At 45.0% G+C, this 50,762-nt stretch carries 51 protein-coding genes, 1 rRNA gene, 3 pseudogenes and 1 other annotated feature (1 of these 56 only partly in view); of the genes and pseudogenes, 6 read left to right on the top strand and 49 right to left on the bottom strand.

Annotation, left to right across the window (positions count from 1 at the left end; translation table 11 throughout):
- The 37 genes and pseudogenes from ACTNBF_RS06835 to ACTNBF_RS06655 form a co-directional block, all read right to left on the bottom strand.
- Positions 1 to 215 (bottom strand): 16S ribosomal RNA (locus ACTNBF_RS06835); the annotation flags it as partial.
- 494 nt (positions 216 to 709) lie between these two features.
- Positions 710 to 1,477 carry a tryptophan synthase subunit alpha gene (trpA, locus tag ACTNBF_RS06830; protein ID WP_427807028.1) on the bottom strand — a complete coding sequence of 256 codons (768 nt, stop codon included), beginning with the start codon at positions 1,475 to 1,477 and terminating at the stop codon, positions 710 to 712.
- On the bottom strand, positions 1,470 to 2,654 hold the full coding sequence (trpB, locus tag ACTNBF_RS06825) for a tryptophan synthase subunit beta (protein WP_441026274.1): 1,185 nt from the start codon (positions 2,652 to 2,654) through the stop codon (positions 1,470 to 1,472). The genes trpA and trpB overlap by 8 nt, the downstream gene beginning before the upstream one ends.
- On the bottom strand, positions 2,647 to 3,264 hold the full coding sequence (locus ACTNBF_RS06820; RefSeq protein ID WP_427819676.1) for a phosphoribosylanthranilate isomerase: 618 nt from the start codon (positions 3,262 to 3,264) through the stop codon (positions 2,647 to 2,649). The genes trpB and ACTNBF_RS06820 overlap by 8 nt, the downstream gene beginning before the upstream one ends.
- A complete protein-coding gene (trpC, locus tag ACTNBF_RS06815) occupies positions 3,258 to 4,064 on the bottom strand; it encodes an indole-3-glycerol phosphate synthase TrpC (protein WP_427819675.1) in 807 nt (268 codons plus the stop codon). The genes ACTNBF_RS06820 and trpC overlap by 7 nt, the downstream gene beginning before the upstream one ends.
- Before the next feature lie 52 nt (positions 4,065 to 4,116).
- Positions 4,117 to 4,460: pseudogene (locus tag ACTNBF_RS06810) on the bottom strand (anthranilate synthase component I); the annotation flags it as partial.
- 85 nt (positions 4,461 to 4,545) lie between these two features.
- Positions 4,546 to 4,812, bottom strand: a binding site (T-box leader).
- Between the two features lie 76 nt (positions 4,813 to 4,888).
- Positions 4,889 to 6,244 (bottom strand): DNA repair protein RadA, encoded by a 1,356-nt coding sequence (radA, locus tag ACTNBF_RS06805; protein ID WP_427807024.1) that lies wholly within the window; start codon positions 6,242 to 6,244, stop codon positions 4,889 to 4,891.
- Between the two features lie 112 nt (positions 6,245 to 6,356).
- Positions 6,357 to 6,767, bottom strand: a complete 411-nt coding sequence (locus ACTNBF_RS06800) for an endosialidase (RefSeq protein ID WP_427807022.1) — start codon at positions 6,765 to 6,767, stop codon at positions 6,357 to 6,359.
- Between the two features lie 67 nt (positions 6,768 to 6,834).
- Positions 6,835 to 9,282, bottom strand: coding sequence for an ATP-dependent Clp protease ATP-binding subunit (locus ACTNBF_RS06795; protein ID WP_441026279.1), 2,448 nt, complete (start codon positions 9,280 to 9,282; stop codon positions 6,835 to 6,837).
- Positions 9,283 to 9,364: 82 nt separating this feature from the next.
- Positions 9,365 to 9,733: a GntR family transcriptional regulator gene (locus ACTNBF_RS06790; RefSeq protein ID WP_427807020.1), complete on the bottom strand. Its 369-nt coding sequence runs from the start codon at positions 9,731 to 9,733 to the stop codon at positions 9,365 to 9,367.
- A gap of 186 nt (positions 9,734 to 9,919) precedes the next feature.
- The gene (gene glmM, locus ACTNBF_RS06785; RefSeq protein ID WP_427819672.1) at positions 9,920 to 11,266 is read right to left on the bottom strand and encodes a phosphoglucosamine mutase; all 1,347 of its coding nucleotides are present in this window, start codon (positions 11,264 to 11,266) and stop codon (positions 9,920 to 9,922) included.
- A gap of 149 nt (positions 11,267 to 11,415) precedes the next feature.
- Positions 11,416 to 12,507 (bottom strand): tryptophan--tRNA ligase, encoded by a 1,092-nt coding sequence (gene trpS, locus ACTNBF_RS06780; protein ID WP_441049441.1) that lies wholly within the window; start codon positions 12,505 to 12,507, stop codon positions 11,416 to 11,418.
- A 47-nt stretch (positions 12,508 to 12,554) separates the two neighbouring features.
- Complete coding sequence (gene mscL / locus ACTNBF_RS06775) at positions 12,555 to 13,010, bottom strand: large conductance mechanosensitive channel protein MscL (protein WP_427807017.1); 456 nt, start codon at positions 13,008 to 13,010, stop codon at positions 12,555 to 12,557.
- A 118-nt stretch (positions 13,011 to 13,128) separates the two neighbouring features.
- On the bottom strand, positions 13,129 to 13,986 hold the full coding sequence (locus ACTNBF_RS06770) for a putative manganese transporter (RefSeq protein ID WP_441088925.1): 858 nt from the start codon (positions 13,984 to 13,986) through the stop codon (positions 13,129 to 13,131).
- A 96-nt stretch (positions 13,987 to 14,082) separates the two neighbouring features.
- Positions 14,083 to 15,951: a heavy metal translocating P-type ATPase gene (locus tag ACTNBF_RS06765; protein ID WP_441088924.1), complete on the bottom strand. Its 1,869-nt coding sequence runs from the start codon at positions 15,949 to 15,951 to the stop codon at positions 14,083 to 14,085.
- A 39-nt stretch (positions 15,952 to 15,990) separates the two neighbouring features.
- On the bottom strand, positions 15,991 to 16,209 hold the full coding sequence (locus ACTNBF_RS06760) for a cation transporter (protein WP_427807014.1): 219 nt from the start codon (positions 16,207 to 16,209) through the stop codon (positions 15,991 to 15,993).
- A 266-nt stretch (positions 16,210 to 16,475) separates the two neighbouring features.
- Entirely contained in the window at positions 16,476 to 18,521 is a 2,046-nt protein-coding gene (locus tag ACTNBF_RS06755; RefSeq protein ID WP_441088923.1) for a complex I subunit 5 family protein, read from the bottom strand.
- Between the two features lie 12 nt (positions 18,522 to 18,533).
- Positions 18,534 to 20,006 carry a complex I subunit 5 family protein gene (locus ACTNBF_RS06750; protein ID WP_441026285.1) on the bottom strand — a complete coding sequence of 491 codons (1,473 nt, stop codon included), beginning with the start codon at positions 20,004 to 20,006 and terminating at the stop codon, positions 18,534 to 18,536.
- Positions 20,007 to 20,021: 15 nt separating this feature from the next.
- Entirely contained in the window at positions 20,022 to 21,554 is a 1,533-nt protein-coding gene (locus tag ACTNBF_RS06745) for a complex I subunit 5 family protein (RefSeq protein ID WP_427819668.1), read from the bottom strand.
- Positions 21,555 to 21,566: 12 nt separating this feature from the next.
- Positions 21,567 to 23,072, bottom strand: a complete 1,506-nt coding sequence (locus tag ACTNBF_RS06740) for a complex I subunit 5 family protein (protein ID WP_427807010.1) — start codon at positions 23,070 to 23,072, stop codon at positions 21,567 to 21,569.
- Entirely contained in the window at positions 23,073 to 23,450 is a 378-nt protein-coding gene (locus tag ACTNBF_RS06735) for a sodium:proton antiporter (protein WP_441088922.1), read from the bottom strand.
- A gap of 1 nt (position 23,451) precedes the next feature.
- On the bottom strand, positions 23,452 to 24,414 hold the full coding sequence (mbhE, locus tag ACTNBF_RS06730) for a hydrogen gas-evolving membrane-bound hydrogenase subunit E (protein WP_427819667.1): 963 nt from the start codon (positions 24,412 to 24,414) through the stop codon (positions 23,452 to 23,454).
- A complete protein-coding gene (locus ACTNBF_RS06725) occupies positions 24,407 to 24,673 on the bottom strand; it encodes a hydrogenase subunit MbhD domain-containing protein (RefSeq protein ID WP_427807007.1) in 267 nt (88 codons plus the stop codon). The genes mbhE and ACTNBF_RS06725 overlap by 8 nt, the downstream gene beginning before the upstream one ends.
- Positions 24,674 to 24,676: 3 nt before the next feature.
- The gene (locus ACTNBF_RS06720) at positions 24,677 to 25,033 is read right to left on the bottom strand and encodes a cation:proton antiporter (RefSeq protein WP_427807006.1); all 357 of its coding nucleotides are present in this window, start codon (positions 25,031 to 25,033) and stop codon (positions 24,677 to 24,679) included.
- The gene (locus ACTNBF_RS06715) at positions 25,020 to 25,352 is read right to left on the bottom strand and encodes a monovalent cation/H+ antiporter complex subunit F (protein WP_427807005.1); all 333 of its coding nucleotides are present in this window, start codon (positions 25,350 to 25,352) and stop codon (positions 25,020 to 25,022) included. The genes ACTNBF_RS06720 and ACTNBF_RS06715 overlap by 14 nt, the downstream gene beginning before the upstream one ends.
- Complete coding sequence (locus ACTNBF_RS06710) at positions 25,337 to 25,819, bottom strand: Na+/H+ antiporter subunit E (protein WP_427807004.1); 483 nt, start codon at positions 25,817 to 25,819, stop codon at positions 25,337 to 25,339. The genes ACTNBF_RS06715 and ACTNBF_RS06710 overlap by 16 nt, the downstream gene beginning before the upstream one ends.
- 237 nt (positions 25,820 to 26,056) lie before the next feature.
- Positions 26,057 to 26,617, bottom strand: a complete 561-nt coding sequence (locus ACTNBF_RS06705; RefSeq protein WP_427807003.1) for a TetR family transcriptional regulator — start codon at positions 26,615 to 26,617, stop codon at positions 26,057 to 26,059.
- Positions 26,618 to 26,740: 123 nt separating this feature from the next.
- Positions 26,741 to 28,153 (bottom strand): radical SAM protein, encoded by a 1,413-nt coding sequence (locus ACTNBF_RS06700; RefSeq protein ID WP_427807002.1) that lies wholly within the window; start codon positions 28,151 to 28,153, stop codon positions 26,741 to 26,743.
- A gap of 53 nt (positions 28,154 to 28,206) precedes the next feature.
- Positions 28,207 to 28,797, bottom strand: coding sequence for a manganese efflux pump MntP (locus ACTNBF_RS06695; RefSeq protein WP_441088921.1), 591 nt, complete (start codon positions 28,795 to 28,797; stop codon positions 28,207 to 28,209).
- A gap of 240 nt (positions 28,798 to 29,037) precedes the next feature.
- On the bottom strand, positions 29,038 to 30,216 hold the full coding sequence (locus ACTNBF_RS06690; RefSeq protein WP_427806999.1) for a phosphoribosylaminoimidazolecarboxamide formyltransferase: 1,179 nt from the start codon (positions 30,214 to 30,216) through the stop codon (positions 29,038 to 29,040).
- An 18-nt stretch (positions 30,217 to 30,234) separates the two neighbouring features.
- The gene (locus ACTNBF_RS06685) at positions 30,235 to 30,948 is read right to left on the bottom strand and encodes an IMP cyclohydrolase (protein WP_427806998.1); all 714 of its coding nucleotides are present in this window, start codon (positions 30,946 to 30,948) and stop codon (positions 30,235 to 30,237) included.
- A 119-nt stretch (positions 30,949 to 31,067) separates the two neighbouring features.
- Positions 31,068 to 31,406 carry a hypothetical protein gene (locus tag ACTNBF_RS06680; RefSeq protein ID WP_441088920.1) on the bottom strand — a complete coding sequence of 113 codons (339 nt, stop codon included), beginning with the start codon at positions 31,404 to 31,406 and terminating at the stop codon, positions 31,068 to 31,070.
- 1 nt (position 31,407) lies between these two features.
- Entirely contained in the window at positions 31,408 to 31,809 is a 402-nt protein-coding gene (locus ACTNBF_RS06675; RefSeq protein ID WP_427806996.1) for an SdpI family protein, read from the bottom strand.
- 69 nt (positions 31,810 to 31,878) lie between these two features.
- Positions 31,879 to 32,538: a DUF3887 domain-containing protein gene (locus ACTNBF_RS06670; RefSeq protein WP_427819665.1), complete on the bottom strand. Its 660-nt coding sequence runs from the start codon at positions 32,536 to 32,538 to the stop codon at positions 31,879 to 31,881.
- 1 nt (position 32,539) lies between these two features.
- Positions 32,540 to 32,884: a PadR family transcriptional regulator gene (locus tag ACTNBF_RS06665; RefSeq protein ID WP_427819664.1), complete on the bottom strand. Its 345-nt coding sequence runs from the start codon at positions 32,882 to 32,884 to the stop codon at positions 32,540 to 32,542.
- A 92-nt stretch (positions 32,885 to 32,976) separates the two neighbouring features.
- Positions 32,977 to 33,423 carry a threonine/serine exporter family protein gene (locus ACTNBF_RS06660; protein WP_427806993.1) on the bottom strand — a complete coding sequence of 149 codons (447 nt, stop codon included), beginning with the start codon at positions 33,421 to 33,423 and terminating at the stop codon, positions 32,977 to 32,979.
- A 3-nt stretch (positions 33,424 to 33,426) separates the two neighbouring features.
- Positions 33,427 to 34,221 (bottom strand): threonine/serine exporter family protein, encoded by a 795-nt coding sequence (locus ACTNBF_RS06655; RefSeq protein WP_427819663.1) that lies wholly within the window; start codon positions 34,219 to 34,221, stop codon positions 33,427 to 33,429.
- Between the two features lie 300 nt (positions 34,222 to 34,521).
- Between ACTNBF_RS06655 and ACTNBF_RS06650 the strand changes: the two genes are divergently transcribed.
- From ACTNBF_RS06650 to ACTNBF_RS06625, 6 genes are all read left to right on the top strand, one after another.
- Positions 34,522 to 35,868, top strand: coding sequence for an MATE family efflux transporter (locus ACTNBF_RS06650; protein ID WP_427819662.1), 1,347 nt, complete (start codon positions 34,522 to 34,524; stop codon positions 35,866 to 35,868).
- Between the two features lie 93 nt (positions 35,869 to 35,961).
- Positions 35,962 to 36,723, top strand: a complete 762-nt coding sequence (locus ACTNBF_RS06645) for an AzlC family ABC transporter permease (protein WP_427806990.1) — start codon at positions 35,962 to 35,964, stop codon at positions 36,721 to 36,723.
- Entirely contained in the window at positions 36,713 to 37,024 is a 312-nt protein-coding gene (locus ACTNBF_RS06640; RefSeq protein WP_427819661.1) for an AzlD domain-containing protein, read from the top strand. Before ACTNBF_RS06645 ends, ACTNBF_RS06640 begins: the two co-directional genes overlap by 11 nt.
- A 27-nt stretch (positions 37,025 to 37,051) precedes the next feature.
- Positions 37,052 to 38,302 carry an ATP-binding protein gene (locus ACTNBF_RS06635; RefSeq protein WP_427806988.1) on the top strand — a complete coding sequence of 417 codons (1,251 nt, stop codon included), beginning with the start codon at positions 37,052 to 37,054 and terminating at the stop codon, positions 38,300 to 38,302.
- Between the two features lie 6 nt (positions 38,303 to 38,308).
- The gene (locus tag ACTNBF_RS06630) at positions 38,309 to 39,160 is read left to right on the top strand and encodes a response regulator (RefSeq protein ID WP_427806987.1); all 852 of its coding nucleotides are present in this window, start codon (positions 38,309 to 38,311) and stop codon (positions 39,158 to 39,160) included.
- Between the two features lie 194 nt (positions 39,161 to 39,354).
- A complete protein-coding gene (locus ACTNBF_RS06625; protein ID WP_427806986.1) occupies positions 39,355 to 40,389 on the top strand; it encodes a PTS sugar transporter subunit IIC in 1,035 nt (344 codons plus the stop codon).
- A gap of 81 nt (positions 40,390 to 40,470) precedes the next feature.
- Here ACTNBF_RS06625 and ACTNBF_RS06620 read toward each other — a convergent pair whose 3' ends face one another.
- The 12 genes and pseudogenes from ACTNBF_RS06620 to ACTNBF_RS06565 form a co-directional block, all read right to left on the bottom strand.
- Entirely contained in the window at positions 40,471 to 42,171 is a 1,701-nt protein-coding gene (locus ACTNBF_RS06620) for a carbon starvation CstA family protein (RefSeq protein ID WP_441018326.1), read from the bottom strand.
- A 156-nt stretch (positions 42,172 to 42,327) separates the two neighbouring features.
- A complete protein-coding gene (locus ACTNBF_RS06615) occupies positions 42,328 to 42,459 on the bottom strand; it encodes a hypothetical protein (protein ID WP_427806984.1) in 132 nt (43 codons plus the stop codon).
- A 45-nt stretch (positions 42,460 to 42,504) separates the two neighbouring features.
- Positions 42,505 to 42,933 carry a methyltransferase domain-containing protein gene (locus ACTNBF_RS06610; protein ID WP_427807030.1) on the bottom strand — a complete coding sequence of 143 codons (429 nt, stop codon included), beginning with the start codon at positions 42,931 to 42,933 and terminating at the stop codon, positions 42,505 to 42,507.
- 168 nt (positions 42,934 to 43,101) lie between these two features.
- Positions 43,102 to 43,872 (bottom strand): annotated as a pseudogene (locus tag ACTNBF_RS06605) (class I SAM-dependent methyltransferase); the annotation flags it as partial.
- A gap of 15 nt (positions 43,873 to 43,887) precedes the next feature.
- Positions 43,888 to 45,132 (bottom strand): saccharopine dehydrogenase family protein, encoded by a 1,245-nt coding sequence (locus ACTNBF_RS06600; protein ID WP_441018328.1) that lies wholly within the window; start codon positions 45,130 to 45,132, stop codon positions 43,888 to 43,890.
- 503 nt (positions 45,133 to 45,635) lie between these two features.
- The gene (locus tag ACTNBF_RS06595) at positions 45,636 to 45,923 is read right to left on the bottom strand and encodes a group II intron maturase-specific domain-containing protein (RefSeq protein WP_427819656.1); all 288 of its coding nucleotides are present in this window, start codon (positions 45,921 to 45,923) and stop codon (positions 45,636 to 45,638) included.
- Between the two features lie 24 nt (positions 45,924 to 45,947).
- Positions 45,948 to 46,391: a reverse transcriptase domain-containing protein gene (locus ACTNBF_RS06590; protein WP_427819655.1), complete on the bottom strand. Its 444-nt coding sequence runs from the start codon at positions 46,389 to 46,391 to the stop codon at positions 45,948 to 45,950.
- Between the two features lie 91 nt (positions 46,392 to 46,482).
- The gene (locus tag ACTNBF_RS06585) at positions 46,483 to 46,761 is read right to left on the bottom strand and encodes a hypothetical protein (RefSeq protein ID WP_427806209.1); all 279 of its coding nucleotides are present in this window, start codon (positions 46,759 to 46,761) and stop codon (positions 46,483 to 46,485) included.
- Positions 46,762 to 46,960: 199 nt separating this feature from the next.
- On the bottom strand, positions 46,961 to 47,764 hold the full coding sequence (locus ACTNBF_RS06580; protein WP_427806981.1) for an SDR family NAD(P)-dependent oxidoreductase: 804 nt from the start codon (positions 47,762 to 47,764) through the stop codon (positions 46,961 to 46,963).
- Positions 47,765 to 47,900: 136 nt separating this feature from the next.
- Complete coding sequence (locus ACTNBF_RS06575; protein WP_441088919.1) at positions 47,901 to 50,030, bottom strand: LTA synthase family protein; 2,130 nt, start codon at positions 50,028 to 50,030, stop codon at positions 47,901 to 47,903.
- A 26-nt stretch (positions 50,031 to 50,056) separates the two neighbouring features.
- A pseudogene (locus tag ACTNBF_RS06570) lies at positions 50,057 to 50,359 on the bottom strand (guanosine polyphosphate pyrophosphohydrolase); the annotation flags it as partial.
- A gap of 169 nt (positions 50,360 to 50,528) precedes the next feature.
- Positions 50,529 to 50,762: the end of a M20/M25/M40 family metallo-hydrolase gene (locus ACTNBF_RS06565; protein WP_441088918.1), read on the bottom strand. It continues 849 nt past the right edge of the window; only the last 234 of its 1,083 coding nucleotides appear in the window; its start codon lies beyond the right edge, outside the window; its stop codon occupies positions 50,529 to 50,531.

Below are 50,762 nucleotides of genomic sequence, written 5' to 3'. Positions count from 1 at the left end.
GAGTCATGCGACTCCGTGGTCTTATGCGGTATTAGCAGTCATTTCTAACTGTTATCCCCCTGTATGAGGCAGGTTACCCACGCGTTACTCACCCGTCCGCCACTCAGTCACATTCTCTTTCTTCCGAAGAATCAATCCAATGTGCTTCGTTCGACTTGCATGTGTTAGGCACGCCGCCAGCGTTCATCCTGAGCCAGGATCAAACTCTCGCATAAAAAAGTTAGGTCTGGTCTTTTCAGACCTTACGGTTTATGCGCTCCGTGCGTTCTTGGTGAGGTCCTTTCGAACCTAGAACCATCGGAGCTTCATTGTTTGTATCCAGTCCAGAATCGCTTGGCAATTCTGTTCCTTCTTACTGTTTTTAGGTTTGTTAAATCTGTCGATTCAACCGTTCTTGAAAAATCTCTTAAAGAATTTTCAGGGTTGTTGTCTATTGTTTAGTTATCAATGTTCTTTCTTCTCTGTCTCGCGACAGCTATATTAGACTATCACATCTTTCGACGTTTGTCAACAACTTTTTTTCACCAGACTTCTGCATACCGCCCCTGGCCTCTGTCTCAGCCCTTCTAAAATAAGTTATGACCCGTTGCCCGCCGTCTCATTTCTGAGTACTGACCAATCAACGAGTCATATCTTACCACTTCATTTTGAAATTGTCAATAATGTTTTTGTTTTTTATTTATTTCAGACAATTCAAACAATTTCATTGTTATATCGCTTCTTTCATGCTTTTCACATAGTCACTTACATATGGTACGCATTCTTCTCCATACTTTGCCACTATTTTGACAATCGCCGATCCTACAATCACTCCGTCAGCCACAGCTGCCATATCTTTTGCCTGATCCGGAGTCGCAATTCCAAATCCGACTGCACATGGAATATCGGACACTTCTTTCACTTTTCTGATCATTGCTCCAATATCGGTCTTGATTTCACTGCGCACTCCGGTTACCCCAAGCGATGATACACAATAAAGGAATCCTTCCGCCTCCCTGGCGATCATCTGGATTCTTTTGTCCGATGTTGGCGCGATCAGAGAGATTAATTCGATTCCGTATTCACGGCAGACATCTTCCAATTCTCCTTTTTCTTCATATGGCATATCCGGTACGATTACGCCGACCATTCCACATTCAACGCAACGTTCCATAAAATGCCTCTTCCCGTAACTGTAAATTGCATTTACATAAGTCATAAACACACGCGGCACATACATTTCATCTTTTATTTCTTTCATCGCGTCAAAAAGCTTGTCCGTTGTACATCCGCCTTTCAGCGCACGTTCATCTGCCTCCTGAATGACAGGTCCCTCCGCGATCGGGTCTGAGAATGGAATTCCCACTTCAATCAGATCAGCTCCTGCCTCCTGCATGGCAAGCAAGAGTTTTTTTGTTACATCCAGTGCAGGATCTCCTCCTGTGATAAATGGGATAAATGCTTTTTTATTTTTAAATGCTTCCTGAATCTTACTCATAGATTTCAACTCCTCTGTATCTTGCAATTGCAGCCACATCTTTGTCTCCGCGGCCGGAAATATTGATTACGATAATTTTGTCTTTTGACATGGTTGGTGCCAGCTTCATAGCATACGCCACCGCATGTGCACTTTCAACAGCCGGTATGATTCCTTCTGTACGTGACAGATATTCAAATGCATTAACAGCCTCTTCATCGGTGATCGGAACGTACTTGGCGCGTCCTTCTTCAGCCAGCATCGCATGTTCCGGTCCGATTCCCGGATAATCCAGACCTGCCGAAATGGAATATACCGGAGCGATCTGCCCATCTTTATTCTGGCAGAAGAGAGATTTCATACCATGGAAAATTCCTTTCGTTCCTTTCGCAATTGTTGCCGCATGTTTTTCGGTATCAATTCCCAGACCTGCAGCCTCACATCCAATCAGCTGTACCTCTTTATCCGGAATAAATTCATAAAATGCACCGATTGCATTGCTGCCACCGCCGACACATGCGATCACCGCATCCGGCAGTCTTCCTTCCTTTTCCATGATCTGTTCTTTGATTTCTTTTCCGATAACCTTTTGGAAATCCCGCACGATTGTTGGGAAGGGATGTGGACCCATGACAGACCCCAGCACATAAAGTGTGTCATCCATCCGGCTTGCCCATTCACGCATCGTCTCGTTTACTGCATCCTTGAGCGTCATAGTTCCCGTTGTAACCGGATGTACTTTGGCCCCCAGGAGTTCCATGCGATACACATTTAACGCCTGACGGTCGGTATCTTCTTTTCCCATGAAAATCTCACATTCCATATCCATAAGGGCTGCTGCTGTCGCTGTCGCAACGCCGTGCTGCCCGGCTCCTGTCTCTGCAATCACCCGTGTCTTTCCCATCTTTTTTGCCAGAAGGACCTGTCCCAGGACATTGTTGATCTTATGTGCGCCTGTATGGTTCAAATCCTCCCGTTTTAAATAGATTTTCGCTCCACCCAGATCTTCTGTCATTTTTTTTGCTTCATATAGAAGCGACGGACGTCCTGCATAATTTTTCAGCAGTTCATCCAGCTCCCGGTTAAATTCCGGATCATTTTTATATTTCTCATAGGCCTCTTCCAACTCATTCACCGCATTCATCAGCGTCTCCGGAACGTACTGGCCTCCATATACTCCAAATCTTCCTTTACTCATGTTCTCTAATCCTTTCCAAAAATTCTTTTATCTTTCCGGCATCCTTCCATCCATCTATTTCCACTGCACTGCTAACATCCACCGCATACGGATGACATACCCGTATGTTGTCTATTACATTCGACGCATCCAGCCCGCCGGCAAGGAAATATGGTTTCTTCAAATCTGGGATCATACCCTTGTCAAATGTCTTCCCACTTCCACCGTACATATCTTTTACATAAGTATCCAGCAGAAGGTAATCACACTCTGTTTTTTCTGTCTCAAGTATCTGTTCTTTCGACCTCACCCTGACAGCCTTGATCACCGGAATTTCGGGAAGCTGATTCTTCAGTTCTTTCATATATTCTTCGTCTTCATCGCCATGGAGCTGAACCATTTGTATGATTTCCTGTCTGCACAGACTGCGAATGATCTCCACATCCTCATTTACAAACACTCCGACTGCCGGAATATCTCTTCGCAATTCTTTTCGAAGCAACTTTGCTGTTTTACTGTCAACTTTCCGTTTGCTGTCTGCAAAAACAAATCCGACAAAATCGGGGTGAAATTCATTTACCATCGCAATGTCTTCTGCTCGTCTCAAACCACATATCTTTACTTTTACCATTCGGAATCCCTCCCGCGAAGAAGGCCTCCGTTCAGTTCCACGAGCATTGCTTTTTTATCCCGACTTCGCATCAGTGTCTCACCGATCAGCACTCCATTCACACCGGCTTCTTTGAGATTCCTGATATTCTCTGCATTTTGAATTCCACTTTCCGCCACAAACAATACATCCGGCGGAGCTAATTTTCTGAGGCGGACACTGTTTCCGATATCTACGGTAAAGTCTTTCAGATTCCGGTTGTTTACTCCGATGATTCTCGCCCCGGCTTCGATTGCGGACCGCATTTCCTTCTCGTCATGAACCTCAACCAGTGCAGATAATCCAAGTTCATCGCAGATATGAATATAATCCCGTACTGTTTCTGTATCCAGTATGGCACAGATCAGAAGTACCGCACTTGCGCCGAGCAATTTTGCTTCATATATCATATATTCATCCACTGTAAAATCTTTTCTCAGAACCGGGATCTTCACTTTACCGGTAATTTCTTTCAAATATACATTCTTTCCCATGAAATACTTTGGTTCCGTAAGGCAGGAGATTGCCGACGCACCTGCCTTTTCGTATTCTTCTGCAATCTTCAGATAAGGGAAATCCTCTGCAATCACTCCCTTGGACGGAGATGCTTTTTTCACTTCACAGATATAGTGGATCCCGGGTTCTTTCAACACTTTTTCAAATGGAAATCCGGTGTCCGTTTTGCATGAAAGTGCAAGTCTTCTTATCTCGTCCGGCGAAAGCTCTTTCTTTGCCTCTTCTATTCGAAGCCGTGTATATGCTGCTATTTTATCCAATATCATCCTGTTTTCCCCTATTCCTTTGCTGCTGCCTGGGTAGCATCACGGAATTCAATGGCGGCATCCCGGCACTCTTCGGTGACCGGTAATCTTTCATAATCTTTCTTACCACTTCCAGCGGTTTGTCTGTTTCTATTACATTTTCCTCTTTATCCTGCTCGATCACGACTTTACCGTCACTGCAGTACACGCGCATCAGAGGATCATATCCCAGGAACGAATACCTGCCCCATTTTTCCCGCCTTCAATACTTTCCAGCAGATAATACCGTTTACTCACAGCCGCAATTTTCCGAAGCAAGGTAATCGGCGTAACAACATCTGCGTAGATTTCACGGCATACCGGAATGATGTCATAATCTGATGCAAGTTTCAAGATTTCATTACAATCTGGATACATGTACGCTCCTCCTAATTCAAAAAGTATTTGTTTTGTGGACCTTTTTTTCATAAGCATGGCACAAAAAAAAGCTCCTGTCCCCTCTTAAAGGGACAAAAGCTTAAATCTTCTGCGGTACCACCCAATTTGTCAATATACTGACCACTCTGTTATGTACTAACATACATATCTATTTGATAACGGGCTAGAATCCCGTCAGCGTCTACTCGCAAATATATGATATTCTCAAAATTTGCTTTCAAGCTGCCCTCACAAGTCCATTCAGTAAAAACTCTTGCCGCTGCCTTTCCACCATCCGGCAGCTCTCTGGGAACAAATATCTTTACCTACTCCTCTTGTTCATCGGTTTAGTGTTTTAATTTACTACAGTATATTCCGATATTTTCCAAATGTCAATTGATTTATTTTATTATAAATCTTCGTTTATATCAGAAAAGCCGGATCGCCTCATTGATATTTTTTACACCAATGATCTGTATGCCTTCGATGTTCTTCACACTGTCATAAGAGACAGCCGGCATGATACAGGTCTCAAATCCAAGCTTTTTTGCCTCCTGCACGCGCTGTTCCGGCATACTGACTGCCCGTACTTCTCCGCTCAGTCCAACCTCTCCGAATACAATCGTTCTCTCATCCAGTGGTCTGTTTTTATAGCTGGATACGATTGCCATCACAATTCCCAGATCGACCGCCGGCTCATTGATCTTAATTCCGCCTGCAATATTCACGTATGCATCATAGTTTGCCAACCGGTAACCGATCCGTTTCTCGAGTACCGCCATCAGCAAATTGACACGATTGTAATCCGTTCCAGCCGCAGTCCTCCTGGGTATGCCTAAATTACTTTCGCACACAAGAGCCTGTATTTCCAGAAGGATCGGCCTGGTCCCTTCCATGGAACATGCCACGACGGATCCCGACGCATGTTCCGGCCTGCCGTCCAGCATAAATTCCGATGCATTTTTCACCTCGCGCAGTCCGTCCTGACGCATTTCAAATACACCAATCTCATTGGTTGAACCGAAACGATTCTTCACCCCCCTGAGGATCCGGTACGATGCATGCCGGTCCCCTTCGAAATAAAGCACTGTGTCCACCATATGCTCCAATACTCTCGGACCCGCAACCGTACCTTCCTTCGTCACATGCCCTACAATAAATATCGTGATACACAGGCCTTTTGCAAGCTGCATCAGAGCATTGGTCGCCTCCCGGACCTGTGACACACTGCCCGGTGCAGACCCCACCTCTTCGCTGAACATGGTCTGAATCGAATCGATCACGACCGTTTCCGGTCTTTCTCTCTCGATTGCCTGACGGATCAGTTCCAGATTGGTCTCACAGAGCAAAAGCAGATGTTCCGTAAATTCTCCCATGCGCTGTGCACGCAGCTTGATCTGCCGCAGTGATTCTTCTCCCGAAATATAAAGCACCTTCTTCTCCGTGCGTGCCAGTTCACGGCAAACCTGCAGAAGCAATGTTGATTTGCCGATCCCCGGATCACCTCCGACAAGAATCAAAGAACCGGGAACGATCCCGCCTCCAAGCACACGATCCAGTTCATTAATATGAGTACTTACTCTCTCTTCTGCTTCCGTTTGCACCTGGGAAAGCGGAACTGCGCGTAGTTCCTTCCTGTCCTTCACGGCAACCGTTTTCGCCATCGTTACCCTTTCTTCAACAAAAGTATTCCATTCCTTGCACATGGGACACTGTCCCAGCCACTTTGACTCTTCATGTCCACAATTCTGACAGAAAAAAACTGTCTTCTTCCCTTTTGCCATATTTCCTGCTTTTCCTTTCTCACGCTGCGGTTCACAGACAGATTCAATTCCAGTGACAGGAAAAGGGCTGCATCAAACAGCCCTTCTCTCAAAATCACTATGTATCCGTGTCCTATTTCTTAACGATTTCTACTTCAACGCTTTCTTTCCCTAATTCTGCACTGATACTGAGTTTTGCACTTAAATTCGTTGACATATCTCCGACATTTACATCATTCATGTAAACTGTATATTCGCTGTCCGCTTCCAGTTCCAGCGTAATCTGCGCATCCCCTTCACCGGATACTTTGAACGAAACTACATTTTCAGAGACTTTGAAATTCTCAACGGCAGTTCCCGGCACAGATTCGTATACAAACATTCCGTTTTTCTCTAATTTGGTAATCTCTTTGAACGTCTTAACTTTATATAAATCTCCCTGAAATTCAAAACCATCTTTCTTCGTCTTTTCCGCAAGACTGTAATCTCCAAAGCTAAGTGTTCCGTCAGTCTCGCTCTTAATAAGTTCCTTGATTAATGCCATTTCCATGTTCCTCCTAATGGTATTCTCTTTTGAGTTAATCTTATTATACCATATCCCTTTTCTTTTTCTAGTTGTTTATTCCCTTTGTAGTAAATTTTATTTCTTTTTTAGAAATTCCGGCTTCCACATGATCGCCCCGTTTGATTTCACCGCTCAGGATCGCCTCCGCCAGTTTATCCTCCAGCTGATTCTGCACGGCTCTTCTAAGCGGCCTTGCACCGTATTTCTTATCCGTTCCGGTTTCGACGATGTGCTTTTTCACTGAATCGCGGATCACGAGCGTGATATCCAGCTGTTCTTTTGCACGCTGTGTCACTTCCTTGCACATCAGACCCACGATCTTCTTCATATCATTCTCACCGAGCGGGTGGAATACAATAATCTCGTCAATACGATTCAGGAATTCCGGACGAAACAGCTGCTTCACTTCATCCATAACGTTAGACTTCATGCGCTTATAATCGCCCGCCACATCTTCCTGCTGCGTAAAGCCGAGCTTCTTCGGTTCAATGATCGCTTTCGCTCCGGCATTGGAAGTCATGATGATGACTGTATTGCGGAAATCCACTTTTCTCCCCTGAGAATCTGTAATATGCCCGTCATCCAGCACCTGCAGCAGGATATTGAACACATCCGGATGTGCTTTTTCAATCTCATCAAACAGGATTACGGAATATGGATTTCTGCGCACTTTTTCACTGAGCTGTCCGCCATCATCATGTCCCACATATCCCGGAGGCGCCCCAATCATTTTTGCGACGCTGTGTTTCTCCATGTATTCTGACATATCAACCCGGATCATATCCTCTTCATTTCCAAAAAGTGCCTCTGCCAGTGCTTTCGAAAGTTCGGTCTTACCGACTCCGGTAGGCCCAAGAAACAGGAAAGAACCAATTGGCCTCTTCGGATCTTTCAGACCAACTCTTCCTCTCTTGACAGCTTTCGCCAGAGCCTTCACAGCTTCCTCCTGGCCGATGACTCTCTTCTCCAGTGTCTTTTCCAATTTTCCAAGTCTTGCCGTCTCTGTCTCGTTCAGTCTGCTCAACGGGATTCTTGTCCAGGCAGAAATCACCTCAGCCACATCCTCTTCTGTAACCGATACCTTTTTATTCTCGTGGCTCTTCTCAAACCGGGCTTTTGCCTGCTCCAGTTTCTTCATGGTTTCCTTCTGTTCCCGATGGAGGCGCGAAGCTTCTTCCATGTTCCCGGTTTTAATACAATTTTCTTTCTCGGCGCCAAGATCCTTATAAAGTATCTCTAATTTTGCAATATTCTCCGGTACTTTGAAGCCTCTGAGCTTCACCTTGGAACAGCTTTCGTCCAACACATCAATTGCTTTATCAGGCAGAAACCGGTCATTAATATAACGGCATGACAAATGAACTGCGGCCCTCAGTGCTTCTTCTTCAATCTCCACTTCATGATGTGCCTCATATTTTTTCTGGAGCCCTTTCAGGATCACAAGGCATTTTTCCTCATCCGGCTCTTCTACCGTCACCGGCTGAAAACGCCGCTCCAGCGCAGCATCTTTCTCAATATATTTGCGGTACTCCGTCAGTGTCGTCGCACCGATCAGCTGCAGCTCTCCGCGTGCGAGAGAGGGTTTCAGAATATTGGACGCATCGATAGCCCCTTCAGCCCCACCTGCTCCGATGATCGTATGCAGCTCGTCCAGAAACAGGATCACATTGCCGGATGCCTTTACTTCCCGGATCAGCTTCTTCATACGTTCCTCAAATTCACCTCTGTATTTTGATCCTGCAATCATGCCCGGAAGATCCAGCACAAGAATCCTCTTGTCCCGCATACTCTCCGGTACGATCCCGTCTGCAATCTGCATTGCAAGCCCTTCCACGATCGCAGTCTTACCGACACCCGGCTCTCCGACCAGACAAGGATTATTCTTGGTTCTGCGGCTCAAAATCTGCATGATCCTTCCGATTTCCTCCTGACGCCCGATCACCGGATCCAGCTTGCCTTCTCTGGCCTCCTCCGTCAGATCTGTGCTGTACTGTTCGAGGATTCCTCCCTGACCTTCTCCTTCACGCTGACTTTCCATATATTCTTTCGGATCCTCACCCATAGCCTGCAGAAGATCCTGAAACACCTTTTGAATATTGACATTCAAGGTCATAAGCATTTGGGTTGCCACACAGTCACCGTCTTTGAGCATCGCCAAAAGCATATGCTCCGTCCCGATCTTTCTGGATCCGAAATGTGCCGCCTCATTCTTGCTTTCCTCCAAAATGTATTCCAGTCTGGGGCTTCTTTCGATTCTTCGTCTGTCAGGTGTTCCTCCTGCCGGACTGGATATCAGCAGATCCATCGCTTTTTCCATCTGCTCTTCGTCCACTTTATTCTTGTCAAGTACCTGACCTGCAACTCCTGTATAGATTCTCTTCAATCCGAAAAGAAGATGTTCCGTCCCGATATATGGATGCCGGTTCGCCTCCGCAATCTCCTTTGCCATATTCAGCGCTTCCTGCGCCTGCTTTGTATACTGATTCTCTGTCATAACCTCGTAAGTCTCTCCTTATCTCTTATTAATCCGGTCTCACCACTCATGCAGTACTGCCGCATGACAGCCTTTACAGGCATCATTTATATTCTTCATAAATCTCATCTACCAATTCATGTACTTCTTCCCGGGTGATTCCTTTGCAGCTCCCCTTTGCCAGAAGAATCCGGAGCTGCTCCTTCATATCCTGAAGCGCCTGAATCTTATTGACATCAATACAGATCACGGCACCCTTTCTCCTGTCCAGCTGAATAAATCCTTCTTGTCTTAGTACATTATATGCTTTGTTTACCGTATGCATGTTGATCCCGATATTCTCGGCGAGTGTACGAACCGAAGGAAGCGGATCACCTTCGTGGATCGTGGACGTTGCAATCCCCATAATAATCTGATTTCTCAATTGCAAATAAATCGCTTCATCACTGTTAAAATCAATCTCTATCAGCATAAAAATTCCCTCTTTACTTTTTCTTTTGCTGTTTTTTGTTATATTCATGTTAGCACAGAAGGCATTTTTTGTAAAGTAATAAAGATGATCCCGCCATGAACCAAAAACGATCCATCGGTTCTTTTTGGCGTATGCATGACAAAAAAGGGACTGTGCATTTCACACAATCCCTTAAATCTGTTCGGGTTAACCGACGATCAGGCCTTCTTTTTCCATCACATCAACGACTTGATTTACATATTTTTCACACAGTTCATCCGTGGTGGCTTCCACCATAACACGGATTACCGGTTCTGTTCCGCTTTCGCGTACCAGAATACGTCCGTCATCTCCAAGTGCCTCTGAAACCGCAGCAACTGCTTTTACCACTTCCGGATTCTCCCGTGCCGTCTTCTTGTCAGATACTCTCACATTCTTGAGGAGCTGCGGGTAAATGGTCACATCCTCCGTCAGCTTTGCAAGAGACTGCTTCGTCTCCATAATCACTTCCATAATCATAAGAGAAGTCAGGATTCCGTCACCGGTCGTAGCATGTTTGCTGAAAATAATATGACCGGATTGTTCGCCGCCCAGCATGAAATTATTCTGGACCATATTCTCATAAACGTATTTATCGCCAACCTTTGTCTTTTCATAACGGATTCCAACTTTGTCACACGCCTTATAAAGACCGATATTTGACATGATCGTTGTCACGATCGTATCTCCGTTAAGCTGTCCGCGCTCTTTTAAATATTTTCCACAGACATACAGAATCAGGTCTCCATCAACGACATTGCCGTTCTCATCGACTGCGATACAGCGGTCTGCATCTCCGTCAAATGCAAATCCTACATCCAGTTTCTTCTCTTTCACAAATTTCTGCAGCACTCCGATATGTGTGGAGCCACAGTTTGTATTGATGTTCGTTCCATCCGGCTCGTTGTTGATCACATAAGTCTTAGCTCCAAGTGCATCATAAACACTTTTCGCAATGGCAAATGCACTTCCGTTCGAACAGTCAAGTCCGATACGCATATCCTTGAAAGAGCGTGTGGCCAGCGAGATCAGATGTCCGATATACCGGTTTCTTCCCGCCGCATAGTCAATCGTTCTTCCAATCGCTTCCTTCTGTGCAAGCGGAATTTCTCCTGTTTCCCCATCGATATAAGCTTCAATCTTATCTTCGACTTCTGCCTCCAGTTTGTGTCCTTTTCCATTAATTACTTTGATACCGTTATCATAGAATGGATTATGGCTGGCGGAAATCATAATACCGCAGTCAAAATCTTCGGTTCTCGTCACATAAGAAACGCTGGGGGTTGTCGTTACATGCAGAAGATACGCATCTGCTCCGGAAGCAGTAAGCCCTGCTGCCAGTGCATATTCAAACATATAGCTGCTCCGTCTGGTATCCTTGCCGATCACGATTCTCGCCTTGTGCTCCTGCCCGTAATACCATCCCAGATATCGTCCAACTTTGAATGCATGCTCTACTGTCAAATTCACATTTGCTTCCCCACGGAAGCCATCTGTTCCAAAATATTTACCCATATAATTATCTCCTTCGGCCTATCTTTGGCTGATTGACCGTTTTTTTTGCACAATCAGTCACTTATGGAGTCTATTATAGCGTCCTTTTAATAATTACGCAACATATTTTCATATCTGTTTAACATTTTACACTTTGTAAGCTTACTTTTTTAAGCTTCGGAAGCGAAACGTTTACTCTGCTCCCGAATCAGTTCCATATCATCAAAATAGTTGATCTTCATGGATTCTTTCACTTCTTTCAGTGTCTGAGCAGCCACTTTCTCCGCTTCGATACTGCCTTCACGAAGGATCTCGTAAATTTCCGGTATCCTCTTCTCCAGTTCTTTTCTTCTTGCACGAATCGGCGCAAGTTCTTCCTGCATGATTGCATTCAGGAACCGTTTCACCTTCACATCCCCAAGTCCGCCTCTCTGGTAATGTGCCTTCAGCTCATCCAGGTTCTGATAGTCAGGAAGATATTTGGCAAAATGCTCATCCCGACAGAATGCATCCAGATAAGTAAACACACAGTTTCCTTCCACCTGCCCAGGATCAGATACTTTCAGATGGTTCGGATCGGTATACATACTCATAATTTTCTTCTGAACCTCTTCCTCCGTATCAGATAAATAGATACAGTTGCCGAGGGATTTACTCATTTTTGCCTTTCCGTCAATTCCAGGAAGTCTGCAGCAGCTTTCATTCTCCGGGATCAATGCTTTCGGCATTACCAATGTATCCCCGTAAACTGTGTTAAACTTATGAACGATTTCACGGCACTGTTCGATCATCGGGAGCTGATCCTCTCCGACCGGAACGGTTGTCGCTTTAAATGCTGTAATATCCGCAGCCTGACTGATTGGATACGTGAAAAATCCAACCGGAATACTTGCTTCGAAATTCCGCATCTGTATCTCGGATTTTACAGTAGGGTTTCTCTGCAGACGGGACACCGTCACCAGATTCATATAATAGAAAGATAATTCTGTTAATTCCGGAACCTGGGACTGGATAAATAATGTAGATTTTTCCGGATCCAGTCCGCAAGACAGGTAATCCAATGCCACTTCAATGATATTCTGCCGTACTTTTTCCGGATTATCCGCATTGTCTGTCAATGCCTGGGCATCTGCAATCATAATAAAAATCTTGTCATATTCTCCGGAATTCTGCAGTTCCACTCTTCGTCTCAGAGAACCAACATAATGTCCTACATGAAGACGGCCGGTCGGTCTGTCTCCTGTTAAAATTATTTTTTCCATTTTCTGTATTTCCTCTCTGCCTCTTCTTTATAATATGCTGATTCAGCCTATTCTGTCTTCTCTTCTTCTACCGGAAGTTCCGATGTACAATGGGCACATCTGGTTGCTTCGATCGGAATCTCTGAACAGCAGTACGGGCACTTCTTCGTCGTCGGTGCCGGTGCTTCTTCTGCTTCTTTTCTGAGCATTTTCGCGCTCAATGTATTCATGAGTTTCACAAAGCAGAAAATAATGAATGCCATGAGCAGGAAGTTGATCACTGCAGTGATAAAATTACCATAATTAAGATAAGACGGTTCTTCTCCCTCTGTCAGAGCAAGCTTCCATGATGAAAAGCTGATGCCTCCTGTAATCACGGTAATGACAGGCATCACAACATCTCCTACTAATGAACTCACGATACTCTGGAAGGCGCCGCCTATGATAACACCGACTGCCATATCCATGACATTACCACGGCTGATAAATTCTTTAAATTCCGCAACAAATCCTTTCTTAGCCATAATTTTTCCTCTCTTTCGTATAATACTACATGTATTCTACCGCTTTTAACTGATACAAGCAACCATTTTTTACCATGGTAAATCCCTGGTTCCCTTTACCTAAAAATCTTTATTCTTTTTATAGAATCAACTGGGCAGCAAGACCGCAGAACACACTGATTCCATATAGCGATGCTACGGTCATCAGATTCACTTTCCAGTTCTTATTTGTACGAAACAATACAAGGAGCCCCACACCGGCACAGGACAACAGCCCCGCCAGCATACTTTCCACCGAAAGAACCCCTTCCAGATAAAATGTTGTAATCATAACCGAAGATGCACAGTTTGGAACCAGCCCGATCAAAGCAGTCAGAAGGATACTTCTTACCGGATGTGCGGCTGCCGCTCTGACGACCTGTTCCATTCCGATCCCTTCTACCAGTGCATTCAATGCCAGCGTTACTAAAAAAACAAACAGCACCGTCTGCAGAGAATGTGTCACTGCGGATTTCAGGATGCTCCCCTCTTCGCAGTGGCAGTGATCCCGTTCACAGATTTCATGAATATGCAGTCCTTTCTGTGTCCCGCCAGTGCGCATTCTAACCACGATATCAACAAGGATTCCCGCTATTACACCGATGAATATCTTCACACCAAGAATCCAGACAATTTCTTTTGCTTTTGTACGCTCTGAAATGAGAATCGGCAGCATTTCGTCCGAAGTAGACAGAAATACCGCAATCATCGTTCCAATCGTTATGACCCCGCCCGAATAAAGGCTTGCCGCAGCAGCCGAAAATCCGCACTGTGGGACAACACCAAGGATTCCCCCGATCAGCGGTCCCTTTTTACCTGCTCCAAGCAACATATTCACAGTCTTTTCCCCTGCTTTATTTTCCAGGTACTCCATTGCCAGATAAGTCAGAAACAAAAACGGAATCAGTTTCGCCGTATCAATCACTGCATCCATAAAAATATCTATCATAAGCTCCATATCATCCACCCTTTCCGAATGGTGTATATTCTACCTTACCACGGGACGAAAATCAAGGGAAAAATGAGCAATTCATTTTTCCCTTGACCATATCTTTTATTTTGTTTTCAGAGTCCTCATCGAATTCAGGATCGCAATTACTGAAACTCCGACATCCGCAAATACTGCTTCCCACATATTCGCCATGCCGAGCGCTCCAAGGAACAGAACCAGAGCCTTCACAGTCAGTGCAAATACAATGTTCTGTTTTACGATCTTCATTGTCTGACCGGCGATCCGGATGACAGACGGAATTTTCATGATATCGTCATCCATCAGAACAATGTCCGCAGCTTCGATCGCCGCATCCGATCCCATGCTTCCCATCGCAATTCCAATGTCCGCTCTTCCCAGCACCGGTGCATCGTTAATACCGTCACCGACAAATCCCAGACGTTCCTTCTCTCCAAGTTCTGCAAGAAGACCTTCCACTTTCTCGACTTTATCACCCGGGAGCAGTTCGGTGTAGACCTGATTGATCCCCAACTCCGCTGCAACCGCTTCTCCGACCTCTCTGCGGTCTCCGGTGAGCATGACCGTCTTCCTTACACCGCTGTTCTTGAGCTGCCGGATTGCCCGCTTTGCTTCCGGTTTCACCGTATCTGCGATCACGATCGCTCCGAGGAACAGATTCTGTTTTGCCACATATACGACGGTTCCCGCCTCATCGCACGGCTCATACCAGATTCCTTCCCGTTCCATCAGCTTTGCATTTCCGGCATAAACGATCTCGCCGTCGATCACAGAGCGGATTCCATGACCCGGGATTTCTTCACTGTCTTTCACCCGCTCCATGGAAAGCTCCTCTTGACATGCTGCACGCAACGCTCCTGCGATCGGATGATCGGAATACCCTTCCGCCAGTGCCGCAAGCTCCAGGATTTCCGACTCATTTCCCTCATTTACAATGACCTTGTTCACGGCAAATTCTCCCCGCGTCAAAGTACCTGTTTTATCAAAAACGATCGTCTTCATCTCAGACAGGATTTCCAGATAATTGCTTCCTTTGACCAGCACGCCCTGTCTGGAGGCAGCGCCGATCCCGCCGAAGAATCCGAGCGGCACGGAGATTACAAGTGCACACGGGCAGGAAATAACCAGAAAAATGCAGGCCCGCTTCAGCCATTCTGTAAACGGCTGTCCGAACAGAAGGGTAGGAAGTATCGCCAGCAGCACTGCGGCACATACTACCACAGGTGTATAATATTTCGCAAATCTGGTGATAAAATTCTCTACTTTCGCCTTCTTGCTGCTCGCATTTTCCACAAGCTCAAGGATCTTGGAAACAGTAGAATCGTCAAACTCTTTTGTGACCTGTACTTTTAAAAGTCCGCTTCCGTTCACACATCCGCTGATGATCTCGCTTCCTTCCCGTACTTCACGGGGTACCGATTCTCCGGTGAGTGCCGATGTATCGATAAAAGAATTCCCGGAAAGAACGATTCCGTCAAGCGGAATTCTTTCGCCGGCTTTGATAACAATCACATCTCCGATCCCCACATCATCCGGATCCACCTGTGCCAGTTGTCCTTCCTGCTCGATATTCGCATACTCCGGACAGATATCCATCATCTCACTGATCGACTGACGAGATTTGCCCACCGCATAACTCTGGAACAACTCTCCCACCTGATAGAACAGCATTACAGCTACCGCTTCCGAATACTCTCCGACTCCCAGCGCACCAAATGTGGCAATACACATCAGAAAATTCTCATCAAATACCTGCCCGTGGCAGATATTTCTGATTGCCTTGTAAATGATATCCCATCCAATGATCGCATAAGGGACCAGAAAAAGGAGGGACTTCACCGGCCATGGTGTCTGGAACTCCAATTTTCCCATATGTTCCAGTACAAAAAGCGGTATATAAATGATTGCTGCTGCTATAATACGATAAAGCACTGTTTTCTGTTTCTTCGTCATCTCCTGCACCTCTTAGCCTGACTTTCTTGCCTTCATCCGTTACAGCTGAATCTGACAGTCCGGCTCCACTTTCTTACATACTTTCACAACTTCCTGCATAATCTCATCAAATCTGGCATCGTCCGCATCAATTGTCAGCTTCTGCATCATAAAGCTTACCGTTGCATCATTCACGCCATCCAGCTTCTTGATTGCAGCTTCCATCTTCGCCGCACAATTTGCACAATCCAGATCTACCATTTTAAATTTTTTCTTCATATGTATAATCCTCCTGAAAATATTTTTGAACATATGAGCAATTGTTCATATGTTTATAATACTCTCATTTTCCGGAATAGTCAATACCTGATTTATATAATACTTATATATATCAATACCACAAATGAATTTCTTTTTCATTTATCACAACACATGAGCAAGAACAAAAAGACAGTGGGAGGTGTGCCTCATATACAGGGCACACCTCCCACCGTCCAAGACGATCCATTTACCACCAACACCTTTTCTCACCATAACACCGTAAATTACCACCAGATCAGATAAATCAGCGTCAGCGTCAGCCCGATACAAAAGAGCATCAGGCCAAATGACAGGCTTCGTTCAATAACCCGGTTATTTTCCTTAAACTCTTCATTTCTCACTGCCATCTCGTGAACATAGTCACGATAAACAGGATGTTTTCTCCGGACAGTATGATTCTTCACAGTTTGCACGGCATTCAGTATTTTTCCAAGTATTTCGGTTAGTATATTTCCTTCTTCACGTTCATGAGGCAACGGACTGTCATGGTAAATGGTTTTCCGCAAAAGCACAACAATCCCATCCAATATGGTATCCAAAATTCTGCTTAATATTCTTCCTGCCGACGGAAGAATTCCCAGGACCACAGGACGATAGATCAGATTTTCCAGATCCAGCCATTTTGGCCACAGATCTACATACTGTACCGTTCCATTTTCCATCTTTCTCATAAGAACTTTCCGTACGATCAGAACATAGACCGCTGCCCCGATTCCGACAGAGATCACCATTCCAAGGAGATTTTCCGGTGCGAAATAGCTCACACGCTCTCCTGTTTCCTGCAGATTCATGAAGCTCTGTGCATAGGTGGCTGCACGATCCATCAGACTATGCGGGAACAATCCCCAGATCAAAAGAATCACAGCACTTGCAGCAAGGGCGAATCCGGATTCCCGATTCATAAACTTCTCAGTCTCATCAAAGGATTTCTGTTTTTCAGAATCTGTGTTTTCTTCTACAAAAACTGCCACATAAAGCTTCGTCATATAAGCAACAGTCAGCCCGCCGGAAATCAGGAACAGGATCTCGATCATTTTCCCCGGCATTCCTCCGCCGAATTCCACGATACTCTCATGAAGCAGCGTTTTGCTGATATAGCCGCTGAAGAAAGGAATTCCCGCGATAGCAAGTGCTCCTGTCAGAAAGATTCCCTTGAAAAGCGGCTTGTTTCGTCCAAACCCGCGGATTTCGTTTAAATTCAGTGCATGCGTATTCATGTAAATTACGCCTACTGCCATAAAAAGCACCAGTTTGATCAGAGAATGATTGACCATATGGAGAAAGGTTCCGTGCACGGCAAGCGCCTGTTCCGTTTCCAACAGTCCCTGCATGCCGATGCCCACCAGAATAAATCCAACCTGGGACATGGAGGAACACGCCAGCGTCCTCTTGATATCCACTGAGAATAACGCAAGGAGTGCTCCCATAAACATCGTCACAACTCCAATCGCAAGAATCAGCTTTCCCCATACGCCATCTCCGAAAAACAGCTGACAGCTGATGATCAGAATTCCAAATATTCCTGTCTTTGTAAGAATTCCGGAGAGCAGCGCAGAAGCCGGTGCCGGTGCTGCAGGGTGTGCCTTTGGGAGCCAGATATGAAGCGGGAATGCTCCGGCTTTTGCCCCGAATCCAACCAGAAGACAGGTCCCCGCCACATAAAGCAGGCTTTTATCCGCACACGCTGCGGATGCCGGAAGCAGTTCAGCGATCACCAGAGTTCCCAATTCATGGTAGAGCAGGAACAATCCCATCAGCATGGCCATACCGCCAGTCACCGCAACAGCCAGATACGTCTGTGCCGCCCGGATTGCATCCTCCGTCTCTTCCTGAACGACCCATACATAGGAAGTAAAGGACATAATCTCGAAGAATATAAATGTAGTATAAAGATCAGCCGAATAAAAGATTCCCATCGTTGCCCCCAAAGTCCAGAGCAAGAACAGGTAGAATCTGTTTTTGTTTTCATGATTCCGGAAATATTCTCTGGAAAAAACAGTCACCATCATCCACATCAAAGAAGCAATGCATCCGTAAATTCCCCGGAAACCGTCCAACGCAAACCCGAGTCCGAATCCACAGATTCCCGGTACCTGAAGCTCTGCACCGTCCACAGTCATAATCGCTGCCGCTGCCAGGAATTCGCTGACAGTGATAAAATCTGCCAGATAATCTCTGCATATTTCCCGGTATTTTCCCGCCAAATACACCAGAATTCCTCCCAGAAACGGATAAAACACCAGAATGGCAAGTAATATATTTCTATTCATGATCTTCCCTCCTTAAAACACCGAAACCACCTGACGGAACAGTTCCAGCAGAGGTGCCGGGTGCAATCCGAAGCAGAACATAGCCACAGCGAAAACCGTCAACGGCAGAATCATCATCCAGTTTGGATCCTTCACGCCCCGGATCGTTCCGTAATCGAACTGTTTTCCCGGGAAGAAGGCGCGTACCGAAATTGAGAGCATATAGATTGCTGTGAGAAGTGCCGATATCAGTAATGCCGCGACACCCACATAGGCCAGCGGCATCCTGGATGCGACTGCAGCCTTCACCAGATTCCATTTACTGACAAATCCACAAAGTCCCGGAACTCCCATCAGAGCCATGCCGGATATCGTGAACAGAACAAAAACCTTCGGCATTTTGTGACCAAATCCATCCAGCTCATAAATATACGTTCTTCCTGTCTGGTACATCACCGCACCGGCACAGAAGAAAGAACAAATCTTCATCACGGAATGGAATACCATATGGCTCAGTGCACCGGTCAGTCCCAGCGGGCTCATCAATACCACACCAAACAGAATGTAGGACAGATTACTCACCGTAGACCAGGCCAGACGGCGCTTGATATGTGTTTCCTTCAGTGCCCGGCTGCATCCGTAAACGATCGTAATGATCACCAGCGTCATAACCGCCTTCTGCGCCCAGGTTCCCCTAAGAAGTTCTGTTCCGAAACTATAATAGGTCACGCGCATCAGTGTAAATGCTCCTGTATTTACCACCGCCACCGCATGAAGCAGCGCCGTCACCGGTGTCGGCGCAACTCCCGCTTTCGGAAGCCAGGAAGAAAACGGCCACATTGCCGTTTTGACACTGAATCCGCAGAAACAAAGAACATATATAATGAGCAACAGATTCGTCTTATCTCCTACTTTCGCCAGATCGATCACACCGCCCGGGACAAAATTGGAAGTCGTTCCATAACTCAGAATAAAAATCATGCCGATAAAGGCAAAAGCCGCACCACCGGTCATATAGTAGAAATACGTCCGGCTTGCGTGGATCGCCTCACGGGTAAGGGTATACATGATCAACGGAAGCGTGATCAGACTTAGCATTTCAAAAAAGAAATACATCGTCACGATATCCTCCGCGAGAGCTACCCCCAGAGTTACTCCATAAGTAATCGTGTAAAACATAAAGAAATATTTTTCATGCTTCTCATGTTTCATATATTCAAACGAGTACAAAACTGACAAAGGCCATAATGCGGAAATAAGACCTGCAAATATCCTTCCCAGTCCATCCAGTCGGAAACTGACACTAAGATTTCCTGTGAACTTAAACAGAACCAGTGCATTCTGCGGAGGATTTGCCAACATCAGGAACACCAGAATCGTGTTTAGAAGTACCGCCGTTTCAATATAGATCATCATCTGTCTTCGATTCCGAAACGGGAGCAAAGGAATCAGTACCCCCGAGAGCATCGGTAAAAGTACAACGATCATCATAATCATCTTATTCATATCCTCTCCTCCTCTCTACATCACAGCTACTGCGATCCTTCTCACATACTCAATCAGCGGATTGGGCCAAATGCCAAGTACCAGTGCAAGCGCCGCCAGCACGATCAGCGGAATCAGCATCGCCGCATGTGGTTCCTGTTTATCAGCTTCTTCCCGTAATTCTTTCCCCGGGAAAAAACCGTTCATAGCAACAGGTAGAAGATAACCTGCCGTCAAAAGTGCACTCAACAGAAGAATGACCGGTCCGATCCATCTAAAAATCCCTACTTCTGCCTGAAGCGCACCTTCTGCAAGATACCACTTGCTGATAAAGCCACTTGCCGGAGGAATCCCAATCAGTGCCAGCGAGGCAAAGGTATAACACCATAAAGTAACCGGCATTTTTCTTCCGATTCCCCGATACTCCTCCACACGGGTTTTCCCGGTCTGGAAAATGAAGATCCCGGCAGTAAGAAACAATGCGCATTTCACAAATGCGTGGAACACCGTGTGCAGAAGCGCACCTTCCATCGCCGTCGGGGTTAGAAGTGCAAGTCCAAACAGAACATAGGATATCTGGCTCACCGTCGAATATGCCAGCCTTTTCTTAAAAACAGGCTCACCGTACGCCAGCATGGATCCCATAAATATCGTGATCAGCGTTAGCACGATCCAGGCCGTCTGTACCCAGGTTCCCCGGATAAAATCCGTGCCCACAATATAGTAGACCACGCGAATAATTGCCAGGACCCCGGATTTCACGATGATTCCGGACAATGCAGCCGAAGCCGGTGCAGGTGCCACCGGATGTGCCGCCGGAAGCCATGCGTGAAGTGGAAACATGCCCGCCTTTGCCCCAAAACCGATCAACATAACGAACACTGCTGCCAGCAGAATCTCCCGGTTTCCCTGAGCCAGTATTCTATTCAGCGTACCGCCCGCTGTGAATGTGAGCGTATCACAATAGCGATACAGGAAGAATATTCCAAAAAGGCCGAGATATGCACCGCACATGGAATAAAACAAATATTTCAGTGCTGCCATGATCGCTTCCCGCGATCCATTGTGAAGTACAAGCGGAACCGATGCCAGTGTCATCAATTCGTAGAAGAAATACATCGTCACAAGATTTCCCGAGAAATCAAGCGCTACAAGAATACCAAATACTATCAGATACGATCCAAAATATCTTTTTTCTTCTCCCTCATGTTTCATATAAATAAAAGAGTAGATTCCGGCTGCTACCCACACCACACTGACGATCGTGACGAACAGTCTGCCCACATCATCAATGCGAAAACAGATCGGAATATCCTTCATCAAATGAAACACAATCAGGCTGCGATCTCCCGTCCACGCAAGGCCTGCCGCCGAAACAGCCGTCAGAACCAGCACGGTCCCGGTCAAAATATGAATGCGCTTCAGATTCCCTTCGGATGGTGCAAATCCCGCAGTTTTTCCATTGCCGTGCCGTTTTGCTGCCCGAACATATTCCAGAAATGCCGAACTCAGAAGCCCGCTTCCTGCAATGACAGGCAGAAGAATCGGAAATAAAATCCATTTATCCATAGCAATCCCCTCCTAATGAAACATTTCCAGACCATTTTGAAGCAGCTGGATCAGCGGTTCCGAAGAAAGTCCCAATAACAGATTCAAAATGATGAAGCATACCAGTGCCAGCGACTTCTGTGGCTGATCCAGAATTCCGATTCGACATGCTTTTCCGGAATCCTCCGGCACCCTCATTGGCGTGTAAATTCGGATAACCGTTTTCATAAAATAAACCGCATTCAGTATCGTACTGATCGCCAGAGCGATCAGCGTAGGAAGCATTTTATAGGTATGCCCCACCGCCGCCTGTGCAAACAGAAGCTTGGAAATAAAGCCCGAAAACATCGGAAAGCCTACCATGGAAAGAGAGCCTGCCGTAAATGCCACGCCCGCAAGCTTGTTGCGATACCCTGCACCGGTCAGATCTGCATACCGCACACTCCCGCCCGATGCATCCGTAAGTCCGGACGCAGCCGTAAACAGCAGTGATTTCGTCGCGGCATGGGAAACCACATGGTAGATACTCGCCAGCACACCTGCCGGCGTTCCAAGTCCAAATCCCATGTAAATATAACCGATCTGCGCAACAGAAGAAAATGCGATCATTCTCCGTATATTATCCTCTCTGATCGCACTTAACGATCCCATGATCATTCCCGCAATTCCAAAAACAAAGAGAACATGGATAACCTTGCTGTCACGCACAATGTCAAACCCAATAACACGATAAAATATTTTAATCAATAAAATAATATATCCCTTTGACACCAGTGAAGATAAAATTGCGGCAGATGACAAAGTGGAATACCCATATGCATCCGGCAGCCAGGCATGAAACGGATAGAGTGCGCTTTTAATTGCAAGCCCTACCGACATCAGTCCCAGAGAAACCAGGAGCGGAATATGGTATGCACCAGTCTCATACAGCGTCCGGACCGCCTCCTGAATATTGCTCATCAAAAGCTGTCCGGTCAGATCATATAAAAAGCAGATTCCAAGAAGGAGCAATCCGGATCCGAGAAGGCTCATGATCATATACCGGGTCGCCGCCTCGATCGTCCTTCCGTTCTGCCGTATCATGATCAGCCCGCAGGCAGAGATCGTATTGATCTCAACAAACACGTATGCCGTAAAAAGGTCATTGGTATAGACCAGTGCCAGCAGTGAGCTGAGCAGCAGATTCACCATGACATAATAAAGATTCTGTTTTGTTTCCTCGATCTGGTTTTCCCGCTCCTTCGCCCCGCCGATCATACAAAGCAGCATGATCACACAGAAAAACAGCGCCATAAACGCTTCCAGATACCCGACACGGATCTCATTCCCCCATGGTGCGGGGAAATGTCCCATCAAATACACATAAGGTTCCCCAGTCTTCAGCACATAGCCGAGCACGGCAGCTGACATCATTCCAATCAGGGATATCACGGCAAGATTCAGCCTTTTGGCTTTCTTTCCGTCAAGCACCGAAGAAAGAGGTCCGGAAAACAGCGAAAGGATGATCGTCATAAAAGGAAAATTCTGTACAAATTCCATTTACCGCCCCTCCTTCTTTAAGCGCGTTGTGATCTCATCCAGATCCAGCGTATGATAACGGCGGTATAGCCGGATCGTAAGTGAAAGCATCAGTGCTGTCACAGAAACCGAAACGACAATTCCGGTGAGCACCAGCCCGCTCGGAATCGGATTGATGTAAGCTTCCACACTCTGCACCCCGTCTACAACGATCGGTGCCTTTTTTCCGGATACATATCCCTTTAGTGCAAGAAACAAATAAGTTGCCGTGTCCATAATATTAAGTCCAATGATCTTTTTGATCAGATTCTTTTGCAATAGAAGATTCGAGAACCCGATACCGAACAGAATCATTGCGACCGCCTCTTCGTAATTATTCAATAGATTTGCAAGATTCATCCTAATAGCCTCCCTTCCTGAACATAACATAAAACGTATACATCGTTCCTGCGACAACAACCCCGACACAGATATTGAGGATCAGGATCAGACCGCTGCTCAGGATCGCTCCGGGTGTTCCAAGCGGGATCACGCTCTCGATATGATTCGCACCGGTATAAAAGGAATAACTCTTTGCCAGACTATAGCATGCCAGTGCTGCAAAACTCATCTTTTTATAGGTTTTTACTGTAAAGAAACGTTCTGTTTTGGCAAATCCGAATGCATTCAGATACAGGATCAGACCGGCTCCGATTACGGCGCCGCCGGAAAATCCACCCCCCGGTCCCAGATGGCCTGCCAGAACCACATAAACACCGAAAATCATGATCGGCGGCACAAGAATCCTGGCTGCCGTCTGAAGGATCACATCATTCTTCGGTTCATAGGTCCTGTCATTTGCCTCCATATACTCACGGCTTTCCTTCCGGTCTGTCCGAAGCAGAATCAGGACGGTGCAAGTTGCAATAAAGAGTACATGGGACTCTCCCAGTGTGTCAAAAGCTCTGTAGTCCAAAATCATTCCGGTCACAAGATTGACCGCGCCGGTTTCCTCAAGTCCCTGCTCAATGTAACGCGCAGCGACTTCATTATTGGCCGGATTATCGGCATTTCCAAAAGGCGGCAGATTGGAAACGGCGACGAGAAGCATAAATACCAGTGCGATACAGAAGATCACACTGAAAATACGATAAATTTTTCGGAATATCTTCATCTCTGCATTATGCTCTATATCGTAAACACGCCTTACAATTTCCCGCTTCTCCTCACTTCGTAAATGTTTTGCCTTCTTGTCTTCCTGATAAGCTATCTGAGGCTTCATCTCCACTGCATCAAGATAGGGATCTTTTGTCCCATCCAGCCATTGCCTGAATTTCCAGGATTTCGTCTTCCGGTACTGTTCATCCGTTAATTTTCTACTCATCCTTCTGTTCCTCCTCATCCTCTTTCATGATTGCATGGATTTTCTTCAAAGTGACCAGAAAAAGAACCGTTGTGATCCCGGCCCCAACTGCTGCTTCCGTAATTGCCAGATCCGGTGACTCCAGAAGGATCCATATAATTGACATGATCAGGCTGTACGACATAAATATCAAAATAGAATTCAGAAGATTCTTGGACAGACTGGCTGAGATTGCGCACACTACAAGGAAACTAAGTAATATCCATATAAACATCTGCATATCCTATTCCTCCACTTCTTTCTCCAATTCTTCCAACGAAAGAATCTTATAATGCTTTTCCTTCTCTTCGTCTGTCGTCACCTCGAGTCTCGCGATCAGATGAGATGATACCGGAGATGAAAACCACAAAAACACAATAACAAACAGAAGCTTCAAGGATGTGAAATTCAAACCACTCATAAGAATCAGACCTGCCAGCGAGAAGCCGATCCCCAGTGTATCACCCATTGCCGCTGCATGCATCCGGTTCAATACATATTTAAACCGGAACACACCGATCATCTCAATCGCAAAAATAATCAGACCGCTCACCAGAAGCGCTGTGCCTGCCAGAAATCTTACCCACTCAATGACTGCCATTTTTCTTCTCCTCCTCTTCTTTCTTTTGGATATATACTCCCATATAAACCTTTGTCAGCACAATCACTGCAAGGAAGCTGATCATCGCATAGATCAGACAAATATCAACCAGATAACCTTCCTCCTGCATCAGTGCGAGAATCGCAATCATCACCATTACGATCGTTCCCATCATATTGACCGAGACGATCCGGTCTGCAATCCGCGGGCCTATGATGGCACGAATCAAGCAAAGCATCAGCATCACCGCCAGAAAAATAAGCGCCGCAATAAATACAATATGATACATCTTATCAAGCCCTGCTATTCCTCTTCCCATTTTGCATCCTCCTCTTCCAGCTCGCTAAGCATCTCCACAAATACAGAATCCGCAATCCCCACTGCCAGACTTTCATCCAGACAATGCACGGTATAGTCCGACTCTTCCAAAGTCACCGTGATCGTCCCCGGTGTCAGCGTAATCGCATTAGCCAGGAACGCTTTTCCTGCCGGTGTATTCATATCCGAATGGAAGCTTACCAGCGCCGGCTCGATTTCCTCCTTTTCCGATAAGATCATGTGAATTACCACAAGGTTGGCTTTCACGATCTCTTTGACCAACACACAAATATATTTCAGGAAACGAAAGATTCGACACATATTTCGCTTTTCTTTTTCAATACTATAATCCATAAATTTACATGTAAACGCAAACATTGCCGATGCGATAACCATACCAAACAGACATATCTCTAATGTGAAATTTCCGTTAAAGATAATCCACAATAAAAAATACAGTAAAAACATCTCTCTCCTCCATTCTGCTAATCAGAGATTTTTTTCATAATCCTTACTTTCGGGTAACCCTTACAAAAAACGTTATCATTTTAACACTTTCTTCCAGTAAAGTCCAGTAAATACACAAAAAGGCTAAACTACCGCTAAGAGCCTCTTAAAAGGCGAAAAAAATGAGGTCTCCCTTTTCCCGGAGATACCTCATCGTTTCCTTTCTGCGCTTTTTGATCCGGATCATTTAGTTTCTTCCTAATCCATAATATCCAGAATCGAGTGTGACATCATGAAATTGCAAAATTCCATTGCCTCATCTGCTGTAAGTGTAGTATTTTTATTTGTAATCCAGTATTTCAAACCATTGACCACCGAAATCGTTTGAAAGAGAACGAAGGTCTCCCGGTTTCTGAGGCCCTGCATCTTCTCCAGTTTGACTCCATGTTTATTCAGAAGGAGTTCAAGCAGTTCCATGACCTGACGAGTCAGTATTTCTTCAAAACCGTTCTGCCCTGTCACTTCAAATGCCTTCTGATAATATACTCTGTCTTTCTCCATCTTTTTAAAAACCAGATGTATGGCTCCCTTCGGCATATCCGATACAACCATTTCACGGGCATTCTGAAACACTTCCGTCTCCAGGAGCCACTCCATCACTTCATATTTATCCTGAAAATAATTATAGAATGTAGGTCTGATTACTCCAGCCAGATCCGTTATCGTCTTAATTGTTATTTTGTCAAACGATCCTTTGATCAAAAGTTCCTTAAAGCTTTCCGCCAAAAGGCTCTTCGTCAGTTCTCTTTTCTTCTCCATGTAAACACCCTGATTCTCACAGATTTATCCTGAAATACAGACTCCCTCCTGCCCTTGTCCGGACTGCATTTATGGCTATCATAGCACAAAAGCATCTCATTTTCAAACTATGCCGCCAGCATTTCAGGAATGCACAGCCGTTTTCTTTTTATAATTTGTATATCCTTTTGTCTGACGCGGATGTTTTTCCCAGAGTTCATCTGCCGTCTTCTGCCAGCTTGCCGCATACTCCACACACTTTCCACAGAGATGCTCTGCACTTTCCGGTGACATCAGATCCGTAGATTTCGCACCGCTCTCCCGGATCATTTCCTGAAGTATCTCCGGATTTTCCAACATCGGACACGGACGCAGATGGTTCGTATTGAATGGCTGCCGGTCACGATACGCCATGAAAAGCGGCTGTTTCAGAGCATCCAGAAGCGTCATTTCCCGGATATTTGCAGAAGAATAGTGGATAAAAACACAAGGTTCCACATCTCCGTTGGCATTAATATGGCAATAATTTCTTCCTCCTGCAATGCATCCTCCCACATACTCTCCGTCATTCTGGAAATCCATCGCAAAGATCGGTTTTCCACCGGACATTCCACGGATCTCCCGGACTCTGTGATACATGTATTCCCTCTGTTCCCTGGTCGGCATCAACTCCGGTGCGGCATCATTTCCGACCGGCATATAGTGAAAATACCATGTAAAACGGCATCCCTTTTTAATAATCATATCCAAGAACTCATCGGAAGTGACCGTCTCAATATTTTTGCTTGTATAGCAGATTGAAGTGCCGAAAATCTGACCATGCTTTTTCAGCAGATCCATTGTATGCATGACTTTATCAAACACACCCGCTCCGCGCCTTAGGTCATTAACCTCCTCAAACCCTTCCAGACTGATCGATAACGAGAGGTTCCCGACTCTTCTCATTTCTTCGCAGAATTCCTCATCCACAAGCGTTCCGTTCGTGAAGGCATGAAATGCGCAATCATAGTGTTTTTCACACAACCGAATGATATCTTTCTTCCTCACCAAGGGCTCTCCACCCGTATACATATAGAAATAAATCCCAAGTTCTTTGCCCTGTGTGATGACCCGGTCCATTTCTTCATATGTAAGATTCATCTTGTGACCATATTCGGCCGCCCAGCAGCCGGTGCAGTGCAGATTGCAGGCACTTGTCGGATCCATCAGGATCAGCCACGGAATATTACACTGATGCACTTCACGCATACTTCTTATTTTCTTTGTACCGTTGAGTGCCGCTTCAACTCCAAGATTCAATGCGGTCTGCCGGATCACGTTCGGATCAATTTCTTTCAAAAGACACTCCACATATTTCATCCATTTTGATTCGGGGTCCTGGATCAATTTTCTCGCTCCCTCATAGGCAGACTTTGGAAAATGATCCCCCATATACCTTTCCGTCAGGTCCACCATTTCCAGAAACCCTTTTTCTCTGTCTTTGTTTACATGTTTGATTACCACATCAATTGTTTTTCCGAATGTAGCCCTTGCAGCTCTGTGTGTCAATTCACTCATATTCTTTCTCCTCTCGAAACAAAAAGATGAAAAATAAAATGTTTTGCTTTCTCCTATCGGAGTATACAGGTGACCGCAATATCAAATCCTGCAATTAAAAGCATAATTCCGCCTATTCCATAGGTTCTTCGGTTGTGTTCACATCCCAGCCGGTATCCGATATAGATTCCCAGAATGGACTGGATCACTGTGATGGGGCCCATAATCAGCATCTGGTTCGCAAAATCCACGTTCCAGAATCCAATCCCGATTCCCGCAAACAATGCATCCACACTAGTCGCTGCCGCAAGCATCCCCATACGTTTCCAGTTGATCTGGTCATTTCTCCTCTCAAATACCGTTTCGTTCTTCTCTGCCTTCAGAAGCATATAGATTCCAAGTCCGATAAAAATGAAAACGGAACCTATTTCCCAACTGTTTGCCGCAGCAAAGAGTCGTTCCTCTCCTGCCTTCCCCGGTCTCAGAACCCAGGCAACCGCATTTCCCAGAAGAAGCGCCAGAAGCTGAGAACCACTGAACAGAATCCCCGATATCAGTGCATCCCGTTTGTGAGGTCTGGAAAACCCTGCTCCTACACAGACGTGCACAACCACCACATCCAGCGAAAGACCTATAGAAATCAAAAGAATTTCTAATATACCCACAGATATGCCTCCTTTGCTTTTCCTTTGCTTTTCCTTTTCTCCCTTCCTATTCTATGACCCGACATACGGATAATAAATCTTCAAACTTCTGTTTTTGTTCAAAATTTTACTACAATTGTCTGTTTTTGTCGTTTTTTCAGAGTTATAAGTTTCATAACATTTGCTAATTTCAGGGCAAAAAAAAATCCCGTGAACCCACGGGATTTTTTTATTCTTATGATACACACATAAGCTGCATTTTTAATGATGGAACAAACGGATTCCGGTAAATGCCATCGCCATTCCATATTTATTACATGTCTCAATAACATTATCATCTCTCACAGATCCGCCCGGCTGTGCAATGTATTTCACGCCGCTCTTATGTGCTCTCTCAATGTTATCGCCAAATGGGAAGAACGCATCGGATCCAAGAGAAACATCGGTCATCTTATCAAGCCATGCTCTCTTTTCTTCTCTTGTGAAGACTTCCGGCTTTTCTGTGAAGATGTTCTCCCATGCGCCGTCTGCCAGCACATCCATGTATTCATCTCCAATGTACACATCGATCGCATTGTCTCTGTCTGCACGTCTGATTCCTTCTTTGAACGGAAGCTCCAGAACCTTCGGGCACTGTCTCAGCCACCAGTTATCTGCCTTCTGTCCGGCAAGACGAGTACAGTGGATACGGGACTGCTGTCCTGCTCCGATACCGATTGCCTGTCCGCCCTTTACATAGCATACAGAATTGGACTGTGTATATTTCAACGTAATCATGGAGATTGCAAGATCGATCTTCGCTTCTTTCGGAATTTCCTTATTCTCAGTCACTACATTTGCGAAGAAATCTTCATCGATCTTCAATTCATTTCTTCCCTGTTCAAAGGTAATGCCGAAGACATCTTTGTGTTCCAGCGGAGCAGGCACATAATCCGGATCGATCTGGATCACATTATAATTACCGTTCTTCTTCTGTTTCAGGATCTCCAGTGCTTCCGGTTCATATCCCGGTGCGATCACACCATCGGAAACCTCGCGTTTGATCAGCTTTGCGGTATCTACATCACACACATCAGATAAAGAAATGAAATCACCGAAAGAAGACATTCTGTCCGCACCTCTCGCACGCGCATAAGCACTTGCAAGCGGAGAGAGTTCTCCCAGATCGTCCACCCAGTAAATCTTCGCCAGTGTCTCGTCGAGCGGAAGTCCGACTGCCGCTCCTGCCGGAGATACGTGCTTGAATGAAGTTGCCGCCGGAAGTCCGGTCGCTTTCTTCAGCTCGCTGACAAGCTGCCATCCGTTAAATGCATCGAGGAAGTTGATGTATCCCGGGCGTCCGCATAACACCTTGATCGGAAGCTCACTTCCGTCCTTCATATAGATACGTGATGGTTTCTGGTTCGGGTTACATCCGTATTTTAATTCTAATTCATTCATGACATATGCTCCTTTTGCTTATTTGTTCTTATTTACAATTCTGGTCTCATATTTACCGGTTGCGATGTCAATATATCTGACAAACAGTGAAACCTTATTGTCTTCATTCAGGCTGTTCCATAATGTGTCCGTAAATGCATCCATATCATCCGGAATTGCGATCAGCTTCGGTTCTCCTTCAAAGCTCGGCAGCGGATTGCCGTCACATTTGTAAGTATGGATGAAATGTCCTTCTCCGGCCACCGGATTCTCATACGCAAATGTATAACGGTTGCATGCTTCCGGATTGCCATTGTTGCTCTTCAAAATAGACATTGCATAGTTATATCTTCCGCTTTCGATATGCATAATACCGGAAATACGAGGTGTATAGTTCGGTCCGTCCGGTTCGAACTCACGGCTTCTCAGGGACTGTTCAAATGTCATCTGCTTGTCCATGCCTTCATAAATCGTATCTGTCTGATCTCCGTTCGTTACGATCGTCTTATTCCCCAATACACGAACCGGTGCATAAATGATCAGGCTCGGGTCTGTCAGCTTTGACTCGTCAAAAGCCTGTGTACGGATCCCTTCTCCTTCTTCCACAAATACACGGTTGCGGCTGTTCTCACTTCTGCCCATGATAAAATAAGCAGTTACCGCTTTGGTTCCGTCAGCAGACTTGCCGATGATAATACCTCTTCCCGGATAAGAATTGCTCTGCAGTTCTTTTTCAATAGATAACATATCCATGTCTGATTCTCCTTTTATAACTTGTACTTATTTTTATGCGACGATTTATCAGATTAATTATAACCAACCATACGACATATTTCCAGTATTTCTGCAAAATAATTAAGATTTCTCTGTTTTTACTTTTTCCGGTACTTTTTTTCGATCTTCGTTATATAAACTACCATAACCGCAATGGTCTCAGCCATCACACCGATTACAGACAGCAGGATTACCGGAGAATTTTGCTCGTAGTTAACCAAAGGAATCCCAAGCAGGATAAAACCGATTCCGTATGCACACCACAATTTTCCCAATGCCCGATTATAGCCCCGCACATCTTCCACTTCGAACATCTTCGCATTTGCCCAGAATCCAAATGTGGCAGACTTTTTGCTGAAAATACAATATATCCCCAATCCGATAAATGCGGCTCCCGCCAGTGCCCATATGATAAATCCAATTCCAGCCTCAGTCATCCTACTCATCCTCCCATTCTTCCTTGTTGATCCGTTTTCCGTCTTTATCAAAGGTTCTTTTTAAAGCTTTTTCCGTCGAGAAGATCGGAAGGATCAACACCACACACTGTATCGTTATGATAACCGATCCCACAATTCCCACAATATCGTCATCCTTCCCGATCACCGGTATCATCCCCAGTATAGACGGTAGCAGAATCAGCCATCCCAGCTTATACCATCTTTTTCCGAAATACTTGTGCGCGAACTGCCATGTATCCATATTCTTCATGGAATTTGCCGTCCGGTAACCGAAGATCCCGTTGATTGCTCTCGGACTGTTTCGCATAAACATTTTTCCGAATCCAATCATAGTGATCGGAATCAACAAATTCATTACCAGCATAAATATCCAGAAACCCATTTTCTTCCCCTCCTTGTCACATCTCACTTTTCAAAATTCATATTATTCTAAGAAACCGTTATCCCCGAATCATTTCATATAGATTCCCGCCAGCTTCATCTCGACATCAAACGTTAAGGTATAGGTGACACTTACATTATCATAAGAAGCATTCATCTGTACCATGGCAAAGCTTTGCCCATTCTGCCTTATTTCTGTCATATACGTTTTCCCAAAATTCCGGAATGTTCCCCAATCGTCGCCAATCGTTTTCTTTGCTTCTTCCATTTTTTCTTCGGTTAGGTAAGGCTGCATTTCCGAAGTTGCAATCTCTGCCATCGCCTCATAATCCCCTCCATCCAGAAGAGCAATGAGTTTCTCAGACTGAGCCTCCACTTCTGTTTCCTTAAAGATACTGCTTTCTTCAATCGGTACACCCTTGGGAAGCATACGATATACAACCACTGCCACGATCACTGCGATTCCCAGAATCAAGAGAAGAATGCGAATCCGTTTAGCCTTCCTGTATTTTCTTCCTTCGCTTTCCGGGAAAGTACGATTGAATTCCTCTGCCATCGCAACCGGTGAACCAAGAGATTGTTTTATCTCTGCATCACTTTCATTTCGTTCTCTCGCATCCCTGATATCAGCCTCCAGCTGCCTGCGTATCTCTTCCTTCTTCTCTTTGGAACACTTAAGCATCTTTACAACCTGCTGAACATACTGCTTCTCATCGAATCTCTCATTCATATTACGACTCCTCCATGATCATTCTTACACTGTCCGTAATCTCGCTCCATACCTTCTCGATCTCGCAAAGCTCGGTCTCTCCCTGCGGTGTCAGTGCGTAATATTTTCTGGATGCCTGCTTCCCTGTCGGTTCACTCCACCGGCTCTCTACCAAACGGTCATTCTCCAGGCGATAAAGCACCGGATACAAAGTCCCTTCTTTCAGTGCGAATCTTCCATTGCTTTTTTCCTTCAGCTCACTGATAATCTGATATCCATACTTTTCCTCCTCTTTGAGCAGTCTGAGCACCAGCATATCAAGAACTCCCTTCTTCATCTGCGTCTCATATTTATCGTTCAGAATCATCACCTCATATACTTTGTATTGCTAAGTATATTATAATACCGGGCACTTATGTATGTCAAATAAAAAAAGGCCCGATAAGCCTTTTTTTATTTTTATTCATTTCCTTTTTTTACTATATAAAAAATCATAGAGGTTACCGCCCATACAAGACTGATGCCCGCCGCAATTGCCAACGCATACTGCAATGTCCTGCTCCCGTAATCACTTGCCATCTCCCAGTTTCTTCCTACCACGCCGCTCATCGTATAATACAGCGTGCTTCCCGGAATCAGAGGTATCAGAGCCGGCACCAGAAATAAAGTTGCAGGAGCCTTCCAGACACGCGCCTGAATCTCAGCATAGAGTGCTGCCATTGCAGCTCCGGCAAGGCAGGAAATAAAAATTCCTTTTTCATAGTGAATACCAATCAGATAAACCGCCCAGCTCAGCGTCGCCCCCAGAGAAGCCGGTATCATAAGTCCAACCCTGACGCCAAACACAATAGCAAAACCCAAAGAGCAAGAAAAAGCCATAAAAAGCTGTACTATGATTTCTTTCATTTTTTAACCCCCAATCAGCAAAATCGCCGTCATGAATCCGCACGCCAGACTTCCGGCCCACAGAATACTTTCTATCAATCTCATAAGGCCCGATATCGTATCCCCTACCAGAATATCACGAATCGAGTTCGTCATCGCAATCCCCGGAATAAGAAGCATAATATCACCAATCATGATTTTGTCAGTATGCAGAAACGGAAGTGCTCTTCCCACAGCACAGATTCCCGATCCGGCGAAAAAGGCCGCCGTCAGATTAAAAATCATATTGTTCGGACATATTTTCGGAAGAACCTTCTGCAGGTAACATATCAGGATTCCGAATACTGCGGCAAACATCGCATCAATCAGTGTTCCGCCAAAAAAAACCGCATGGCTTCCTGCGGCCAGTGCACTTCCTGCATACAACAAAAGACCACCGGGTGCCTTTTTCAAATGCTCCATCTCATACTGAAACGTTTCCGGATTCATAGGGTGTTCACAGCACCGTCTGCTCAATTCATTCAGACACTCCATCCTTGTAAAATCCGTTCCTCCCGCGCCCAGGATTCTTCTTGTCTGTGTAATTCTCTCTCCTCCGGGCAGTTCCATCGTAACTACAATGCTGGAAGTGATTACGAATACATTCATTTTCACTGCACCATACGCATTTCCCAGACGGATCAGTGTATCTTCCACACGCTTCACTTCCGCGCCGCATCCCATGAGTTTTTCTCCCATATTCAGAAATATATGCAGGAGCTTACCAGCTGTTTCTTTTGTCAATAACATGTCTGCATTTTTTTTATTATCTTGATCCATATCTCCCCCGTTCAAGAATACCTTCGCATTCTTTTCTCTCCCAAATGACTTTTTGACAATATTTTAACACGCTGTTGTTTCGTATTCCATAATTATTTTGCACAATTTCTGAATTTCGAAAAAATATGAAAACGCGCTGTAATTTTTCACTGCATTCCAGAATATTTTTTATCTTCACAGATTTAACCGCATTTTTTACTTGAAGCCTATCTCTCAAGGCGTTACAATACATGCGTATACTCACATCCTGAAATTGTACTATAATTAAAAACTATAGCGAAATATAGAAAGGAAAAACTCATGGCATCTGAACAAGTCGATTTCGGCAGCAATCATGTCCGCCGCAGTGTCCTCTCTGTCGCGGCTCCGATGCTTGTTGCCCAGCTCATCAATCTGCTCTACAATATCATAGACCGTATCTATATCGGAAGGATTCCGGGTGAAGGGAGTACTGCGCTCGCCGGACTGGGACTGTGTTTCCCGGTCATTACAATGGTGACTGCCTTCGCGAACCTGTTCGGCACCGGCGGCTCTCCCCTTTGCTCCATCGCCCGGGGCAAAGGGGACACGAAAACGGCCCGGGGCATCATGAACAATGCCTGTTTCTGCCTAATAATCACTGGAATTATGATCACACTGCTTGGCATACTCTTTCACAAGCCGCTACTTTACCTTTTCGGCGCAAGTGACCGGCTTTATCCTTATGCCTCCGGCTATATGATCATCTACCTTCTGGGTACGGTCTTTGTCATGATCTCCCTCGGACTTAACCCATACATTAATTGCCAGGGCTTTGCACGGACAGGGATGAAGACCGTCCTGCTCGGCGCTCTATGTAATCTGATTCTGGATCCTGTATTTATTTTTGGTTTCCATATGGGCGTAAAAGGTGCTGCGATCGCTACCGTCCTTTCCCAGTTTTTTTCTGCCTTGTGGGTACTTTTCTTCCTCACCGGAAAGCATGCTGAGCTCACTCTGGATTTCAAAGGGTTCCGCCCTGATTTTGCATGTATTGCCGAAATCACGAAACTGGGAATTTCTTCATTCGTAATGTCTTTCACCAACGGGCTTGTGCAGATCGCCTGCAATTCCATGCTGCAGATATACGGAGGCGACCTCTACATCACGGTCATGACTGTACTGAATTCCGTCCGTGAGATTGCCTCCGCCCCGGTTCTGGCCATTGCTGACGGAGCATCTCCGATCATCAGCTACAATTACGGGGCCGATCAGATCCCACTGATGAAAAAAGCGATCCGCTTCATGAGCCAGCTCGGCATTGGCTACACCGTCTGCATCTGGGGACTCATTTCCCTGTTTCCGGAGTTATTTATCGGAATTTTCAACCGGGATCCTTCGCTGATGCTAAAAGCAATCCCCGCCATGCATATTTATTTCTTCGGATTTTGTATGATGGCCTTTCAGTTTACCGGACAGAGCGTGTTCAAAGCGTTGGGCAGAGCAAAATATGCCGTATTTTTCTCGATTCTCAGGAAGGCAATCATCGTAACGCCCCTTACCTTACTCCTGCCTCATATCGGAGGACTGGGTGTGAACGGAGTCTTTCTCGCAGAACCGATTTCAAATGTCATCGGCGGACTTGCCTGCTATCTGACCATGCGCCGGACCGTGCTCAAGAAGCTATAATCTAGAATTTACAAACCGCTGTTCAGGTGTTAGAATGATAAAGTATATGTAATTCCAATATATGCCAATTTAAACTGAAGAGAGGTTTTACAAATGAATAAAAAAGCGAATTTTACTGCCGGAGTCCGGGATGGAATTCCAATCTTTCTCGGATACATGGCAGTCTCTTTTACGTTCGGCATAATGGGGAGAAATGCCGGAATCTCAGCCTGGGAGGCTGTGCTCATTTCCGCGACCAATCTGACCAGTGCCGGACAATTTGCAGGATTGTCCCTGATCAGTGCATCCGCGTCCTACATGGAAATGGCAGTCACCCAGTTCATCATCAATCTGAGATACTGCCTGATGTCCTGCGCTTTGTCTCAGAAGCTGGATAATCATCTGCCGTTCTTTCACCGTTTCTTCATTGCTTACGGTGTTACAGATGAGATTTTCGGCGTGTCCATAGGCTGTAAAGGCAAATTAAGCCCCTATTATTCCTACGGTGTGATCAGTGTTGCTGCTCCCGGATGGGTTCTTGGCACGTTTCTCGGGATTGTTATGGGAAATGTCCTCCCGACACGAGTTGTCAGTGCACTCAGTGTTGCGCTTTACGGAATGTTCATCGCAGTCATCATTCCTCCTGCCAAAGAGAGCCGGGTGATTCGCGCTCTGGTTCTTGTTTCCATGATCCTGAGCCTTATATTTACGAAAGCGCCTTATTTGAACCAGATCTCATCCGGCTTTCGGATCATTATTTTAACTTTGGTTATCGCAGGCGCTGCTGCGTTTTTCTTCCCTGTAAAGGAAGAAAATCCCGACACCGCTGAAAACAGTCCTGCATCTGCAAAGGAGGGTTCTGAAAATGAAGCATAATATTTACATTTACATACTTGTTATGGCAGTAGTCACCTATCTGATCCGGCTGGTACCGCTGACTTTGATCCGAAAAGAGATCAAGAATCCGTTTATACGCTCATTTCTGTATTATGTGCCGTATGTCACGCTGGCAGTTATGACTTTCCCCGCCATTCTGAGTGCAACGGCGAATATATGGTCAGCTGCCGTGGGATTTGCAGTCGCGCTTATCCTCGCATGGCAGAAACGAAGTCTGATCAGTGTATCGTTGATCTCCTGCATCAGTGTATTTCTGGTCGAACTGATAACCGGAATTTAAAACAGTCTCATTCATAAGGAGGCAGCTATGGCAGAAAAATATGCAAAACATTTCCAGCAGATTCTTCTGATCGGCATTTTCATTATCATCGGTGCACAGATCAATATGAATCTTTTTATTGACAACTTCAGAATTTCGATCGGCACTCTGATCTTTCCTATTACCTTTGTTATGTTTGGGAAATATCCGGTTCTTCCGGTAACATTTATCTCCGCTGTCGGTGTGCTGACTTCACGTGTTCTCTCAGAATGGCTGCGATATGATCAGATTCAATTCTACAGTTTTTTCCCGGAAATGATATTTTATCTGGTTTACGGAACTCTGTTCTATATTTACAGCCACAAGAAAGAAACACTTTCCCCAGATTGTGCAGCAGTACTCTTTATCTTTGACTATATTTCCAATCTGACGGAGTTGCTGGTAAGACTGGGGGCAGGCGCATTTAACATAAAATCACAGTTTGGGATTTTGCTGGTTGCTTTTTCACGTTCCCTCATTATTTATGGAATACTGTTCTGCCTTCATCATTATAAGTTCAGCCTTCTTCGCCGGGAACATGCTCTGCGCTATCAGCGTCTTCTTCTGCTGATCTCGAAATTAAACGGAGAAGTTGTGTGGATGAAGAAGAATACAGGTCTGATTGAAGAAACCATGAATACCTCCTACCAGCTATACCGCGAGCTAGAAGAAAACGGAACCGATGAGACACTTTCCCGCAAGGCACTTGGTGTTGCGAAAGATATCCACGAGATAAAAAAAGAATATCTGCTGATTCTCCGAGGTTTATCGGAAGCTCTGGACCTGAATCTGAAAGATGAAGGAATGTATCTGACCGATATTCTCACCGTCCTAAAGCAAAGCCTCACCACAGAATCTTCGGATAAAAAAGCAGACATCTCATTCCAGATTCAGGAAAATCTCTACACGGAAAATCATTATTTCCTGATGAGTGTATTCCGTAATCTTCTTACGAATGCGATTGAAGCTTCTGAGAAAGACAATCCGCAGATTCACGTGATCCAATCCACAGATGCTGACTCTTACCTTTTTGACGTTACCGATGACGGTCCGGGAATTCTGCCTGAGGATCTGGAGCAGATCTTTTCTCCCGGTTTTTCAACCAAGATTAATTTTACAACGGGCGAAATCAGTCGGGGACTTGGCCTTAATCTGGTACAGGATCTGATTAAAAACCAGTGGAACGGGGAAATCCAGGTTTCTTCCGTTCCGGGCTGCACTACATTTCACATCCGCATACCCAAAAGTGACTGGAGGTAATATAAAATGAAATTCTATTTAATCGATGATGACCGCAATGTTCTGAATATTCTGAAATTGATTATCAAAAGCAGGCAGCTCGGCGAAGTATGCGGAACCGCCCAGAGTGGAACCGACGGACTGGATGATCTGCTTACGGCCCAGCCCGACATTATCATAGTCGACCTTCTGATGCCGGAAATAGATGGCATCTCTTTCGTCAAAAAAGCCCGCAATATTCTTCCGGATTGTGCCTATATCATGCTTTCTCAGGTTACATCCAAGGATATGATCGCAAGTGCTTACGAAAGCGGGATTGAATTCTATATCCAGAAACCGGTCAACAGTATCGAAGTAGAGTCTGTGATCCGAAAGGTGATCGATTCCCTGGGTGCAAGACGGACTCTGACTCAAGTACAAAACATCTTTCTTGACCAGCAGATGCGTACACCCTCTCCTGCGGTGGAAGAAACGGCAGAAAAGCAACAGATTTTACGACTCAGGAGCATCCTCCGTCAACTTGGAATCATCGGCGAAAAAGGAAGCCGTGACATCATTACTCTGGTCGATTATCTGATGGAAAATGATGAAAATATGGACGACACCACTTTAAGTGATCTCTGCAGCAACTTCACGGATTCGCCGAAATCTATGGAGCAGCGCATTCGACGCACTGCCTTTACCGGCATGGTAAATCTTGCGAATCTCGGGCTGGAAGACTACTCAAATGATATTTTCACGACGTATGCCAATACACTCTACAATTTCGAGCAAGTACGTCGGGAAATGGACTATATCCGTGGAAAAAGTGACAAACATGGAAATGTAAAAATTAAAAACTTTCTGAATTCACTGGTTCTTGCCTGCGAAGATCACTAATATACATATATTAATTTCATCTATAAAAGGAGCCGTTTATTGACAAAATATACAATTGCCAGGCTCTTTTTTTGTGACTTTTTTAGAACTTTCTTTCCATTTTGATACCATTTGAATCTTTTTGAAACTTGCTTCCTATGATATCCGCATATTCAATGTTATCACGAAAACAAATATTTAATTAGGAGGCAATTATGGTTACAATTATTTCTGGAATTGGTTTGTTACTTCTGACCCTCGCTGGTTTCTCTCTCTTCAGTCTGAAAATGCCGAAAGGCCAGGCTGCCATGTCGGGTATGGCAAATGCTGCCATCGCTACATTTCTGATAGAGGCTGTTCATCGTTATATCACAGGCGACTTGCTTGGACTTGCTTTCTTTCAGGAACTCGGCGCAACATCCGGAAGTCTTGGCGGTGTTGCTGCAGCGATCACAGTACCAATCAGCATGGGTGCGAATCCGGTATTTGCTGTCGTAGCCGGTGTTGCTGTAGGCGGTTACGGAATTCTTCCTGGATTTATCGCCGGTTACATCGTAGGACTGATTTCTCCGATACTCGAAAAGAAACTTCCTGAAGGGCTGAATATCATAGCAGGTGCACTGATCATCGCTCCTGCTGCCAGAGCGATCGCAATCCTCGTAGATCCTGTAGTAAACTCTACTTTATTGAAAATCGGCCAGACAATCTCCGCTGCTGCAGATCAGTCTCCGATCGTCATGGGACTTCTGCTCGGAGGCATCATGAAAATGATCTGTACCTCTCCTCTTAGTTCCATGGCGCTTACCGCCATGCTCGGACTCGACGGACTTGCAATGGGAATCGCAGCCATCGCATGTGTGGGCGGATCTTTTACAAACGGAATTATTTTCCATCGCTTAAAACTGGGTGACAGAAGCAACATTATCGCCGTCATGCTGGAGCCACTGACTCAGGCAGATATTATAACACAGAATCCGATACCTATTTATTGTTCAAACTTCTGCGGAGGAGCACTGGCTGGATTATCAGCTGCAGTATTTGGTATAATTAACAACGCTCCCGGTACTGCTTCCCCGATTCCGGGACTTCTGGCACCGTTTGCTTTTAATCCGCCGCTTAAAGTAATTGCTGCCATCGGACTTGCAATCCTTGGAGGAATTACAGCAGGCGTGGTTGGATCAACCGTATTCAAGAAGCGTTTCGCACATACCGAAACAGCCACGATTCCGGAAGGAGCCGTGCTGGAATAATTTCATAGAACCCATAAGAAACAGCCCGGCGTTCAAATCAAAACGCCGGGCTGTTTCCATGTATACTTTCTTCTATATTATTTATTTTGCTGATGCAGGAACTGTATCTTCTTTCTCTGTCAGTTTCTTGATTCCCTGTACCGCTACAATAATACCGAGAATCAGAAGCAGTACAGCAAAGATAAGCTGAAGTGTATTTCCAAGACTAAGTCCTGTTGTCATCAATTGTTTTGACAGATTGATACTTGTTGTCGCAAGCGCAGTGAAAGTTACCGCCATCATAAATACCATCGGAATCCAAAGCATAACACCCTGACGATGTGTCTTCTTCAGGAATGCAGCGCAAGCCAGCAGAGCAAGTACTGCAAGAAGCTGATTTCCTGAGCCAAATAATGGCCAGATCTCAGCATATCCAACTTTCGCAAGCATATATGCGACAATCAGAGTCACAATTGTAGAAACATAGTTATTCGTCAGAATTTTTTTCCATGCAGGCATTGTATCCGAAGTATCTCCGTCTTCAAGGAAAAACTCCTGGAAAGAAATACGTGCCACACGTGCAACAGAATCCAAAGATGTCAGTGCGAATGCAGATACGGAAAGATTGATCAATGTAAAGATCAGATCATGCGGAAGCCCGATCACTGACAGGAAATTTGCAATCGCTCCTGCAAAAATCTGAGGCTGGGTCAGAAGTCCCTGACTGGCAGCCTCTCCCTCAGCGAAGGAAGCAACCGCAATCAGTGCCAATACCGCAAGCATACTCTCCAAAAGCATTGCTCCGTAGGAAACCGGAAGCATATTCTTTTCATTCTTAATCTGCTTTGAAGCAGTTCCTGATGAAACCAGTGAATGGAATCCGGATACCGCACCACACGCAATCGTCACAAACAGGATCGGGAACATGCTCTTTCCATCTACATTAAAGCTTGTCACCGCCTGAAGGTTGCATGATGGATTTGCCACAAAAACGCCAATCACTGCGGCTCCGATCATGAAAATCAGCAGATAGCTGTTCAAATAATCACGTGGTTGTAAAAGTGCCCACACCGGAGTTACACAGGCAATCATAATATATATAAAAATAATAATGTGCCAGGTTCCAAGGCTCATATAAACCGGGCAGGCAAGTCCGATTGCAACTGCCGCTACCAGCATGACAATCGCAATTGCTGTATTCACCCATTTATTCAACTTTGCGTATTTCAGAATCATTCCAAGTGCAACCGCCTCAAAAATAAACAGTACAGAAGTAGTCGCAACAGACCCGTTTGCCGCCACTTTCGTCACAGCGCCGGATGCATCTGCCGAAAAGCCGTTGAATGTACCTGCAACCACATCAGCAAATGCTGCAATAACCAAAATACAAAACAGCCAGCAAAAGATTGAAAATAATTTCTTTCCCAACTTTCCAATATATTCTTCAATAATATATCCGATTGTACGGCCTTTATTTTTTACTGAAGCATACATTGCTGCGAAGTCCTGTACCGCTCCTACAAAAACACCGCCAATCAGAATCCACAAGAATGCCGGAAGCCATCCAAAAATTGCTGCCTGAATCGGGCCGTTGATCGGTCCCGCTCCTGCGATCGATGCAAACTGATGACCAAATACAATATTTGTATCAGCCGGCACATAGTCTACGCCATCCTCCAGCTCATACGCCGGTGTCTTGGCATTCGGGTCAATTCCCCATTTCTTCTCAAGGTATCGTCCATAGAAAAGGTATCCTGCACTCAACACCACGATGGCGATCACCATCATTAAAATACCATTCATAAAATCACTCCTCTTTTCTTTCGTCTCTTTTCTTTCGTCTCTTTCCTTAATTCTCACCTCATTGTTTTACCACTTTAAGACGTTGAATTCAAGAAGCATAATACATAAAATTACCGAATATTTTTATCGATTTTTGTAGGTTTTATAAAATATTTTTTATAATGGTTTTCTTGCCGTGATGGCTGAAGACATGATATATTCACCAATCGCCAGGGATCGTCCCCATCGTTCTTCATATTCCTTGGAGACAGGCTTCGCAATCACTTCCACTTCCTCAAATCCTGCCATTTTAATAATTTTTTCCAATTCTTCTACCGAAGACGCTCCGGACACTCAGCAGGAATGCATGGCTTCGTCCCTCTTCATTTCTTCGGTCAGCTCTTTCATGATCACAATATCACACAGGGAAATCCTTCCTCCGGGCTTCAGCACCCGGTAAATCTCCCGGTACACTCTTGGTTTATTATCGGACATATTGATCACACAATTGGAAATGCATACATCCGCCGTACAGTCAGCGACAGGAAGATTCTCAATCTCTCCCAGTCGGAATTCTACATTACGTATTTTGTTTTCCTTAGCAATTTTGCGCGCCTTAGAGATCATCTCCGGTGTCATATCGACGCCAATCACTCTTCCTCTTCTGCCGACCTTTTTCCCTGCGATAAAACAGTCAAGTCCGGTTCCGCTTCCCAAATCAAGCACCACTTCTCCCTGAGAAATCTCTGCCTTCCGATGCGGATTTCCACATCCCAGTCCCATATTTGCCCCTTCTGGAGCTAATGCCAGTTCTTCCTGCGTATACCCCACACTGGACGATATTTCCTTGGAACCATTATTTCCACTCAGAACAGATCCCTCAAATTCTTCCCTTGCAATCTTTCCATAATCACGTCGTACACTGTCATGGATGTCCGCAGACTTCTTCTGTTTCCTTAAAATATCCACTGTATGTGCTGTTGCCCCCAACAGTTCTTTCCGTTCGCATGTCATTAAATGGTACTTTATGAAACTTTCAAATGTCTTTTCATCCATTGCATTCAAAATCGGACGCATATAATCGGCCGCTCCGTCCGCAGAGATCAATTTGATCCGTTCCAGTCCTGCCGCCTGGTTATATGCATCGATATCTTCTATCCGGACATAATCGTACAGATCTTCCGGCTTTGCGATCACGTGGAAATCCTCTGTAAGCTTCCCCTTCTCCAGAGACTCCAGAATATGATTTTCCTTAAATCCATACGTCAGCACACTGTATTCATTCATAACATACGCCACAAGAATCACGCCGTCCTCTTTAACAACGCGCTTCGCCTCCTTCAGCGCCTTCACCTTGTCCTCCATCGTATACAGGTGATACATCGGCCCAAACACCAACACAACGTCAAACTCGTTATCCGGGAATCTGGAAAGCTTCATGGCATTTCCCTGATATGCTTTGACAGTACTGTTCTTCTTCTTCAGAATTCCAAGATTATACTTTACAAGTTCCACCGCCGTCACATCATATCCTTCTTCCGCCAGCGCCACCGAATAACGTCCGGTTCCTGCACCAACGTCGAGGATTTTCGCGGATTTATCCTCCGGAAGATATTCGTGAATGTATTTCATAGAAGTCAGAAATTCCACCTGTCCATGGCGGCTGTTCAAGCGCTTCTCCTCGTTAAACTTGTTATAGTATTTCTCCAGTTCTGTCATCATAATAAAAACTCCACTCTATTCATATTCCCGGAACGCATATGTGAATCCCGTTTCATTCATCAGCGCCAGATACGGTTCCGGCTCAAATGCTTCCAACGAAAAGACACCCGGTTTCCTGTAAATCCCTTTCGCATAAAGTTCAATCGCAAGCGCTGCACCGAATCCGGTCTGTGCCACGACCGCCTGCATGGAGAACCGTTTCATCGCTTCTTCATTGGAATACGACTGATACATCATTATCTTCTTTGTTTTTCCATCTTTTTTCCCGATAGCAAGAACACCCACCACCATCTCTCCGGACATCTCGTCCTTGATATTCTTCGGTGCCGGTGCACATGCAGCGATCACATCACGCGGTACCACTTCCACATCCCCGACCTTAACCTTTTTCGTCGTATTCAAATGCAGATGGTCCAGAACCTTCAGTGCCTGAATCAGCTTCTCATCAAGAGAAATCTTAAACGTACAGCGCTTCAGTCCATATTGAGAGAGATATCTTGGCATGGTTACCGTTTCTTCATGCTCTACCTTGACGAAGGTATTATCTCCGACCTCCGGCATGCAGAAGACTTCCTGCCCGGCGAACGGCTTCTCCACCAGGAATCCTCCACGGTCCTTATCGTATTCTACATTCGGATTCATAACCTCATCCAGCACCGTCCAGACATTAAATCCAAATACAATATCATCTTCCTCGCCGGCCACTTCCAGATTGCCGCCGTCCCGCACGTGAAGTTCTTCCACTTCATCAAATTCGTATTTACAGAGATATTTTGCAAACACATTTACCACACCCGGATCGATTCCCAGACAGATCAGCGCCGTATTTCCCTGATTCCGCCAAGCATCATCTCGGTCAAAATTATAGGCCGTCATCACTTCATCATAGCTGTTCTCAATCCCAAGTCCGTAGGCAGGATTCTCCTTAGGAACAGACCAGGTTCCCATATTGGAATAGTCCACGCCCGACTCAAAAGCTGCATCAAAAATGTAATTTGCGCAAAATGGGCTGGATGCATCCATTACAAAATCAATATTATATTCTTTTATCAACTTTTTTATTTCTTCTTTTTTAGTCGCATCCAAGTATTCTGCATAAAATCTTGCATCATTCAGATTCCTTTGCACTTCCTCCGCTCTTTCCAAACTGATGTCACAAAGCAGACAGAATTCAAACCATTCCCCCGCCTCATCACGTTCTTTCAGCATCTTCACGATGCACTCACCTACAGCTCCGCTTCCCACAAGCATCATTCTCATAACCTTACCTCCTGACCGGCATCCATATTCCGGATCGTTGTCTCATTATTCTATTCTCTACCCGGCAAAAAAAGAAAACAAGACGCACTCCCATCGTGCATCTTGATCTTCTCTGTCCTTTTACCAGTTGGTTATGTCCTCGTAGGTGATACCCGTCCAGAATTTCAGAAATCCTGCGTTCGTATTCTCTCCAAAGAATTGTCAGTCGGCCTTCCTTTTGCCTGCTAGTTTCCCGATTACACTGGATGCATCTGGCTGTAATCTTTGCTGCTTCGGCCCCGATTCAAACGGCGTCTTAAGCTGACCTCATCCATTTCTTTTTCTTTAAACCTAACAAATTCTCACCCTGCTGTCAAGAATTTTCTCCATTTTGAATATAACGGTTGATTTTCTCATATGTATGGTAGAGTAGGCGGATGAACCTTTCATCCGCCCCTCATCAAACCGTGCATGAGGGTCTCCCTCACACGGCTTTCCGACATTCTTCTTTCTACAGCATTACGTCATGCTTTAGCCATTTTCTTTAATCCTTTTTCGTAAATGCTATTTCTAACAAATCCCACCTTTGACATATGATGTCGCCTTCGGTGCTTCTTGTTATACCATCTTGCAAAGGAGCAGATAATGTACCAGTCTAGTGCCTGCATCCATTTTTCATTTGTCTTAGTAAAATAGTAATTCTTCCATCCTATGATTTTAGGATTCAGATTCTTTATTAAATCTTCTTCTTTTGCAACTAGCAGGCTTCGATTGTTTACATTCCTTTTGATTTCTGCTTTCATTTTCTTCATGGCTTTTCTGACCTTTTCCAGTGCCTATTTTGCACTTCTTTTGGGTCTAAAGCCGTAGGAACATTCTCTAAAGTCAGCTTCGAAAACTGGCTCTATTGCTATCTTTGTAGCCATCTGCACGATTCTGTCTTTGACCGTTGGTATTCCAAGAGGTCTTTTACTTCCGTCTGGTTTTGGTATCATTACCCGCCTTACTGGGGATGGTTTATATTTGCCATCCATCAGTTCCTCTTTGATTTCTGTTAGATATTTCTCGATTCCCATCGTTTCAATATCCTCGATTTCGATACCATCCACACCACTGGAACCTTTGTTAGCTTTTACTCGTTTCCATGCCTCAGAGAGTACATCCTCACGATATACTTTATCGTAAAGTGCATGAAATCTTCGGCTATCACACTTCTTGGCTGTCAGATATAGTTTGTTTTGAAGTTGTCGAACTTTTTCTTTGGAGTTGTTAGTCTGCATGACATTCTCTCACTCTTACCCTCTCTACAAACATGAATGAAGTAAGGAACCTTCCCATAAACTGCGTTATCTTACACAATCATTATCGGTACTATGTTCCTCTCCGACTCCCTCCCATCAGAAATGCGATTTCGCCAAGCTTATACGCTTTCTCTTTACCTTTCGGTGATGGGTAGGGTCTCTCCAGTTCCGAACCACACTTTTCATACATACCGTTTCCTCTATACCGAGGGATTCCTCCGTGCTGCATTCCAGTTTCTTCACACGTTCCATGGTTTTCGCCTATATTGCCAAGGCTCAACTTCCCTTTGTTCTCTTTCGAGACCTTTTTAACGATACGGCAGAATTCACTTAATGTTACGGTCTGCACGATTGCTCGCACTTCTTATCAAGGTTACTTTATCCACTCGCTTAGCACCCTGTATTACTACAGCGCACCGAGTTTAGCTACACGGCTCACTGGCGATTACCGTGACCGGACTTGCACCGGCAAGTGTGGTCCAGCTTCGCTGGACACACGCAACAGAAAAGAGTTCCGCAAAGGGAACTCTTTTCAAAAATATTTTCTTTTACCATGTACGTGAGCTGAGCTGTTTGAACTGAGCAACGGTAGAAACATGTGCATTCAGACCACCGTCTACAGTAACAACCTGTCCTGTGAAATAGCTGCTTTCATCAGAAGCAAGATACAGACACATATTTCCGATATCTTCCGGGCATCCATAACGGTTAACCATGATGTTGCTCAGGAAAATGTCTTTCAGAGCCTGTGGTACATTTGCTTCATTCTGTGGTGTAACAATAAGTCCCGGACGAACACAGTTGCAACGAATGTTCTTCTTGCCGTACTGAAGTGCTGTAGACTTGGTCAGCATATCAACACCTGCTTTTGCACAAGCGTAAGCTGTTGATCCAAGGTCGCCTCCGCAGGAAGCCATAGAACCGATATTGATGATAGAACCACCGTTCTCATTCTTCTCTAAATATGGAAGTACGCATTTTGTAGAGTAGAATGTACCGCGCATATCACTCTGGAAAATAGCATCCCACATCTCAACGGTAAGCTCGTCAACACGTCCATCCTTCAGAGCTACGTTAGCAGCGTTATTTACCAATACATCAATCTTTCCGTATTTTTCCGCTGTGTCAGCAAATAACTTTTCGATACTTTCCAGATCTGTGATATCCATAAAGTGATAAGAAGCTTCTCCGCCTTCTGCCACGATACTGTCTACAACAGCCTGTCCTTTTTCTGCTCTACGTCCGCAAATCACTACTTTAGCGCCTTCAGCTGCAAATAATCTTGCGATCCCGATTCCGATTCCGCTGGTGGAACCTGTAACAATTGCAACTTTGTCCTGTAATCTTCCCATGATAATCATCCTCCTTAATTATGCATTCTGCACGTATATTCATATAATAACGTGCCGAATTTCAGCTAATATTACTATAGCGCATTGCACCCAATAAATCAATAGATTTAAAACATATAAATAAAAGTTATTATTTTCACAAACCCGTGACCAACCGGTAATAATCATTTTCAATGATGATCGATGTCATTTGAAGCCGGCAGGCAGCTATGGCTTTGATACGCTCCGTGTAAGCTTGTATTTCTTCATCCGTCATAGAAACTCCCAAAGCAGGCGTGAACGTGCCGGTAAAGCGATTATAACTCCCCTTGTCCGTCAGCCATGAACTGGAGAAAAACACGACCAAAGGCTCGGAATCCGAAAGAATATCCCTTCCTGCCAGAAGCCTGGAATCATAATCGAGCCCCAGTAAATTCAAAACCGTCGGCAGAATATCCACCTGACAGCAGGGTTTGTTAACCGTCACACTCTCTTCCATCCCAGCAGTCCACATAATAAGTGAATTCTTATATACGTCAAAATCCACGGACTTCTCATTCAGTGATTCAAGAGAATCCTTTCCAAAGGAGCGTCCCGCCAGTTCTTCTATAACATCAATATCCGAATAAGGAATATGATCCGGAGCCATAACAATCAAAGTCCGGTCTGCAATTCCCGCTTCCTCCAGCGCATTTACCAGACGGGTCAGTCCCTTTTCCAGTTCCAGGTTCGCCGCAATATAGGACTTTGTCTTCTCCGAGTACGGAAGAGACGCCACAGCCTCCTGATTCCTTTTGGACATCTGGTTGCTTTCAAACCCATACGGCAAATGACCGCTCAGCGTCAGATAATAGATATGAAACGGTTCCTTTGTCAAATACTCTTGAAGACTCTGTTCCACCATATAGTCGTCCGACTGGGGCCAGTAAGCATCGCCCTCCTGATTTATTTCTTTCGTCAGAAGATTCTGACACTCCGAACACTGCCGCCAGTCATATCCCAAATTAGGATGTGACAGAGCCCTGCCATACATATTTTCATTAAAATGAAAACCAATACACGTATAATCCAAAGGCTGCAGTATATTTGCCAGCGTAAAAGGCAGGCTTATTCCTTGTTCCCCAGTCTCCTTCATGCTGACCGGAAAGCCATTTTTTGGGTACAGTCCCGTAAGATTCTGGAATTCACCCCCGGAAGTACTTGTAAAATGAAGCGCCGAATAAAACCGGTTGAATACGAATCCTTCATGTGTCAGCCGGTACAGCGTCGGAGTCAATGTCTCATCGATCAAATACCCGCTGAACCCTTCGGCCGTAATAAATATTACATTATAGTTTTCAAACATTCCCGTATACTCATTTTTTCTCGTCGGCGTTACTGTCTGAATATACTCCGAAAGCCATTTTACATCCTCATTCGGGGCTTCATCGATCCATTTTTGCAGATCCAGCTCCAACGCATTCGGAGAAGTATCAATTTCCGGTTCCGCCACCTCCTCTGCTATTTCTTCATCCTGAACCGCCTTCTCATTTTCCGCATCGGCAAGCTGTTCCAGACTGATATCCATATTACTGTTACTTCCGAAAATCATATGTTTACAATCCAGACGAAGCATCGTAAGAAGTCCCAGCTGCTCCACCTGATCATCCGTATTCGTATCCATAGCATAGAGCTTTTCCGGAGTAAAATCGCCTTCCCAGGGATAAAGATAAACCATAGCCAGCGTCAAAAGATAAAACACCACACAACCTATCATCGGAACAGCGGTAAATCTGTACAGAAACAGGAGTCTTTTCTGTAGAGGCCACCGTTTTTTTGTATCGGTTTTTATCTTTATTCCAAATGTATCAATTCGAAAAACCTGTATAGCACACATCATTCCCGGAACGACCAGCATAAGAAGCAACCCGATCCAATTCTGTTCAAGAGCCTTCACAACGGCATTTCGATAATCTCCGAGCCGATTGCCTGCAGCCGTATCGAGCGCACTGAATAACTGAAAATACTGCTGCAGAATCCTGCGGCAGATCATTTCCACACAAAACAGCACGGCCAAAAACAAACTGAACACACTTGTCAGAATATGCCTCGTTCTTTTGCTAAAACAGTTCACCAGAGCGCTGACCAGCATTCCAAGTGAAACCGCAAAACAGGCAATAATCGGAAAATATGCCATCCTAAGCCGCATATAGAGATGAAAAACCAATTCCAGGTATAATAACAGAATCGGAAAATATAGAATACAGGCATATTTCATAACCCTTCTCAAGCTATCTTTTGTTTGCATTTTTATTCCCCTTTATCTGACTGACATCAATCAATCAGGTCATTCTGAAATCTAGACAAATGTTCATACGGCAGGATCTGTCGCCCCCGGTAAAGCCCACATCCATCGTTGATCAGACTGTTATTTACAGCCGAAAACATATTTACATCAAGTTCGGCAAGATTCAGCTGAAGCAGACGCATCCCCCGCTCATACGCTTCATCAAAATAAACACACTCCCCTTCCGGAACTGCATCTCTTCTCACCCGTTCGTTCTCCTGGCGTTTCTCGTACCCTAGGTGATTGGCCGGTCCGATTTCCGCAATATCGTCCATCGTTTTTGTACAAAACAGATCTTCCATATAATTCTGAAGTATTTTAATAACCGTATCTCCGGAATACAGGTAATCGTTCAATATTATCATTCGTGTCACTCCTGATATTGATTCTTTTAATTGACATTAATTATAACACACATATCCTGCATTTTCAGTTTTTTTCTTTATCTTTACTGTTTATTTATATCTCTTCATTTCTCACAATTTCCTTTAATATTTCCACCACCTTTTCCATTTCAAAAAGATTCGTGTATTCCTCAACACTATGCACGTTATACATAGAATTGGCGACAACGATTCCTTCGATTCCTTTCTGCGCAAATACATTCTGGTCGCTTCCTCCGAATGTCTTCTCCAGTTTTGGCGAAGGTCCAACCGCTTTTACTGCATTTTCAAACTCTTTCACAGCTTTGCT

Origin of the sequence: Bariatricus sp. HCP28S3_A4, from assembly GCF_052066395.1 — a bacterium.
Classification (GTDB): Bacteria; Bacillota; Clostridia; order Lachnospirales; family Lachnospiraceae; genus Allocoprococcus.
The sequence above is the reverse complement of the archived record's forward strand: the minus strand, read 5'-3'. Positions and strand labels throughout refer to the sequence as shown.

Bases quoted from the DNA above. Each gene is read 5' to 3' on its own strand.
- ACTNBF_RS06580 (WP_427806981.1), bottom strand. From the start codon at position 47,764: ATGGGAAGATTACAGGACAAAGTTGCAATTGTTACAGGTTCCACCAGC.
- ACTNBF_RS06680 (WP_441088920.1), bottom strand. From the start codon at position 31,406: ATGACTGAGGCTGGAATTGGATTTATCATATGGGCACTGGCGGGAGCC.
- ACTNBF_RS06795 (WP_441026279.1), bottom strand. From the start codon at position 9,282: ATGACAGAGAATCAGTATACAAAGCAGGCGCAGGAAGCGCTGAATATG.
- ACTNBF_RS06755 (WP_441088923.1), bottom strand. From the start codon at position 18,521: ATGAATAGAAATATATTACTTGCCATTCTGGTGTTTTATCCGTTTCTG.
- ACTNBF_RS06735 (WP_441088922.1), bottom strand. From the start codon at position 23,450: ATGAATCTTGCAAATCTATTGAATAATTACGAAGAGGCGGTCGCAATG.
- ACTNBF_RS06740 (WP_427807010.1), bottom strand. From the start codon at position 23,072: ATGGAATTTGTACAGAATTTTCCTTTTATGACGATCATCCTTTCGCTG.
- ACTNBF_RS06690 (WP_427806999.1), bottom strand. From the start codon at position 30,216: ATGAATGAATTAGAATTAAAATACGGATGTAACCCGAACCAGAAACCA.
- ACTNBF_RS06600 (WP_441018328.1), bottom strand. From the start codon at position 45,132: ATGAGAATGATGCTTGTGGGAAGCGGAGCTGTAGGTGAGTGCATCGTG.
- trpA (WP_427807028.1), bottom strand. From the start codon at position 1,477: ATGAGTAAGATTCAGGAAGCATTTAAAAATAAAAAAGCATTTATCCCA.
- ACTNBF_RS06640 (WP_427819661.1), top strand. From the start codon at position 36,713: ATGAAGCATAATATTTACATTTACATACTTGTTATGGCAGTAGTCACC.
- trpC (WP_427819675.1), bottom strand. From the start codon at position 4,064: ATGATATTGGATAAAATAGCAGCATATACACGGCTTCGAATAGAAGAG.
- ACTNBF_RS06590 (WP_427819655.1), bottom strand. From the start codon at position 46,391: ATGCAGACTAACAACTCCAAAGAAAAAGTTCGACAACTTCAAAACAAA.
- ACTNBF_RS06700 (WP_427807002.1), bottom strand. From the start codon at position 28,153: ATGAGTGAATTGACACACAGAGCTGCAAGGGCTACATTCGGAAAAACA.
- ACTNBF_RS06660 (WP_427806993.1), bottom strand. From the start codon at position 33,423: ATGAAAGAAATCATAGTACAGCTTTTTATGGCTTTTTCTTGCTCTTTG.
- ACTNBF_RS06770 (WP_441088925.1), bottom strand. From the start codon at position 13,986: ATGGAGCTTATGATAGATATTTTTATGGATGCAGTGATTGATACGGCG.
- ACTNBF_RS06715 (WP_427807005.1), bottom strand. From the start codon at position 25,352: ATGGGAAGAGGAATAGCAGGGCTTGATAAGATGTATCATATTGTATTT.
- ACTNBF_RS06790 (WP_427807020.1), bottom strand. From the start codon at position 9,733: ATGCTGATAGAGATTGATTTTAACAGTGATGAAGCGATTTATTTGCAA.
- ACTNBF_RS06760 (WP_427807014.1), bottom strand. From the start codon at position 16,209: ATGAAGAAAAAATTTAAAATGGTAGATCTGGATTGTGCAAATTGTGCG.
- ACTNBF_RS06720 (WP_427807006.1), bottom strand. From the start codon at position 25,033: ATGGCAGTCATTGAGTGGGTAAGATTTCTGGCAGGCACAGCGCTTCTG.
- ACTNBF_RS06800 (WP_427807022.1), bottom strand. From the start codon at position 6,767: ATGGCATTAATCAAGGAACTTATTAAGAGCGAGACTGACGGAACACTT.
- ACTNBF_RS06615 (WP_427806984.1), bottom strand. From the start codon at position 42,459: ATGGCAGGATTTGAGGAAGTGGAAGTGATTGCGAAGCCTGTCTCCAAG.
- ACTNBF_RS06710 (WP_427807004.1), bottom strand. From the start codon at position 25,819: ATGTTTTTACTGTATTTTTTATTGTGGATTATCTTTAACGGAAATTTC.
- ACTNBF_RS06595 (WP_427819656.1), bottom strand. From the start codon at position 45,923: ATGAAGAAAATGAAAGCAGAAATCAAAAGGAATGTAAACAATCGAAGC.
- ACTNBF_RS06635 (WP_427806988.1), top strand. From the start codon at position 37,052: ATGGCAGAAAAATATGCAAAACATTTCCAGCAGATTCTTCTGATCGGC.
- ACTNBF_RS06705 (WP_427807003.1), bottom strand. From the start codon at position 26,617: ATGGAGAAGAAAAGAGAACTGACGAAGAGCCTTTTGGCGGAAAGCTTT.
- ACTNBF_RS06650 (WP_427819662.1), top strand. From the start codon at position 34,522: ATGGCATCTGAACAAGTCGATTTCGGCAGCAATCATGTCCGCCGCAGT.
- ACTNBF_RS06620 (WP_441018326.1), bottom strand. From the start codon at position 42,171: ATGAATGGTATTTTAATGATGGTGATCGCCATCGTGGTGTTGAGTGCA.
- ACTNBF_RS06575 (WP_441088919.1), bottom strand. From the start codon at position 50,030: ATGCAAACAAAAGATAGCTTGAGAAGGGTTATGAAATATGCCTGTATT.
- ACTNBF_RS06645 (WP_427806990.1), top strand. From the start codon at position 35,962: ATGAATAAAAAAGCGAATTTTACTGCCGGAGTCCGGGATGGAATTCCA.
- ACTNBF_RS06625 (WP_427806986.1), top strand. From the start codon at position 39,355: ATGGTTACAATTATTTCTGGAATTGGTTTGTTACTTCTGACCCTCGCT.
- ACTNBF_RS06685 (WP_427806998.1), bottom strand. From the start codon at position 30,948: ATGGATATGTTATCTATTGAAAAAGAACTGCAGAGCAATTCTTATCCG.
- glmM (WP_427819672.1), bottom strand. From the start codon at position 11,266: ATGGGTAAATATTTTGGAACAGATGGCTTCCGTGGGGAAGCAAATGTG.
- ACTNBF_RS06670 (WP_427819665.1), bottom strand. From the start codon at position 32,538: ATGAATGAGAGATTCGATGAGAAGCAGTATGTTCAGCAGGTTGTAAAG.
- mbhE (WP_427819667.1), bottom strand. From the start codon at position 24,414: ATGAGTAGAAAATTAACGGATGAACAGTACCGGAAGACGAAATCCTGG.
- ACTNBF_RS06610 (WP_427807030.1), bottom strand. From the start codon at position 42,933: ATGGGACTGGGATGTGGAAATCCGCATCGGAAGGCAGAGATTTCTCAG.
- radA (WP_427807024.1), bottom strand. From the start codon at position 6,244: ATGGCAAAAGGGAAGAAGACAGTTTTTTTCTGTCAGAATTGTGGACAT.
- ACTNBF_RS06630 (WP_427806987.1), top strand. From the start codon at position 38,309: ATGAAATTCTATTTAATCGATGATGACCGCAATGTTCTGAATATTCTG.
- ACTNBF_RS06655 (WP_427819663.1), bottom strand. From the start codon at position 34,221: ATGGATCAAGATAATAAAAAAAATGCAGACATGTTATTGACAAAAGAA.
- trpB (WP_441026274.1), bottom strand. From the start codon at position 2,654: ATGAGTAAAGGAAGATTTGGAGTATATGGAGGCCAGTACGTTCCGGAG.
- ACTNBF_RS06750 (WP_441026285.1), bottom strand. From the start codon at position 20,006: ATGAATAAGATGATTATGATGATCGTTGTACTTTTACCGATGCTCTCG.
- ACTNBF_RS06665 (WP_427819664.1), bottom strand. From the start codon at position 32,884: ATGATTCTGAACGATAAATATGAGACGCAGATGAAGAAGGGAGTTCTT.
- trpS (WP_441049441.1), bottom strand. From the start codon at position 12,507: ATGGAAAAAATAATTTTAACAGGAGACAGACCGACCGGCCGTCTTCAT.
- ACTNBF_RS06675 (WP_427806996.1), bottom strand. From the start codon at position 31,809: ATGGGTTTCTGGATATTTATGCTGGTAATGAATTTGTTGATTCCGATC.
- ACTNBF_RS06765 (WP_441088924.1), bottom strand. From the start codon at position 15,951: ATGACGAAGAAACAGAAAACAGTGCTTTATCGTATTATAGCAGCAGCA.
- ACTNBF_RS06725 (WP_427807007.1), bottom strand. From the start codon at position 24,673: ATGCAGATGTTTATATGGATATTACTTAGTTTCCTTGTAGTGTGCGCA.
- ACTNBF_RS06745 (WP_427819668.1), bottom strand. From the start codon at position 21,554: ATGGATAAATGGATTTTATTTCCGATTCTTCTGCCTGTCATTGCAGGA.
- ACTNBF_RS06820 (WP_427819676.1), bottom strand. From the start codon at position 3,264: ATGGTAAAAGTAAAGATATGTGGTTTGAGACGAGCAGAAGACATTGCG.
- mscL (WP_427807017.1), bottom strand. From the start codon at position 13,010: ATGGCTAAGAAAGGATTTGTTGCGGAATTTAAAGAATTTATCAGCCGT.